We start from the raw sequence: 57,671 nt of genomic DNA, 5'->3' as shown, positions 1-57,671 counted from the left end.
GATTTCATCGGCATTGGAGAGCGCCGAATCCGGCACCGTCTCGCGCTGACGCACTCCGGTAATCTTCCAGACGACATCGACGAGGCTTTCAAGATGCTGAACATTCAGCGTCGTCCAGACATCGATGCCAACCGCAAGCACCTCCTGCACATCCTGCCAGCGTTTCGGATGCCGCGATCCGGGCACGTTGGAATGCGCGTATTCATCAATAAGCAAAAGCGCTGGCTTGCGTGCCAGCGCCGCGTCAATGTCGAACTCGAGGAAGGAGCGGTCACGATAATCGATCGGCCGGCGGGAAAGAATTTCAAGACCACGCAGCAAGGCTTCGGTCTCTCGCCGCCCATGGGTCTCCACGACACCGATCACGACGTCACCGCCTTCGGCCTTGCGGCGTCTCGCGGCCCGTAGCATTTCATAGGTCTTGCCCACGCCAGGGGACATGCCCAGAAACACTTTCAACCGGCCGCGCCGGACATTGCCAGTTTTGACCATCAAGGCATTGGGCTCGGAATGCGTGGGCTGCTCCTTCATGGCATTGGCGGCCTCTGGATGGGAAAGCGGGCATCAAGAGCGAGGTTGACCGCCAACACGTTGACGCGCGGCTGGCCGATAAATCCGAGAAAAGCCGGTTGTGTATTCTCGGCCACGATGCGCTCGACTTCAACCACGGGCATGGCTCTCGCCGAGGCAACGCGTTTCGCTTGCAGGCCCGCATAGGCCGGCGAAATCTCCGGATCGAGACCGGAACCCGATGCGGTCACCGCATCGGCGGGGATCACGGCCTCCTGATCCTGATTTTCGACCCGGATCGCCGCCGCCCGTTCCGTGACTTGTTTCACAAGGTCAGGATTGAGCGGCCCCAAATTGGATCCGGATGACGCACTGGCATCATAACCATCACCGGCGATCGAGGGACGCGGATGGAGATATTCAGGCCGATGGAAGGCTTGGCCGATGAGCCGCGAGCCGACAACCTGATCGCCTTGGAAAATCAGGCTTCCCGATGCCTGATCGGGAAACACGAATTGCGCAATGCCGGTCACGGTCAATGGATAGATGAGACCGAACAGGAGGGTGAACAAGATCAGCGAGATGAATGCGGGACGAATGTGCTGGAGCATGATGCGTCACTTTCAAACAAAGCCGATCGCCGAAAGGATCAGGTCGATCGTTTTGATACCGATGAAGGGAGCGACAAGGCCACCCGCGCCATAGAGAAGAAGATTGCGGGCCAGCAACCGGCCAGCGCCAATGGCGCGATAGCGGACACCCCTCAGGGCCAGCGGAATCAGCATGACGATGATGATCGCATTGAAAATCACGGCGGAGAGGATCGCGCTTTGAGGACTTGCGAGCCCCATGATGTTCAAGCTACCGAGCGCCGGCAGGGACACCACGAACATGGCCGGAATGATCGCGAAATATTTCGCGACATCATTGGCGATGGAAAAGGTCGTCAGTGCGCCGCGTGTGATGAGAAGCTGTTTGCCGACTTCCACGATCTCGATGATCTTGGTCGGATCACTGTCGAGATCGACCATATTGCCAGCTTCCCGGGCGGCTTGCGCGCCAGTCTGCATGGCGACACCGACATCGGCCTGGGCCAGAGCTGGGGCATCATTGGCACCGTCACCACACATGGCAACGAGGCGTCCCTTGCCCTGTTCGGCATTGATCATCCGCAATTTATCCTCGGGCGTGGCCTCGGCAAGAAAATCATCGACACCAGATTCCGAAGCGATGGCGGCGGCTGTGATCGGATTATCACCCGTGATCATGACCGTGCGCACACCCATGCGGCGCAGGTCGGCAAAGCGTTCCTTGACGCCCGGTTTGACGACATCCTTGAGGTGGATCACCCCCACCAGTTTGCCATTCTCGGCGACAGCGAGCGGCGTGCCGCCTGAACGGGCGATCCGCTCCACCGATGCCCTGAAGGCCGTTGGCAGCATCGTTTCATCGAGATGGAGATCCTTGAGGACGGCGTCCACCGCGCCCTTGCGCCAGACCTGCCCTTCGGCCTCGAGGCCGGACTGGCGGGTATGTGCGCTAAAAGCGATCGCCTTGGCGCCGACGGGCATTTCGGCTGTGACGCCTTGCTGGCCTGCCAAAGTGATGATCGAGCGGCCTTCCGGCGTCTCATCCGCCAAGGACGCCATCAGGGCCGCGCGCATCGCCACCTCCGCGCGAAGGCCGGGCGTTGGAATCACCTCCGTCGCCATGCGATTGCCAAAGGTAATGGTGCCGGTCTTGTCGAGCAGAAGCGTGTCGATGTCACCGGCCGCTTCCACGGCACGCCCGGAGGTTGCGAGAACATTGACCTTGAGCAGGCGGTCCATGCCGGCAATGCCCACCGCGCTGAGCAAGCCGCCAATGGTCGTGGGGATCAGCGTCACGAAAAGCGCGCCCAGCACGACGGGGTTGAGATCGACCCCGGAATAATGACCAAGACCGACCAAGCTTACCACGGCGATGAGGAAGATCAGCGTCAAACCAGCCAAAAGCACGGCCAGCGCGATCTCGTTCGGCGTCTTGCGCCGGTCCGCGCCTTCGACCATGGCGATCATGCGGTCGAGAAAAGTGGACCCAGGCTGCGAGGTGATCCTCACCTTGATCCAGTCCGATATGACCGTCGTGCCACCCGTCACGGCGGAGCGATCGCCACCGCTTTCGCGGATCACCGGCGCCGACTCGCCCGTAATGGCAGCTTCATTCACCGAAGCGACACCCTCAATGATTTCGCCATCCGCTGGAATGACATCGCCCGCCTCGACCAAAACGATGGCACCGGGCAATAGTTCATTCACCGGGAGCGGTACGATGAAACCCTTCGCCTCATCGACGATGACTTTCGCGATCGTCGTCACGCGCGTGGCGCGAAGCGCATCGGCCTGCGCCTTGCCACGCCCTTCGGCGACGGCTTCCGCAAAATTCGCGAAAAGCACGGTCGCCCAGAGCCAGAGGGCGATCTGGAGAATGAAGACGGCGGATGTTCCGGCACTGATCGCGGCAACAGCCGAGACGGTCGAGAGAAAGGCAACAATCTCGGTCGTCAGGATCACCGGATTGCCCGTTAGGGCACGCGGATCGAGCTTGCGGAAGGCATCGAGGGCGGCACGGCTAAAATTGAGAGGGTGCTTTGGCACAGCGTGGCTCAAAGCGTGACTCGAGGAAAGCATTGGATTCAATCCTTGTAACCATTAGCGGGCGAGCGCCTGAAGCACCTGGAAGTGCTCGACGATCGGGCCAAGCGCGAGGGCCGGAAAGAATTGCAGGCCTCCCAGGATCAAGATCACCCCAATCAAGAGGCCAATGAACAGCGGCCCGTCTGTCGGGAACGTGCCAGCGGTGACGGTGAGTTTCGGCTTGGCCGCAAGGGAGCCCGCAATGGCGAGGACCGGGATCACATAGCCGAAACGGCCGAGCAGCATGGCAATGCCGAGCGTCGTATTCCACCATGGCGTGTTGGCTGAAAAACCGGCGAAAGCGGAACCATTATTCCCCGTTGCCGAGGAATAGGCATAGAGGATTTCCGACAAGCCATGCGCGCCGGTATTGGCAAGCCCCTCGAGCGCTACGGGCAGCACAGCAGCCGCGGCCGAGAAGCCCAGGATCGCTAAGGGCAGGATCAGAACCGCCAGCATGGCATATTTGACTTCACGCGCTTCCACCTTCTTGCCAAGATATTCCGGTGTGCGCCCGACCATCAGCCCGGCCACGAAGACAGCGATCAGCGCCAGCACGATCATGCCATAAAGGCCGGAGCCGACACCGCCCGGCAGGATTTCGCCGAGCTGGATCATGAACATCGCCATACCGCCGCCAAGCGGCATGAAACTGTCAAACATGGCATTGACACCGCCATCGGAGGCGCCAGTTGTCGCCGCTGTCCAGATCGCTGTCGCGGGGGCACCAAAACGGACCTCCTTGCCCTCCATGTTCACGCTCGCTTCGGCTTGCGCGCCAACAAGGGCCGGGGCTGGACGCGTTTCGGTCCAGTAAATGACGGAAGCAGCGACGGCCACAAAGATTGCCATGACCGTGATCAAGGCGCGCGCATCCCGGCGGGCACTCACCAGGCGGCCAAACGCGACCACACAGGCAAAGCCCAGCACATTCATCTCCACGATCTCGATCAGATTGGTGAGTGGATTGGGATTTTCGAACGGGTGGGCGGAATTGGCATTGAAAATACCACCGCCATTGGTGCCCAGTTGCTTGATGGCTTCCTGGCTGGCTGTCGGAAACAGCGCAATCGTCTGCTGCACGCCTTCCAGCGTGGTGGCGGTGACATGGGCCGACAAAGTCTGGGGCTCGCCAAGCGCCACGAAGACCAAAGCGATCACGATCGATAAAGGCAACAGCAGGTAGAGACTGACCCGGGTGAGATCGACCCAGAAATTGCCGAGTCCCTCTTCCCGGTTGGCGGCAAAGGCGCGTGTCACGGCGGCGGCCACGGCAATACCGGCGGCGGCAGAAAGAAAATTATGCGACGTCAGCCCCGCCATCTGGGAGAAGGCCGAGACCGTGGCCTCGGGAACATAGGACTGCCAATTGGTGTTGGAGACAAAGCTGATGGCCGTATTGAAGGCCAAATGCGGTGGGAGGCCGGCAAAACCCTGCGGGTTCAACGGGAGCCACCCCTGCAATCGCAGAATCGCGTAGAGCAGAATGAAGCTTGCCGCACTGAAGGCCAGCAGCGCCAGAGCATAAGAGGACCAGGTCTGTGACTGCCGGGGATCGATGCCGCAAGCTCGATAGACCAGCCGCTCGACAGGTTTAAGAACAGGATCGAGCCAGGTCTGCTCCCCCTCCCATAATCGCGCCAGAAAGAGACCGAGCGGCCAGCCAAGAGCGACCGTAAGGCCCAGGATGAAGGCGATCTCCGCCCAGCCTTGCCAATTCATGATGATATCCTGTCAGAAGCGATCAGGCCGCAGCAGCGCGGCGACCATGTAGACGGCGATACAAAGCGCGCCGCCCGCCCAAAGCGCATCGATCCACATGGTCAGATATGCCTCAGCAAAACGGTGAACCCACTGAAGAGGACGAAGGCACCTGTGCCAAGCAGAAGAAAAATGAGATCGGCCATAGCTCTATCTCCAGCGTAAAAGCTGAGCGAAACTTATCGGACGGATCAATCAAGGCTCTACACGGATTGATATGAGGGAGCATAAGGATCACATAAAGATCGTGAGCTTGATCTCGTGATCGATGACATAAGGGTCACGTTATTCATCGGACATTCTGCCCCTAATACCGCAACGATCGGTTGGAGCTGAATCGCTGGGAGGCGATCATCATTATTGTCAAGGATATTTCTGGTGACAGTGGCAGCGAGACACATGACACCATCATGTTTTTGATGGTGTTCTCGAGATCAGTGATGTCAGCAATACGGTTCCGTTGAGGATAACATCAGACTGATGCGGCGCTCAGCAAGCTGGCCATTGTTGGCGTATCCGGATGGTAAGAAGAGGACATCAGTCCTGTTGTATGCCCGTAAACGGTTATCCGGCCTCTCACAGACCAGAAAGGCTCGGCTTCATCACCTCGGCCTGGCGCGATCCCTGCTCCCCATCGCCTGAAGGCATAGACACTTCATTAGCCGCCATTTTGGACGGCTGGGGCCTGTATGCGGCGACTATGGTTTTGCCCGCTGTGTAATCTTCCGTTGAAAGATGCCGCGCCACTTCATCGCGCTTGCGACCGGCTTCCTCGTCTCCCTGAGCCGCCGCAATGGCGAACCAGGCATAGGCCTGAACCAGATTGCGCGGCGCGCCGAGCCCCCGGGCGAGCAATATCGCACAATTATACTGGCTGTCGCGCAGGCCATATTCGGCGGCCTTGGTGAACCATTTGACAGAGGCCGCATAATCAGGCGGACCATTTTCGGATTCGGCCGAGAGGACAGCAAGATTATGCATGGCGCGTGTATTGCCCTGCTCCGCCGCCTGGCGATAAAGATCCGTCGCCTTGTGAAGATCGCGGTCTACGCCGAAGCCTTTTTCGTAGAGCAGGCCTAGCCGATATTGCGCCGGGGCGAGACCCTGGTCAGCGGCTTTCCCGTACCAAAAAGCGGCGGCGCGCAGATCCGTCGCCTGGTCATTTCCTTCCGCATGGGCCGTGCCTTCCTGCAAGAGCAAGGCAAGATGATATTGCGCGCCGGCATGGCCGGCTTCACCCAAGCGGAAGAGGCGCAGAATGTCTTCCCGTGTCGAAAAGGCCAGCGCCCCCACTTTATTTATGCTGGATTTGGCTGCGGCAGGGGTTTCGGATGTTTTCTGGGTCGTGGCCGGAATTGTGGCGGCTGGCGCTGAGGACTGCGGCGAGGTTTCCACAAAATTCGCGGTCTTGGCCGGACCGGATTGTTCCGCATGGCCCGCATTGTTCCGCTGATCCATGCTCCCGATGGCATGCACCAATCCATCCAGGACGGCCAGGGAGAAAAGTCCCGCGAGCGAAAACAAGACTAGCCGTCCCCGGACCAAATGGCGGGCGCTTTTGAGCAGACGGATCATCCGATCAAAAGAGGTGGATTGCTCTCGCGAAGGCGGAAGGACCAGTTTGTCCGCACCCTTCGGCACGGATTCCCCTTGCTTCATTCTGGCCTTGGGCCCCGCGATCGCCTCGGATTCACGATCCTTGAAAGTCCCTTTCTTCATTCCGCTGGAGCGCAACAAGAGGGGACGGCCGCTGCCCGGTTCGAGCAATTCATCCTCGACCAGCGTGGGGCCCTTGTTCTCTTGCCTGGCCCGGCGTTCACCTTGAAGGGGAACCGGCCCTGTCTCCGCACGAGGCAAAACTTTCTGGCCTGCCGAGACAGAACCGCGTACCGAGGAGACCCGCTCAGAACGCCAGGGGTCAAGGTCTTCCCGCACCGATCCCGGAGCCTTGTCGAGGGAAATATTAAAAACACTGGCTGTTTCCCCTTGCCCCTCGCTGGCGGGTGCAAAGATCGGCGCCAGCAATGATCCCAGGGACCCGGCCTGTGTCACAGGGCCTCGAGCCAGATGTGTAACGGTTTCAAGATCGGTCAGCCGGCTGGCAAGTCTCTCCAGGCCATCGCGGATCATGACCTCGGTGCGCTCGAACCGTTTTTCGATCTCGTTTTCCAAATCAGCCGGAATCAGAGGTTCCGTGGAGGATGTCTGCCGAAGCTCTTCAATGACCTGACGCGCGGCCGCTTCGGCAGATTGCCGCAACGAGCCCTTGATCACGCCCATCTCGGCGGAAAGCCGCGTAATGGTCATTTCCATGGCCGCCAGAGAGGCGATGATCTTGTCACTTTGGTCGAGGCGATTGTCGATCCGGACGAGTTCGGATTGAAGAACCTCGAACTTCTGTTCGCTCTTGCGCGGATCGGGCAAGGAATCCATTTTGTCGGCCAGCACACGCACCAATTGTTCGAGTTGTTGCGTATGCGGCGCGCTGAGCGTGGCATTGGCGTCGATGCGCGCCGTCAATTGGTGTTTGACGGCCTCGATCTGCCGCGCCAGGGCGGCATATTGCCCGGATGTTTCCGCCTGCGCGATGGCTGTATCGACCCTTTGCCCCAAAACCTCGATCTGGGTCTCGATCTTCTGCAGCGATTCCGCACGGACCGGATCGTTCAACGTCCCTCGCAAGACTTCCAGATCAGCGGCCGGCTTTTGCCGAACCGTATTTTCCGCAAGGCTCGCCATGGCCGTGATGAGTTCGCGAATTTCATGCAATTGCTGCCGCAAGCGCAGTATCGGGGTGGCGTCGCTCTCGGTTTCCCCTAATTTTTCAAACCGTTGGGCAATAGCCTTGATTTCCCGGTCAAGTTCACGCAAGGCCTCCAGCGGCGCGAAAGCACCGAGCCGGCTCGTCAGATCGCTGATTTCCTTGCGAAACCGCCCGATGTCGCCAATGCGTTCCGCCTGGCTCCGCAACAGGCTGTCGCGACGATCCGCTTCCTGCCGCATGGCATCGAGTTGACCAGCGAGTTGACCGACATCATCCCGTAAGTCCGACAAAGAAGCGCTCTGGGCTGCTGAGGCGGTGCTACTCGCGCCCGGTCCTTTTGCCGCGTTCTGCCGATGATCCACGCCGACCCGGCCGCTGGAAGCGAAAGCATGGCCACGACGGCGGGCGAAGGCCAGTAATTCCGATTCAAGTTCGCTCCACAGGCCTTCGAGAGAAGCCTGACCCTCTGGCAATCCGCGACCGGTCTTGAAATCCGCTCCCAAAGTCGTCTCCCGACGCAACTCGTCACTTTGCAACCCATGGCCATCCGAGCGTACCGCCTGCCATTCATCGAACGGAAGAAATCCATCCTCTCCGGAGCAGGAAAGACTGGCGACCATTTCCCATTCCCGGTCACGGCGATTCTCGAGCGCCCGGATCATTCCTCTATTATGCGCGAAAGCCCAAGCCCTCTGAGCCCGTTCTTCCAAGGTTTCGGTTCCTGCCAAAAATGCAGGCCTGCGCGAGACCGCCGCCCCCTTCCCAAGTGGAGCTGTCTGGGCCTTGGCACTACGCGGTAAATCCTGTCCCGAATCCTGTTCCAACGTATTTTCCAGATTTTCGTCAGATGTTCACGCGCGATTTTTTAAGTCGACACTATTCAAAGCTTGTGACCTTCAGGCTGAGTCGGTTTGACGATTTAAAAAAACATTCGCCCCGTCATGGACTTCCACGACCTCGCCCTTCGCTCCAGTTTCAAAGATCGGGGTAAAGACAGCGTTAAGCCCAAAAGATCGCCCTTTCACCATAAGCGGAAAATACAACCAATAACCAATAAATGCGATAAATACACTTTATGGTTGTATTGCGCAATGGATCGCGCTAGCTTGGCCCTGTCTCAATGGTGAAACGAAGGAATATCCATGGACAGGCCCCAATCTTTTGGCGCAGCCAGTTTTTTTGCCAAAGGTACAAAAGAACAACCCAGCGATGCGGAGCAGGATAACCAGCCCCTTCGCAGCATTCGAGAAATGGCGCGTGAATTTGACGTCAGCGTCCGAGCTTTGCGCTTTTACGAAGACCGGGGACTGCTCCACCCGGCCCGGAAAGGGACGGCACGTTTTTACAACGAAACGGACCGACACAATTTGCGCCTGATCCTGAAGGGCAAGCGTCTAGGCTTCACCCTGTCCGAAATCCATGACATGCTGCAAGGACATCCCTCGCAGGCGCGGGGGACCGAGCATCACAAGGCGGAATTGGAATTGAGGCTGCTGCCCGAGCAAATCATTGCGCAGATCTCGCATCTCGAACGCCAACACAATGCGCTCGAGGAAGCTCTCGCAGCTTTGCGCCTCGCCCATCAAAAACTGACGGATCATGCACTGCGAGCGCCGTTCTGAATGCGCCGCGCCTTTAGAGTTTCTTCAAACTCAAACTCTTGCCCTCGGAGGGGTCTTTCAGCCAGGTTCCATCCGGCTGCAGATCAAGATGGGTCACATGACCCTTGCGGGCAGTGAGAGTGATTCTGCCGCGCGCCAATTGCCACGACACTGGATCGAAAACGACCAAGCCATGATCCCGACAGGCCGGCGCGAGAATGGCGCGCTCACCGGCACCGACACTTCCACGATCCAATGTCACCATGCAGCCAGTATCCTTGCCATCCCTCAAAATGGCATAGCGGCCGGGAAGATCCGCCAGCCTGATCGAGCCAATGGAGGCCGGCGTTGCTTTCTGTGTCGCCGCTGCGGCGAATTTTTCAGGAGCATTCGGAGCGAGACTGGTTGAGGATACCGCCTGCGTATCGATCTGGGGTGCGTTCGGCTTGCCGAGCGTCACTTCCGTTAGCGCGTAATTTTCCGCGTCCGGCCCCACGGCTTCGAAACGCCCATCTGCCGTTGAAAAGAAAGTCATAAGTGTTGCCCCGTTTCGATCAGTAAAATCGATGCGGTGACGGGTCATCGGCTGCCAGGCATTGATGCTCGCGACGATCGGCATCGTTTTGCGACACGAAGAGGGTAAGAGAAGAAGAAGACCTTGGTCGGCCATAGGCCTGAGACTCAAAGTTAGACGGCATGTCTGGCGCTCATTGGGCCGGGTTGTAGCGCCTTCACGCACAAGATCCCATTGCCCGCCGAGAGCTGCGAGTTCGGGAGAGAGGTTCGAGCCATAGGACGGATCAAAGCCCCCTCTGGCCCTGCCCTGCCCGGCCGACTGCGCCATGGCATCGCAAGAAAAAATGGAAAAAAGAGCGAGAAGAAGGAAGGAGACCAATCGAACAGCGCCGTGAGGGAACCGGCGGCGGCTAACGTCGATAGCGACGATCATGCGAGGACCATCTCCAAGGCAGGGCGGGAATATCCTCTTATATATCTATTGGCGCCAAGAGCTACAGAAATGCCGCATGCAGGCTTCGGCAGCGAGCAAATCCGGTGGTTTTTTACTTATTGGTGAAAAATCAAGGACGCTGCCTTCGACGATAAGCGGGTCATCGAACACATTCCCATCCGCTCCATCACACAGGCCTAACCTGCCGGACAAAGGCATTAAAGCGGAGAGAGCTTGAGACATTCAAAGCTGATCGTCTCCAATGCTCACTCTGTTCGTTTCAGCGCATAATCCCCAAAAAGTGTTTCACTTCAGAGGTCTGCTCGAGCGCAGGGTATAAGCTGTCCGCGCCGATCAAGCGGAAAACGGCCAGGGCGTTTCCGCCACGGGCGTCAAGGGTCCCCGCCCTTCCGCGAATGAGATCAGATTATCAACCACCAATTGTCCCATGGCATCGCGTGTATAATGCGATGCCGAGCCGACATGTGGCAGCAGAACGACTTGCTCCATATCGATGAGCGCCTGCGGCACTTGCGGCTCAGCGGCAAAGACATCGAGGCCAGCCGAAAGAATGGTCTTGTTCTTCAAGGCTTCGATCAAAGCGTTTTCATCGACGAGAGACCCGCGCGCGACATTGATGAGAACGCCATTGGCCCCCAGCGCGCTCAATACTTCCGCATTGACGGCGTTTGTCGTCTCGTGTGTCGCCGGGGCGATAACCATCAAAATATCGCTTTCCCGTGCCAGTTCGAGCAGGCTCGGATAAAAGCGATAGGGTACGTCGTCCTGTTTTTTTCGGCCGCAATAGGCGATCTCGATATCGAAAGCAGCCGCGCGTTTCGCAATCGCCTTGCCGATCCGGCCAAGACCGAAAATGCCAAGACGGCGTTCCCGTAAGGTCGCCGTCAGGGGAAAAGATCCCTTGAGCCAGTGCCCCGCGCGCAAAAACGTATCAGCTTGCGGAATCTGCCGGATCGTCGCCAGCATCAGGCCGATGGCGAGATCGGCGACTTCATCGTTCAGAACGTCCGGCGTATTTGTCACAACGATATGATGCGCCCCGGCCCAAGCGGCATCAATGATGTCATAGCCGACGCCATAATGGGACACGATCTTGAGATTGGGAAATTGGCTCATGAAGTCGCCATCAATCTTCCCTTTGCCGTAGCACGTCGCCAATCCCTGTACCTTATCCTTGATTTGCCCGATCAAGGCCTGCGGATCAGCCGCTTCCCAAAGCGGATGGACCTTGCAGACATGGGCAAGCCCCTGCACGACTTTGGCCGGCAAGGGAGAGGGCAGAAGGATGTCGAAATCGGGCAAGGTCGGCTCCTGTCAGCGGAAAACATGGCAAGGGTGAAAGGGGTTCGCGAATTTTGGCAGCGCTTCCATAGCTTGTCACGCCATGCGCGAAAAGAGGCCGCCCGGGAAGGAAACAAAATCAACGAGGATTAAACAATTTCGTGATCAGCCACGTGAACGTTCAGCGTTCGGAGGCTTGCGCGCTTTCATGCCAATGCCGGAGCAGAAAACGGGAGAGAAAAGCAAGGCAGCCGAAAATCACAATGCCCGTCAGCGAGATCAAGGCGAGACCCGCAAACATCCGGGGAATATTCAGACGATAACCGGCCTCGGTGATGCGGAAGGCAAGGCCTGCCCCCTTCCCGGCCGCGCCCGCGGCCAATTCCGCCACGATCGCGCCGATCAACGCGAGACCGCCACCGATTTTCAAGCCACCGAGGAAATAGGGTAATCCTGCCGGCCAGCGCAGCCACCAGAGCGTCTGGGCTCGGGATGCCCCGTAAAAGGCAAAGAGATCGACGAGCATCCGGTCGGTTGCGGCGAGGCCCAGTGCCGTATTGGCGAGGATCGGAAAAAAAGCGACGAGAAAGGCGCAGACGAGCACGGCCGTTCCCGCATCCAGATAGATGACGAGCAGAGGCGCCACGGCGACGATCGGCGTGACCTGCAGGATAATGGCGAAAGGCAGGAAACTGCGTTCGGCCCAAGGCCAGCGCGCAAACAAAAGAGCGACGGAAACACCGCCCACGACCGCGGCCAGAAAAGCGCCGAAGGTAATTTGTACGGTGACCCACAGAGCCGGAAACAAAATGGCGCGATCTCTATACAGTGTCTCGATGACCAACGAAGGTGCCGGTAGAATATAAGAAGGGATCGAACGAAAGCGGACGATCGCCTCCCACAGGCCAAGCGACAGGACAAAAACCAGAAAGGGAGGCAGCAACAGCAAGAAGCGGGCGGATTTTCTCATGGGTTCGCCCCTAAGCTCGCCTCATGCAGGGCCTGCGAGACTGTCCGGCAGAACGTCAGGTAATCCTCGCTGAGACGAAAGCGCTCGTCGCGTTCGAGCGGGCTGTCGATCGTGATTTCCTCCGTGATACGGCCAGGAGCCGCCGCCATGACGAGAACGCGGGAGGATAAAAACACGCTTTCATAAATTGAATGCGTGATGAAGACGAGCGTCGTGCCCAAAGTCTCACGCAAATGCAGAAGATCATCATTCAGGCGAAAACGCGTGATCTCGTCGAGAGCTGCAAAAGGCTCGTCGAGCAGCAAGAGAACAGGATCGCGAACAAGAGCCCGAGCGATCGAGACACGCATACGCTGACCGCCTGACAATTGCCGTGGATAAGCATTCGCATGGGCGGCAAGCCCCACCTGCCCGATCACCTGGTCAACCTTCGCGCGGGCTTCGCGTCGGCTCCGCCCCGCCAAGCGTAAAGGGAGAAAAACATTGTCAAAGACATTGGCCCAAGGCATCAGCGCGGGTTCCTGGAAGACGAAACCCATGGAAAAATTCTGATTTTTCGCGCCCTTGCCTCTATCCGCCCGATGATGAGTCAAAGAGCCGGAGGACAGCGTGTCGAGACCGGCAATCAGGCGCAAGATCGTCGACTTGCCACAGCCCGAAGGTCCCAGCAGGGTCAGACATTCCCCTTGGCGGACATCAAAGGAAATATCATTCAAGGCTTGCGTGCCATTACGATAGGTTTTCGAGACCCCACGCAGCGAGACAAGGACCGACGGATTCATGGCGATTTCGGTCGCAAGCCAAGACCCACGCCATGATTCACGAATTGCAGCGTATAGGCCTGTTTGTAGTCGAGCGTCGGTTTGTACAGACCGGCTTGCACCATTTTGTCGAAAAAGCTTTTGACGCGGGCATCACTCATCGTGCCAATACCAAGATGCAAGGCATCACCGGAATCAACAATGCCCCGCTCTTTCAACTGCGCGAGAGAATAGGCTAATTGTTCGTCGCTGATTTCCGGATTGTCCTGTTTGATCAGTGCATTGGCTGCTTTATTGTCACCGTAGATGTAATGATACCAACCGATGATCGAGGCCTCGACGAAACGCCTGACGAGATCCGGTTTCTTGTCGATCAGATCCCGCCGGACTTCAATCGTCGTCGAATAGGAATCATAGCCATAATCGGCAAGCAGAAAGACATTCGGCTTGAAATGGCCTTGCCGTTCGATTTCGAAAGGCTCGGAGGTGACATAGCCTTGCTGGATCGAGCTTTTGTCGGCCAGGAAGGGACCGGAATTGAACAGATAAGGCCGGACATTTTCCTCACGGAAACCATGGGCCGTCCGCAACCATTGATAGAGTGAGGCGAGAGCCTCACGACCGATGAAGGCTTTGGCTTGCGGCAGATCCTCGAAGCGATCTCGCCCCTGCCCGGGATGCGACATCAAGATGACGGGATCTTTCTGAAACAAAGCGGCGACGGCGACGATCGGTACCTGTCCTTCCACCGCATCGAAGGCTTCGATCAGATTGGCGCCAAGATTGAACTCGGCCTTGCCGGCGGCGAGCAGCAATCGATTATTGGCCTGCGGCCCGCCTTGAAGAATTGTGACATCAAGCCCATAGAGCGCATAGGTGCCATCGGCGAGCGCCTCATAAAAGCCGCCATGCTCGGCTTCCGCCAGCCAATTCGTGGCGAAAGTCACCTTGTCACGATGATCCCCTGTCCAAGGCACGGAAGCAGCGGGCGCTGGCGAGGGTGTCTTATCCTCCGCCCGGGATATTCCACCAAGCGCCAGGATCATCGTCGCCGCGAAGACAATCAAACCTTTCACGAACACGGTCCTTTCGTCTTCATCATGGCACCAGACCCGATAGCGGACGCAGCCTCTGCTGCGCGAGAGAAACCCGCTGGCTTTATCCCAAAACCTCTTTTGATGAAATCCATAAACCTCCGCCAGCGATCAAGCTAGCAAGTATCATGCAAATTCAACAGGTAATGGCGCATTTTACTCTCTGTCCGGCCTTAACCTTTGCTGTCCCAAGAGGAGCATGCTGGTTGCTGTGCGGAATGAAATGTCGTTACATGGCGTCCACTGCCGCAATCGTTTCCATGCAAAGCCGACTGGCGCTTTTGCTTGGGATAAAGGCCCCACCTTGATCGAAACCGAAAAGCTCTCGTGAACAACGCCATGCAGCATTCCCCATGAGTTCGCTTCGGACAGCGTTGGAAGCATTACGAAACGCCCCGCGCGTGCGGATTGTAGCGCCGCCGATGGAGAGTCGTATCGCATCGCTTTTCCGGGGTGCCGACCTAGCCGATGCCTATGCCGTCTCGATCCCGAATGATGACATACGCGATATTAATGCCCTTGCTCAGAGCGTTCTAGGCCAGCCGGAGCGCTGGTTCCGGGCGTTACTGAGCTTACGGGACGCAATCATGACATGCTTCGGGGTGAAGACGTCCCGGCAGATCCGCGACCGACAAGAACGCGAAGGCGGCGGGCACATCGACTTCTTCCCCATCCTTTCAGCGTCGGATCATGAAATCGTGGTCGGAGAGGACGACCAACACCTCAATTTCCGGACCTCCCTGATGCTGCGCGGCGGACTCCGCGCGCCAGATCGGGAACTTGTCGTCACCACCATCGTCCATTGCCACAACGGGTTAGGACGCCTCTATCTTTCAGCGATTTCGCCGATCCATCGTCTTGTTGTGCGATCGAGCCTGCGCAAAGCGATGACGAGGGCTCTGTAATCATCACACCATGCTCCTGTCCGCGTCCAGCCTGATGCATCTACAGAAGTATCGCAGCGTATGATGACGCTCGGCTTCGACACGCTCAGAACTCCAAGGCCATGCTGATCGACCATCCCGATCTCGCCCTCGACGTTGTCCTGCCCTATACCGGCAAGGATATCGCAAGGAACCTCAGCGTATTTTCGTGAAAAGGGGGATGGTCATGCACACGGCGATCATCATTGGCGGCGGCATCGTCCTGCTCGGCCTGTTTCTTCTGTTCGGCAAGCTGTGGGGCGGGACAGACCCCAACTATTCGCTTGCCGCCAAGGCGTTTGTGCCGGTCTGGTTTGCCGTTTCGCTCTTGAACCTATGGGTTGGCGTGACGAAGGCCGGCTATCCGTTGGGCGATGAACTGCCGATCCTGGCGATCGTGTTCGTCGTTCCAGCCGCGCTCGCGATCGGCGTGATCTGGCGCCTGGCGCGCTGACAGAGGGGGTATGAGTGCTGCAAAAAGACACGTCGGAGAATCACCACCATCCGCTTTTGCGCCATCGCGACGGCCATCATGCCCGCGTCACCTTCGAGGAATTGTTCTTCGATCTCGTCTATGTCTTCGCCGTCACCCAGCTCAGCCATGAACTGCTGCACAACCTCAGTCTGACAGGCGTCATCCATACGCTGATCCTCTGGTTCGCCGTCTGGCTCGGCTGGCAATATACCTGCTGGGTCACGAACTGGTTCGATCCGGAAACACCACGCATCCGTGGTGTGTTGTTCGTCACGATGCTTCTCGCGCTCGTCATGGCATCGGCGATTGGCGGCGCATTCGACAAGCGCGGCCTCGTCTTCGCGCTCGCTTATGTCGCGATCCAGGTGGGGCGGACCGCCTATATCGTCTTCGAGTTGGGCCGCGATCACCCTCTTTCCGCCAATTACAGGCGCATGCTCGGCTGGCTTCTCATCGCCTCCTGCTTCTGGATCAGTGGCGCCTTCACCGAACACTGGGCGCGTGCGACGCTATGGGCCATCGCTGTTCTTTGCGAATATGTGTCACCGATGTTCGGCTTCGCGCTGCCGGGCCTGGGACGGTCCCGCACGAGCGACTGGACCATCGAAGGCGGACATCTTTCCGAACGCTGCCAGCTTTTCGTCATCGTCGCGCTTGGCGAAACGCTGCTGGCGACTGGCGCCATGCTCGCCGAGGCAGAAGTCTGGAGCGTCCCGATCCTGTCGGCGATGCTCGCGACCTTCGCCGGCACACTTGCCATGTGGTGGCTCTATTTCGGAACATCGAGCAAGGACGCCACCGCGACCATCACGCATTCCAGCGATCCGGGCCGCATCGGCGCCTATTTCCATTACATCCACGCCGTGCTGATCGCCGGCGTCATCGTGACGGCAGTCGGCAACGATCTGGTCATGGCCCATCCGCACGAGCACGGAAAATTGGCGTATGCGCTCATCCTTTCAGCCGGCCCGATGATCTACCTCGTCGGCAGCGCCATCTACAAACAGGTGGTTTACGGCTGTGTCCCGGCCTCGCACATCGTCGGCGTCGTCGCGCTTGCAGCACTTATTCCCATCGCCCTTCAAACCGACCTCCTCGCCGCTGGATGGCTGACCAGCGCATTTATGCTGGCCATCGGTTTCTGGGAAGCGAGCATAAGCCGCGCCCAGATGCAGACTCGGCCCGCCGCACATTGAGGTGCATCATGGTGAAGCTTGAGGAGCGGCCCGGTCGGTGACATCACCATTGCGGCCAATGGTGGCATCATCATCCAGTCGAAGCCGGAAGGCGGCGCGACGGCGAACAGTTTCGTCATCAAGAACGCCTCCGCCCATGCCTATACGCTCTCAAACGGCCAACTCATCGATGCCACGACGGGACGGCCCAGCCCGTCTAAAATTATTGCAAGCAGGTCCAAATAATCGCTTGCAGGCCAAGCTATAGATTGTGATATACAGAATATTCAACTGGTAGTTGATTTCTTAAGCAGGCATCGAAGACTGAAATAGCTGATTAGAGGTTGGAAAATTCCCATGGTGCAGATGCTCAAGAGTGTAGAACATGCATTTCTCGCTAAGCTTCTGATCTATACTCTCATAGCATTTCTTCCCTCCGAAATTGCAATAGCTGCCGAGACAGAATTTTATTCACAGTGCCATAAGCTCCTCCCCATTGCAGACGAGTTCGCACGTGAATGCCAAGAACAGGCAAGGCCTTTCTCGCGAACATTTCACCCGAGCGGCGGCCCCCGAGGCGAAGTTGAATCCTACAGCATTCATTTTAAGCCTTTGAATACGCCATCACATTTTGTTCTAGGCTGCGTTCTCAATTTTAAGCACAAGCTAGATTTCGTAGGGCTTTATTATACGGCCAGGCCACTGGATATGAGCCAATTTAACAGTTACGGAATCGTCTTCGTCGATCCGGACGACAATGGTGGCTTGATTATCGATGGCATACAAAACACTTTCATCGCGGTCAGGCAATTCGTGACCAATATTATTCCGGCCCGCCTCGAGGGGCGGCCACAGAATTGCGATGACGCAGGATTGGAAGCCATCGGGGATGCAGTCGCGACAACAAGGCAGAGTGAGCGCTTTCGAAAAGTAGATGATAATAATGAAGAATATTGCATGGTCGATTATTGTGTCACGAATACATACAACGCTTTTATATCAAAACACACGGCGCCGATAATTTACGGCGAACATCATTTATTTATGATAGATGGTAATGGGTCTATCTTGATTGATGCCTCACATTATAAAAAGGTATGCGCTGGCTGGAAAGGCAACGCAGCAATGTCTTATAATATAATTTATGAGATGTGCTCGATCTCGAAAATAAATTGATCGCGCCTATAATCAATCACTACAGGAACTGATTTCATGGGAAATGCAACGTTTATCCCAGTTGTCTTCCCAAATTATAATGCTGCCATAGATGGCGCCTTGATGGGCTTTGGGCACGCTGGCTTCCTACTTGTACAAGCTGACTACGTCAAGATCAAAGGCCAGTGGCGCTATCTTTATCGGGCCATCGACAAGCACGGAAACCCAGTCGATTTTCCGCTGACGGCCAGACGCGATCTGGCCATTTCAATCAGTGCGACCGCCTCGTTCCATCGACTCCCCAAACCGATATCTTTTGTTTTAAGATCGGGATCGATCAGGCCCCACGCCAATCGAGGATAAGATGCTGCCCACCCATTTCTGGGCCGAAATGACCTGGACGGATTTTCAAACCAACCCCATGCAGGACGTCATCGCGGTTCTGCCGGTCGCGGCCACAGAACAACACGGACCGCATCTGCCGCTCGGGGTCGATACATTTTTGATGGAAGAAACCATCGCCCGCATCACCAATCGGTTGCCAGACGATTTGCCCGTTCTTTTCTTGCCCGTGCAGAATTGCGGCCTATCGGTCGAACATCTGGATTTTCCCGGCACACTCAGCATTTCACCCGATATTTTGCTGCGCGCCTGGGGCGAGCTTGGCGCCTGCATCCATCGTGCTGGGTGCCGCAAGTTGGTGCTCGCCAATTCACACGGCGGCAATGTCGGCTTGCTCGACATGCTCGCGCATGAATTGCGCGCAAAACTCGGCCTCTTCGTCGTCATGGCGACCCTGCATCGTTTCGGCACCCCGGACGGGCTTTTCTCCGAGGAAGAAAAACGGCACGGCATTCATGCCGGTGATATCGAAACATCGCAGATGCTGGCCCTGCGGCCCGATCTCGTCAGGCGCGAGGCCTTGGCGGATTTTTCATCCGCCAGCGAATCCTTAGAGCGTGATTTCACCTGGTTGCGGACAGGAAGACCGACAGGTTTCGGCTGGATGAGCCAGGATCTGTCAGCCTCCGGCGCCATGGGCAATGCTGCGGCAGCCTCCGCTGAAAAAGGCGAGCCCTGCCTCGATTATGCCGCGACAGCCTTCATTGAACTTTTGCAGGATATAGCCGCTTTCGATCTCTCGCGGCTGGGCGATCCGCCCGATGTGGATTCACTTCCTTAGAGTGATCCTACTCACAAATCCTTTTCGAAACGCAGGGCGCTCGTTCCGTCTTCATAATAATCATCGATCTTGTCGAAGGGCCGATAACCCGCCTTGTTGTACAGGGCGATCGCCGGCTGATTATCGACACGGACTTCGAGCCGCAGACGCGCCGCTCCTCTCCGGCGCGCGGCTTTTTCGCTCGCCGCCAAAAGGGCACCGCCGAGACCGCGACCCGACTTTTCCGGCGCAATGGCAAGGGAATAGAGCCGGGCGACAGACGAGTTTTTGCGGAAGGCCACGAGACTATAACCCGCGAGCACGCGCTCGTGAATAGCGACCAGCATGATGACACGCGGAGACAGGATATAGGCGCGCAAACTGCGGCGCGACAGCCGATCATGTGCGAAAGCGGCGCATTCAAGCGCCTCGAGCTTCGCGAGATCGGCGAGCCGTGCCTTCCTGACTCCCACGCCTTATTCCCCTGACAAGGGTGAACTCATTGGGGCAGCCATGAATAGACCCAGGTCTCGGTCAAGACACGCTGGCCCGAACGCAGGAAGAGCCGCAGATCCGCTGTCTGGCCCGGCGGGAGCGCAACATCGATAGCGGCGCGGAAGCCCTTGATATAGGGGTCCGGCATCAGGAATGTCCGCAGGATCTGGCCATTGTTCGTCGCCGAAACAATCTCGATGAGAGAGGGATCATCGAGATAATAAGCGAGATCACCCCCAGCGAAATCGATCAGGAAACGCCGGGAATTGGGCACGACGGGTTCGGATGAGCCCAACGCCTTGGCCACCGTCTGGAACGTATTGATTACACGTCCATTCGGAGAAAATTTGGCCGCGTCGAGAAAAGACGTGATGCGATAACCGAAGGACAGGGCCTTGCCGGGCTCGAAGCTTTCACTCGGTACGAAAGAGGCGACAATATTATCGTTGGTCTCGTCCGCGGTTGGCAATTCGAGCAGATCGACATGCCCATCGCCCCAATTTTCGTGGGGCTCAACCCAATAGCTCGGCCGCGACTGATAGGCGAGTTCCAGATCCTGGTAATGGTCGAACGCACGGTCGCGCTGCAACAGGCCAAATCCACGGAAATCACGTGCGGGGAAGGTTGTTATTTGCGGCGTGGGGGGATTGCGCAACGGCCGCCAGATCCACTCGTCAGTATTGCTGTGGATCAGCAGGCCATCGGAATCATGCAATTCAAAACGGAAATCGTCCTTGAAGCGATGTTCGTTCTCACCCGCCAGGAACATTGAGGTGAGCGGCGCGAGACCCAGTTTGACACCTGTCTTGCGCGAAAAGAGCGTTGCCGAAACATCGAGCTCGGTCTGTTTGCCGGGGCTGAGCTCGAACCGATAGGCGCCGGTCGCGGCGGAACTATCGAGCAAGGCATAAATGATCGCGCGGTCGCCCTGCTGCTGCGAGGCCTCGATCCAGAACTCGCGGAAAAAGGGAAATTCCTCGTTAGTGCTGCCATTATCGACAGCGAGACCGCGAGCCGATAGCCCCCAGCTTTCTCCACGCCCGACGAATCGGAAATAGCTCGCGCCGATGAAGGAAATGATTTCATCGGAACTTTTCGGAGAATTCAGAGGATAATGCAGCCGGAAGCCCGCGAAGCCAAGATTGACAGGCAGAGGTTTGTCGAATTTCGCACGGCCATAGTCAAAGAGATTAGCCGCATAGGGGATGGGCGTTGGAATCCCGTCGCGGATCGTATTGACGATAACCGGCCGCTTATAAAGATGCCCGAGATGAAACAATTGCATCCGGAACGGGCTTTGCGGGCTGAGCACAAAAGCCTTGTCCGAGCGCGTTTTAATGTCGCGCCAGGTATCGAAATCGAGTTGCGCCAAAGCGTCCGGCAAAACCGGCGGGCGCGCATCGAAGGGCGCCGCGGCAAGATCACGCGCCCGCCGTACGACATCGTCAAAATCAAATTTTGGGGCCGGCGCGGGAGTCGCGGCATTATTGGCAGCGCTATTCCCACTAGGATTGGCGGGCGCGGCGTGGCCTGATGTTGCACAGCTCAGCAATGCCGTGGACGCAAACAAGCCTTGAACGAAATGACGGCGGGGAAAATCGGCCATGGGTTAAACTTGCGATCTGGACTGAAGGAGAGCGCCGGGAAAGAGCGCCGTGGGGAAAGGCAAGCGAGGAGGTAAGCAGAACATCTGCTAGCAGGAGAGCATCGCCCGATCGAGTGAAGGAATGAGCGATGCTCAAGATCTTCGCAGCCGCACCACACCGGCCCAAAAGCTATCCTCGCTTTCGAACTCAGCATTCTCAGTGAGCGGCTGCTCGATCTACGGGAATAGGCGGATCGGATCACGACACCGATCCGCCTATTCCCGCCAAAAATTGGAGTTGGGGGTGTTTTCCCTCAGCACCTGAACCTCGACACCTGGAACGGTGCGAGAAAAACCACCCGAGTTACGATAATAATCCTTTATAGCGAAACAATGTCCGCCACGATGCTCTCATCAAAGAACCGGGGTGCATCGCTGGGGCCAGGCAATGGTCCTTCGCGGATGCGTCGCGGAGCAGAGTTACTGAGCTTTGCCATTAATCGCAAGCATCCATCTGGCCGATATTTTCATAGCTGGCGGCTTGCCCCTGCCCCGGCGGCGGTCCCGGCCGACCTTCAAGATCGACGACCAGCCCGAGTGCAGGCTCTCACGCATACGTGCAGGAACCTCTTGCGTCGATGAGGCTTATTTCCCCGGTCTCGGCACATCACAGGTTTTGCCACGACCGGCATCACCGGGTTGAATACAAATGCTAAAGGCCATGCACACTCATTAGCCGATGACCTATCGCGCGACAGTCCCTTCCGCCTCGCTCAATATTGGCAGAGGCCACGACGACTCCCGCGTCTGTCGTCCCACGGTCCCCTCGGACAAGATCAAGATCTTTTTTTCAAAAGATCTTGTGTTTCGGCGCGAATCACTTATTTTAGCGCTTGCCCAAATCGCACGTGCCTGTGGTCGTGGTCGATTGGTGGGGATCCGGACAAGAGGCCGGTTAACCACCTTAAAAGGATCGACAGCCGGAGGCGAACCGGCGAACCCCGCCAAACGGGGAACGCGACTTAAAGCAACGACGGACCGGGCTTTTTCGTCTCTGTCAGCCTCCAAAGCTGACGTACCGAAGAGGCTTGTCTATCTTGCCGGGCGTGCGGAAGGGAATTCATTCCATTCCAATCGAAGGCTACATTTTCCAACAAGGCATTGTCGTGCCTCGTTGCAAGAACATGTAGGCCCAACGGCGCAGCATCTGACTGCTTGGCAGTCGGCGTGAATGATTCACGTCGGATCGCGAAGTTGTCACGTATGGCGGGTCAACTTGCACCTCCGCGTCTCCAAAGCGCGGGAGTAGGAGCATCGCCATGCACCCCGAAGCTTATTTCTCTTGGCGTGCTCACGCACGCCCTTCGAAGGGATGCCGCGATGACCGATCGCATTCAACAATTCCTCCGCTCCCGCACGGAAGACGGCCCCTGCCTCGTCCTCGATCTCGAGGTGGTGCGCGACAATTATCAAGCCTTCAGCAAGGCCCTGCCGGATACGCGCGTTTTTTATGCCGTAAAGGCCAATCCGGATCCGCAAGTCCTTGAACTCCTTGCCCGTCTCGGCTCGTGCTTCGATACCGCCTCGGTCGTCGAGATCCAGCAGGTCCTGGCCGCCGGCGCCTCCGCCGACCGGATCAGCTTTGGCAATACGATCAAGAAAGAGCGTGACATCGCCCGCGCCTATGCGCTCGGCGTCAGGCTCTTTGCCGTCGATTGTGAGGCCGAGGTCGAAAAGATCGCCCGCGCTGCGCCTGGCTCGCGTGTCTTCTGCCGCATTCTCTGCGATGGAGAAGGCGCGGAATGGCCGCTGTCCCGCAAGTTCGGCTGCGCGCCGTCGCTGGCGCCGCGCGTGCTGGAACATGCCCATCGGCTCGGCCTGCAGGCCTTCGGCCTGTCGTTCCATGTTGGCTCGCAGCAGCGCAATCCGCTGATGTGGGACTCCGCTCTGCGTTCCTCCTCGGAAATCTTCAAGGATCTCGCCGAGCGCGGCATTACCTTGCAGATGGTCAATCTCGGCGGTGGTTTTCCGACCAAATATTTGCGCGACGTGCCAGCGGTGAAAGCCTATGGCGAGGCGATCTTCCATTCGCTGCGCAAACATTTTGGCAACAAGATCCCCGAGACGATCATCGAGCCGGGCCGTGGCATGGTCGGCAATGCGGGCGTCATTGAAGCGGAAGTTGTCCTCATCTCGAAAAAGTCCGAGGACGATTCTGTCAAATGGGTCTATCTCGACATCGGCAAGTTCAACGGCCTCGCCGAGACGATGGACGAAATGATCCGTTATCCGATCCGCACAGCCTTTGACGGCGACGCGTGCGAGCCTTGCGTATTGGCAGGTCCGACCTGCGATTCCGTTGATGTGCTCTATGAAAAAGACCCTTATCTGCTGCCGATCAGCCTCGAAATCGGGTCGAAAGTACTGATCGAGGGAACCGGCGCCTATACGACCATGTATTCATCGGTCGGCTTCAACGGTTTTCCGCCGCTCAAATCCTATGTGATCTGAGTCTGCTCGATCGTGATCATCTCCGCATCATGCGGGAGATGATCACCCTGTGGGAGAGGCTTTAGCCTTCCCTGAAGCTTTTTCCTTCCATCGGTCCCGGACGGCTGGTTTGGCGCTCAATGTCAAGCCGGTACGAGGGTCGTCACGCGCAATCTGAGCCTTTTCACGAAGGCCATGGAGGCTTGAGATGACCTCATTCCAGTCGATTTCTCGCCAATCGATTTCCAGCCAATCGCTCGCTCCCCTTTTTGACATGGAGATCGCGACGCGCCCGACTATTCCGGGCGCATCGCCTGTGTCTTTGCCGATGCCCGCCACGATCCGCATCGAGGAAGAAGGTCTGAGCGATGTGCCCGCGCGCGAAGCCTTGCTTGATCGCGCTTTCGGTCCGGCCCGTTTCGAAAAGACCAGCGAAAGGCTGCGGGAAGGACGCTATCCGGCTATCGGTCTGTCCCTTGTCGCCAAGGAAATTGACGAGAGGGGCGAGACACTCGTCGGGACGGTCCGTCTTTGGCATGTTCTCGCCGGTCTCGTGCCTTGCCTGCTGCTTGGCCCGCTCGCCGTCAGCCCGGAGCATCGCTCGCTGGGCCTTGGTGGTCGCCTCATGCGCGAGGCCATCGCGCGGGCGCGCAGCCGCGATCACGCGGCCATTCTGCTCGTCGGCGATGCGCCCTATTATGAGAAATTTGGCTTCTCATCCGAATTGACCAAACGATTCGAGCTCCCCGGGCCTGTCGATCGCGCCCGTTTTCTGGCCTTGGAACTGTCATCTGGCGCTCTCGCAAACGCCGAAGGTCTTGTGCTGCCGACCGGCGCCCTGCTATTTCCATCGGCGCAAGAGCCCATCCTCGCCTTGGACTGGCGACAGGCGGCCTGAACCCGGCACCTTCGGCATTTTTGCAGACCGAAGGTGTATTCTTGACCTTTGTCATCGCACTTGCTTGAACGTGGCGCATCGTCTGCGTCTGCGTTGTGTCCGCATGACGTGTCGGACCCCTCACAAGAGCAAACTTGCTTTTGCGACCTATCCGAGAGCGTCGCGTCATTCCTCTTTTCCTTCGGAGTTTTCATAATGTCGCAATGGCCCGTGCATGCCAAAATTACTGGTCCCATCGTCATGATCGGCTTCGGCTCGATCGGACAAGGCATGCTGCCGCTGATCGAACGTCATTTCGACTATGATCACGCGCGTTTCACCGTCATTGACCCCCGTAAGAAACACAAGGAATTGCTGGACGAGCGCGGCGTGCGCTTTATTCAGAAAGCCGTCACACGCGAGAATTTCGTTGATCTTTTGAAGCCCCTCCTGACAGAGGGCGGAGGTCAGGCTTTTGTCGTCAATCTTTCCGTCGATGTGTCTTCATCGGCCATCATGCGCCTCTGTCACGAAGTCGGTGCGCTCTATGTCGATACTGTCGACGAGCCTTGGCTCGGCTTCTATAACGACCCGCGCCTGACCTTGTCACAGCGCTCCAATTATGCCTTGCGTGAAGACGTGCTCGAACAGAAGCGGGCGCTCGGCAAAGGACCAACCGCTGTTTCCTGCTGCGGCGCCAATCCCGGCATGGTCTCCTGGTTCGTCAAACAGGCTTTATTGAATGTCGCCGCTGACGTCGGCCTCGACGCCACGCCGCCGACAAGCCGCGAAGGCTGGGCGAAACTTGCGCAGACGGTCGGCGTCAAGGGTATCCATATCGCGGAACGTGACACACAACGTGCCAAGACGCCAAAGCCGATGAATGTCTTCGTGAATACATGGTCGGTCGAAGGCTTCATCTCGGAAGGGCTGCAACCCGCCGAACTCGGCTGGGGCACGCATGAACGCCATCTGCCGCCCGAAGGCAAACGTCATGATTTCGGCCCCGATTGCGCGATCTATCTGATGCGGCCCGGCGCTGGCACACGCGTGCGATCTTGGACCCCAACCGCCAAGGCGCAGCACGGCTTTCTCGTGACTCATAATGAATCGATTTCGATCGCCGATTATTTCACGGTGCGCGAAGGCGACAAAGTGGTCTACCGGCCGACCTGTCATTATGCCTATCGGCCGGCCGATGACGCGGTCCTGTCACTCGATGAAATGGCCGGCGCGCAATGGCAGCCACAGCCGGAATTTCACATTCTCGATGAAAACGAGATCGTCGATGGAATCGACGAACTCGGCGTGCTGCTCTACGGCCATGCGAAAAACGCATATTGGTATGGCTCCCAGCTCTCGATCGAGGAAACACGGCGTATCGCTCCCTACCAGAACGCGACCGGCTTGCAGGTCACGTCCGCCGTGCTCGCAGGCATGGTCTGGGCGCTCGAAAATCCGCAAGCGGGCATTGTCGAGGCCGACGAAGTGGATTTCCAGCGCTGCCTTGAGATCCAGCGTCCCTATCTCGGCCCGGTGATCGGCGAATATACGGATTGGACACCACTGGTCGATCGCGCGCAATTGTTTGCCGAGGACCTCGATGAGGAAGATCCCTGGCAGTTCAAGAATGTCATCGTGCGCTGAGAATAAGCTCCGTTCAGGTGAACGCACCTGAACGGATACATTCGTCAATGATCCATCTGATGCTCTAAAACAAACAAAAGGCGGGCCGCTGATCCTTCAGCGGCCCGCCTTTTTTCATAATCAACCGTTTGCTTACCAGGGGTAATAGCGCAGGCTGGTCATCAGCATGCTGGTATTCGCCTTGGGTGTTCCACCGATACCGCCAAAGCCACTGCGCTCCGTATAGGAATAGGTCATGCCACCCTGCAGACGCCCGAAGGAACCGGTATAGAAATTATTCCAGAAACCGGCCGCAACAGAACGAATCAGACTTGTCTGATTGGAGCAAGAACCGCCGACGACAAAGCAGCCGGTATTATTATAAAGCGGATTGCCGAGACCAAAGGCATTGGCTGTAGTGGCGGCGCCACTAAAGCTGTAATGCGGCGACATCTGCTGTTCCTGGCCCGCATAAATGTAGAAGTCCCAAGTGGGAGTCGCGTGGAAAATAAGGCCCGCGAGTAGCATCGTCTCGGGATTGGCGGTCAGAGCACCATTCGCTTGAATCGCGACATCGGGGAGTGCCGCCGCGCCATAACGGCCGATACCACGACCCGCAAATGCGGAGAATTGGAAATCAAGGGTTTTGGGGATGAGCGGCACGATAACGCCGCCGCCACCGCCATAACCGGCAACATTGTTGTGCTGACCGGTCAGGTTATTGCGGCTATAGAAATTGCGATAAATGCCAAAGCCTTCGAGATGGATCTGACGATCGAAGACGGTTGGTTCCCAGGCTACCTTGCCGATGAAATCGGGAATATTGTTCAACGAATTGTTGACCAAGCTGTTGAACTGGCTGCCACCGGGAGCGTTCCAGGTCACGAGAGGCGTACCATTGGGCCCACCGCCCGGAACCGGCCCCGGCGCCGCTGTCGTCTGCGGGTTTTCGATCGAAGCACCGATGAAGAATTTATTGTCGAAATCCTTGACGATACGCAGTCCGGGCTGACGGGCGAAATAGAAACCCGGCACATATTGCGCGTCGATCACCAACGGCGGCTGTTCCTTGCGTGGCGACATCCCGCTGGCGTTCAAGGTCAGCAAAGACCAGCTCTGGCCGAACAGACCGTGGAGGCCGAGATCCTTGAAATCAGCCGTTGCATACATGTTGCGGATACGCGGCTGGAAAGAGTTCGTCGAGTTCGGATTGGCGCTTGCCGCGGCGCCGAGCCAGTCGAATTCGACATAGCCAGCAAGATGGATGTCTTTATTGACATCGCCTTCAGCCAGCATGGAGAAGCGGCTGTGGCGGGCGCTGAACCGATATTCGTTCAAGTGTCCAGCGAGGTTATTCTGATAGGGGATCGCGCCCCAGGAGCTTCCGACGTCAGCGAGCTGGTTCTTGTCGCGGAAGATACCGTCAAGTTCGAAGAAGCCGCCGGGCGTGATCGTCAGGCCCTTATAATAGATCTTATCCGTGCTGATGAGCGTGCCGTCCGGCGCGCGCAATGTATGATCGGTCGTATTATATTCGGCCGGAATGAGGCCACCCGCACCGCCGACTCGCGCCGCATGCTCATGCGAAGACACAGGATGCACGGATACTTTATGCACTTCCTGAGCGGTCTCTCTGGTCCGGCGATCTTGCACGGACAATTGATGTTCGAGCTGCCGTAATTTGGCCTCAAGTTTCTCGATCTTGGCGGCCATGGCGGCATCTTGGGCGCGCGCGGGCTGGGAAACAATCGCAGCCAAAGCGCTGGAGCTTAGCAACGCTAAGACAAGGCTGGTGGTTCGGAAATGCATAGAAAGTCGCGCCCCTGATACGACGGAAGATGGGGGCGCATGTAACGAACAAGCTTAACAGTTCAATATATTTTTTATGACAGTTAGATGACACACGTCATAATCGAGAATAGCTTGAGCCTGTCCGCAAAAATTATGACTGATGAAATTGAAACCAAAAGCCAGCCTCCCTAGTTAATATGCTTTTATATTTTCAATGCTTTATTGGATGATATTCAATCCTTTCTGAAAAGGATCAAGCGTCTCTATCTTCTTGTTTTGACGCGACTGTCATTCGCAATGACCCTTTAACTTTCCCAATCGAGCGTTGCGTTTTTAACACAGCTCATTTCAGGCTGGACCTTGGCTAGATAGGACTCGGCTAGGTAGGACTCGGCAGACCCACGTTGGCGAGCGCCTCTGCTTGCCGTATGCGCAAAACCTCTGCGTCGAAATCAGCAAGCGCTTCATTGAACAAGCGATAGAAATTGAGCTTGGCACCGAGATGCAGATAGGCGCCCCCAAGCCCGACCGCCGCGCGATCCATGAAGACGAATTCCTGCGGTACCCGCACCCCACCCGCCTTGCGGAGAGCCTGATGCACCGTGAAGGCCTCCTTGCGGCCATATTGGCTCGGCGAGACGCCATCAGCCACCGTCCGCACGCGATCATCGAGCAAGGGGCCATACATGAAACGCGCCCAGATATTCAGGATTTCGACATGTTCGCGCGTTAGGCCCTTGAAGCCCCAAATGTCATAGGCATGAACAGTGCGGTCGAAATCATGGGTCAGAAAGCCCGTATAAAGCTCGCGCACACCTTCGACGAAATGAGCCTGAAAGAGTCGAATACAACCGTAATCAAGCAAATTGATACCCGCCGGTTCGCCTGCTTCCGTGAAGACTGCGTAATTGCCGAAATGCGGATCGCCATGAATCACGGCATAATGGATGAAGGGAATCCACCAGGCATTGAACATGGCGGCCCCGATCCGGTTGCGGATCTCTTGCGGATGTTTGGTGAAAGCGAGAAGCTTTTCGCCTTCGAGCCAATCCATTGATAAGAGCCGTTTCGTCGAGAGTTCTGGATAAACGCGCGGGACGCGCACCTCCTCGCGGCCTTGCAAGATATGCTTGTAAAGCGCGGCATGGCGCGCCTCGCGCTTATAATCGAGCTCTTCGCGGACCCGCTCTGAGATTTCCTTCACCATATCGCGCGTGTCGATCGCGGGATTGACGCGCCGGTGCAAGGAAAAGAGCAGATCGAGTTGCTTGAGATCGGCCTCGACGGCTGAGGCCATATCCGGATATTGCAGCTTGCAGGCAAGTACCGTCCCATCCTGCATGCGCGCACGGTGGACCTGCCCCAGCGAGGCGGCCGCCGCTGGATGTAGATCAAAAGCGCCGAACCGTTTCTGCCAGCCCTCCCCCAATTCGCCCTGCATGCGACGCTTGACGAAAGCCGCGCCCATTGGCGGCGCTTCGTTCTGCAGTTTCAGCAATTCCTCGGCATATTCGGGTGGCAGAATATCCGGTATGGTCGCCATCATCTGGGCGACTTTCATCATGGGTCCCTTGAGACCACCCAGCGCTTTGGCAAGCGCCCGCGCATTGCCGCTCTCGCTGCCCCGCAGTCCAGTCAGTCGCGCGCCGGCAATCCGCGCCGCGACGCCGCCGACATTGACACCGACACGGGCATAGCGCGCGGCGCGGGCGGAAAAGCGGTTCGCTTCATTATCTTGCATGGATGATCGAACTCGGGATGAAAGGGAGCAAGGACAAAGGTTCGAGGCTCATATAGTCTCGGGACGCGATGATTGATACCTGTGGGGCGGTTTATTCCAAGCTGAAACAGCAGGATACGGGTCACGCTTCTGTAATGGCCAAGGCTGGATCGTCTCAGGCGCGCGCGATGATCAGGAGACCCGGCACCGGCGTGCCTGCCTCCTGGCGGGTCGAAACATCCTCACAAAGCGTCAGATGCAAGCGCGCCTCCGCAAGCGCCGCGCGCAGATAAGCCTCCGCATGGGCAAAACGCAGATCATGACCGACTTTATAAGGTTTTGTTTGCGTCACTTGTACGGTGAAACCGAGGAGACCATCGGGTTTCAAGACCCGGCGCGACCCAGCAAGGACAGAGGAAAGATCTCCCATATAGACGAAGACATCGGCGGCGATGATCAAATCGACACTGGATTCGGGCTCCGACATGAGAAAATCTTCCACGGCGGCTACGGCGAGACGGTCATAAAGCCCCCGTGCCTTGGCTGCCTCGATCATCCGAGGCGAGAGATCGACACCGGTCAGATGACGCGCCATCGGCCGGAACGCTTCACCGGCCAAGCCGGTGCCACAACCGAGATCGATCATGGTCTCGGCGACACCGGCTTGCAGGCGCATATAGGCCTCGGCAAGGAGAGATGGCCCGCGATAATGCAGCTTTTGCGTCAGATGGGCTTCGAAATCATCGGCATAATGGTCGAAAAGGCTTTCGACAAAGCGTGGCGAGGCTGTTTGCGGGACAATCGCGCCGAGCCTGCCAAGGTGCAAAACAGCGCCCAGTTCGTCCGTCTCATCGCAGGCGCGTGCCCGCTCAAAAGCTTCGATGGCCTGATCGCGCAGGCCTTGCTTTTCACGCAATTCGCCCAGAGTAAACCAAGCCGGCGCGAAATCCGGAACGAGTTCCAAGGTTTGAAGAACGAGATCCTCGGCCGCCTGATCATCGCCCTCGGCGGCAGCGGCCTGCGCATAAGCGAAACGACGATCCGCCAGATAATCACCGGATGAGCGCAAGGCTTTCAACAAGGCCATCAGCCCGAATCTCACATTTTTGGGAATGATACCGTAGTATCGAGAATACAGATTCTCGATACGTCACTCTTTAAACCGTATCCACTTGTCCTCATTGAACCGCTTCAATGAGGACAAGTGGATACTAGAGCGAAAGCGGCGCCGGAACCGCGGCGCCGCAGAAGCATTCCCATTTTGACCCAATTCATTCACTCCAAATTCAGGCACATGTGCTTAAAAGCAAGGCCAGAATTCATAATGCGGCGATGGAAATCGAGACGAGAATCGATTTTGCCGTGGTGCAAATTTGCCGTGGTGCAAACCGGCGCTTCTCGCCGCCTCAAGCGACCGCGTCAGGTTCACGAGGAATACCATCATGATCCACTTTTCTTTTCCTTCCCTTAAAAAACTTCTGTCTCGCGGGCTGATCGCCTCCGCGGTCGCCGCAAGTCTTCTGGGCCCGACGCTGATCGCTGCGACGCCAGCCGCGGCTCAGCATTGGGGCGGGCACGGCTGGGGTGGCGGCTATCATGGCGGCTGGGGCGGTTATCGCGGCGGTTGGGGATATGGCGGTTGGGGCTGGGGCGGCCCGGCGGCGGCTGGATTGATCGGTGGCCTGGCCCTTGGCAGCGCCATCGGCGCGTCCTCGGCCTATGGATATAGCCCTTATTATTCCTATGGCGGCTGCTATCCAGTCCGCCAGCCTGTCTATGACGCCTGGGGCCGTTTCGTGGGTTATCGCGCCGTGCGGGCTTGCTACTGAGCCCCTTCCAATCCAGATCCATTCACGACCGAAGCCCGTTCCTCAGCCAGAAAAGGAGCGGGCTTTGCTTATTCACGGTCGAGGGGAGCAATTCAAAAAGATAGCGAAAATTTGAGAAGCCCTGACGGTCATTTTTTGTGACCGCGGAGACTAGATAAGGCAATCGGCCGTTTCGGGAAAATTCTTTCGAAAAGGTTAATCCACAGGGAGTTTTTCTGTGAATCTCTGCAACTTTTTCCCATGAGATTCATTTTAAGGTTTGTCTGTTGCGCTGAAGCAACAGACCTACCCTCGCCGCATGAGCCGGGATTTGACCATCCATCTCGATCCAGTCTCCGAGATGGACAATCGGTTTCAGAACGCGATTCGAGAGGGAATGTTATGCCCAAACCTCGTGAAGCTTTCGGCAAGAAGATCCTCACCTTGACCATGGCGGGTGTGTCCTTAGCCTGTCTTGGTGCCGCCGTCATCGCCGCGCCTGTGCCGGTCGTCCAACTGCCCGTAATCCATATGGCGGATCTGCCGCATATTCTGCAGAAAGTGGCCTTTTATCGGGCCCCGGTTTCATCCGGCCCCACCATGGTGACGGGCCGCAGCGTGGCGGTAGCCCCCAAATCGTCCTTGGCCTCTCTTGGCGATGGCCCTGCCCTGCGCCTTTCCAAGGCTGGAAATGACAATGAAGAAGATTGTGTCGTCGTGCCGCAAGTCACCGGGCCTGACGGCCGTATCTATGTGACCCGTGGTCTCGCCTGCTCCGAATAATTCTTTCATTGTACTCCTTGCATTCCTCTCTCCTTGCATTGCTCTCCTGGAACCTTTGCAAAAGAGTCGTCTGACTCTTTTGCAAAGGGACTGTCGCAAAGAAATGCGACTGAGAGCTTTTAATCAGAAGCAATAGAGAGCCCGCCTTGCTTGAAAGGCGGCCTTCCCGCACCACTTTTATTCAGAGGAATGAATTTGCGGAGTTGAAGCTGGCAATGCGGGCGTCCGATCTTCTCGCCACGACCCCAGCCGGTCTTTATTGCGCTTTCGGTGATTTCTATATCGATCCCACGCGCGCGGTCCCGCGAGCCCTGATCACCCATGCCCATTCCGATCATGCCCGCGCCGGCCATGGAAAAGTGCTCGCCACGGCGGAAACCTTGGGAATCATGGCTTTGCGCTATGGCGCCAACCATGCCGGCGCAACGCAGGCCATCCCTTATGGCGAACCCATCGATCTCGGTGGCATACGTGTGAGCTTTCATCCGGCCGGCCATGTGCTGGGCTCGGCGCAAATCCGCCTGGAATGCGAGGGCTTCGTTCTTGTCGTCTCGGGCGATTACAAACGCGAGCGCGATCCGACTTGCCTCCCTTTCGAGCCACTCGCCTGCCATGTCTTTATCACAGAGGCCACATTCGGCCTGCCCGTCTTCCACCATTCCCAAACCGCTGGGCAGATCGATAAGCTTCTGGCCTCGCTGCATCTGTTTCCTGAGCGTCCGCATCTGATCGGTGCCTATACGCTTGGCAAGGCACAACGGCTCATGGCCCTTTTGCGGGAAGCTGGTTACACGGCCCCGATCCTGCTGCATGGGTCCATGGAAAAACTGACCCGATTCTACGAGGAGCAAGGCATCGATCTCGGCGAGACCCGCAAGCTCGACACCGGCAAGCGCGGTGAGAGCAAGGGCAAGGTCATCCTCTGTCCGCCCTCGGCGCTCGGCGATGCTTGGGCGCGCAAATTCGATGATCCAGTTCTCGCCTTCGCCTCGGGCTGGATGCGCATCCGGGCTTTTGCGCGTCAGCGCGGCGTCGAACTGCCGCTCGTCATTTCCGATCACGCCGATTGGGAAGGGCTTTGCGCCACGATCCTCGAGACGAGATGCGAGGAAGTGCTGGTGACGCATGGCGAGGCGGAGGCCCTCGTGCACTGGGCGAGCAACCGGGGACTGAAGGCGGAGCCCCTCCACCTTCTCGGTTATGGTGACGAAGAAGCCGAGCCGGAAGAGACCAGCGAGGCGCCGGCGTGAAGCCCTTCACCACGCTTCTCGACCGGCTGAGTTTCGAACATTCCCGCACCAATAAATTGCGGCTGTTGCGGGATTTCTTCGCCAATACGCCCGATCCTGAACGCGGCTATGCCTTGGCGGCATTGACCGGCTCCCTCAGTTTTCAACAGGCCAAACCCGGCCTGTTGCGCACCTTGATCGCGACCAGGGTCGATTCCGTTCTCTTCGATCTCTCCTATGATTTCGTCGGTGACCTGTCGGAAACCATTGCTTTGCTCTGGCCAACGCCGACACAAACAATCATCGAAGGCTCGAACCAGCCGCCGCTGCTTCTCTCGGAAGTGGTGGAAGGGCTGCGCGGCGGCAAGCTTGATCTGCCGACTAGGATCGCCTCCTGGCTCGACGCGCTGGACGAGACAGGCCGCTGGGCGCTGCTCAAGCTCATCACGGGTGCCTTGCGCATCGGCGTTTCAGCGCGGCTTGCGAAAACAGCGCTCGCCGAATGGGGTGGCCAGGACGTCAACGAAATCGAGGCGGTCTGGCACGGACTTGAACCGCCCTATCTCGATCTCTTCGCCTGGCTCGAAGGGCGCGAGGCGCGGCCAAACAGCAAGGACCCCGCGCCCTTTCATCCGGCCATGCTCGCCCATGCGATCACGGAACAGGATTTTGCGACATTACATCCGCACAATTTCCGTGCCGAATGGAAATGGGATGGCATCCGCGTGCAGGCCGTCATCGGCCATCGCGAGAACGGGGTGCGGATCACACGGCTCTATACACGCACCGGCGAGGAAATTTCCAAGACGTTTCCCGATCTGGTCGAGGCACTCGATGCGCTCCCCTTCGACCGTTTCGCCATCGACGGCGAATTGCTGATCCTGCGCGATCACCACGTGCAGCCCTTTTCGGTCCTGCAACAAAGGCTCAACCGCAAAACGGTCTCGGCCAAATTGCTCGCCGATTTTCCTGCCCATATCCGCGCCTATGATCTCCTGGGACTCAATGGCGAGGACCTCCGGCCCCTGCCCTTTCTCGAACGCCGCGCGCGATTAACATCCTTCGTGGAAACAGCCGCGTCGCACCGTCTCGATCTCTCACCTATGATCCCCTTCGACACCTTTGAGGATCTCGCAGCGGCTCGTTCCGAGCCGGAAGCCCATGGAGCGGGAGATGATGCAGAGGCGGTTGAAGGCGTGATGCTGAAGGAAGCACATTCAATCTATATCCCCGGCCGCCCGAAGGGTCTGTGGTACAAATGGAAGCGCGATCCATTTACAGTCGATGCCGTTCTCATGTATGCGCAGCGCGGACACGGCAAACGCTCTTCGCTCTATTCCGATTACACATTCGGCGTCTGGCGTGGTGATCCAGATTCTCGACATGACACGGCGCAACTCGTGCCAGTCGGCAAAGCCTATTCCGGCTTTACCGATGAAGAGCTCCATCAGCTCGATCATTATGTCCGCGCGCATACAATCAATCGGTTTGGCCCGGTCCGCGTCGTGGAGCACGGCAAGGACGATGACGGCACAATCTCAGGCCTTGTCCTCGAAATTGCCTTCGAGGGCCTGAACCGTTCGAGCCGCCATAAATCGGGCCTTGCCATGCGCTTTCCCCGTATCAATCGCATCCGCTGGGACAAGCCGGCGCACGAAGCCGATCGGATCGAAAGTCTGGAAATTCTGTTGCCGCAAAAACAGAATGCGGAAAAGCGTGTCTTCTCTCCGTTGATCCCTTAAAATGGAACATCGTTTCCCCGAGGCCGCATGAGCAATCCTTCCTCCACAGATCCTTCCCCGCCGCGCTGGCGTTTCGAGCAGCCCAAAAGCACGCCGCTGACGCGTTTTCTCGGCGGCTCGCCGGTGACTGTCTTCATCCGGCTGCTGGTCCTCTCGCTGATCGTCGGCGCCTTTTTGATGTGGGCGGATATCCGGCCGCAGGACGTCTGGCGCACCGCCATTGCCTTGTTCAATCATTTCTGGGCCATGGGTTTCGACGCGATCCGGGCGATCAGCGATTATATTCTTGCCGGTGCCATTATCGTCATTCCGGTCTGGCTCGTCATCCGCCTATTGTCTCAGCGCAATGGTAACTGAAACCGTGCACAAGGTGACGATCAGCCATTGGGCGGTGGTGCGTCTCGCTCTGCCGATGACGCTCGGCCATCTTTCGACGCCTCTGCTCGGCATTGCCGATACGATGGTGATCGGCAGGCTCGGCCAGGCGGCGCTTCTCGGCGCCATCGCCACGGCCGCCATGCTGTTCGATTTTGCTTTCTGGATCTTCAGCTTTCTGCGCATGGGCACCGCCGCCCTCACCGCACAGGCGCTGGGACGCGGCGACGAGGATGAACAGAATGCAACGCTTTTCCGGGCGCTGATCCTGGCCGTGGGATTGGGCTTCACCCTGATCCTGCTGCAAGTCCCGATTGCCAGGATCGGCTTTTATTTGCTCAATGCCAGCCCGGAAGTCACACGGGCGGCGCGCGCCTATTTCGATATCAGGATCTTTTCCGCTCCCTTTGTCTTCATCAATTATGCGGCAGTCGGCGCCTTCACCGGGCGCGGGCGGACCGATATCGCCCTTGTGGTGCAGGTCTTCCTCAATCTTCTCAATATCGTTTTGAATGTCGCCTTTGTGTATGGGCTCGGCATGGGGATCAAAGGCTCGGCCACGGGCACTTTGATTGCCGAAATCGCGGGCGCCAGCTTGAGTCTTTTCCTGCTTCTGCGCGACCGCACATCCCTGCGTGCCCTGTCTCTCGCCTCTGTCTTCGCGCGGGAGAAATTCATCAGTGTCCTCAAACTCAATTCCGACATCATGATCCGCACGGCGGCATTGATGTTCGCCTTCGCCTTTTTCACCGCGCAAAGCGCCAAGATTGGTGATGTCCAACTCGCCGCCAATGCGATCCTGATGAATCTCTTTTTGACCAGCGCTTATTTTCTTGATGGTTTCGCCACCGCCGCCGAGCAGATGAGCGGCCAATCACTCGGCGCTGGCGATGCCTCGGGCTTTCGCGCCAGCGTTCGACTGACGAGTTTCTGGTGCTTTCTCTTCGCCGCCTTGGCCTTTATGGTCGTGCAGACATTTGGCGCCTTTTTCATCGACATTGTGAGCACCAACGAGGCTGTGCGCGTCACTGCCCGGCAGGACCTCCTTTTGGCCGCTCTGACGCCGCTCGTCGGCTGTCTCGCCTTTGAATTGGATGGCGTATTCATTGGCGCGACCTGGAGCCGCGACATGCGCAATATGATGCTCGTCTCGCTCGGCCTTTATCTCGCAAGCTTTTATGCCTTGCAGAGCTTGAGACCGGATTTGGGCAATCGCGGCCTGTGGTTCGCTCTGCTGGTCTTCCTCTCAAGCCGTGGCCTCACGCTCGCCTGGCGTTATCGCACACTTTATGCTCAGATTTTTTCACTCACCCGATCGACCGCGGCAGCCCCCACGGCATCCACGAGCCGTGGATAATTTCGCGCTGTCAACAAGCGCGGCAATTCGCCAAGAATCCTCCTGACCAGCCCCGGGCCTTGAAAAACGAGGCCCGAATAAAGCTGCACGAGAGTAGCCCCTGCCTCGATCTTGGCGAGTGCTGTTTCCGCGCTGTCGATCCCGCCCACGCCGATCAGTGGAAACTGGTTCTCGACGCGCACAAAGGTTTCAGCGAGCATGCGTGTCGAGAGATCAAAGAGCGGCTTGCCCGAAAGACCTCCCGCCTCACGCGCTTGCGGATCCTGAAGATCTGAAGGCCGGCTGAGCGTCGTATTGGAGACGATCAGCCCATCGACTTTTCGTGCGCAGGTGATTTTCACGATCGCGTCAAGTTCGGACAATGTCAGATCGGGTGCGATCTTCACCAGCACCGGCTTGCGGCCATGGCGCTCCGCCTCGGCATCACGCGCAGCCAGCGCGCGCACCACAAGATCATCAAGCGCAAGGGGCTGCTGCAAATCGCGCAAAGCCGGCGTATTGGGCGAGGAAATATTGATTGTGAAATAATCCGCACAATCGGCAAAGGCATGAATGCCTTTCACATAATCCTCGGCGCGATCGAGACTGTCTTTGTTCGCGCCAATATTGATGCCGATCACGCCTTTCCGCCGCGCGCCTGCCAAGAAAGCCGTAAGCCGCTCATGTACGCGCGCATGGCCTTCACTGTTGAAGCCAAAACGATTGATGATCGCCTCATCCTTGGTCAGGCGAAACAGGCGCGGCAACGGATTGCCCGGCTGCGGCAGCGGTGTCACCGTGCCGATTTCGGCAAAACCAAAACCGAGCCGCAAAAGCGCGCCCGGCGCCTCGCCATTCTTGTCCATGCCCGCGGCAAGGCCGAGCGGATTGGCAAAGGCAAGGCCAAAAGCCTCGACCGACAGCCTGGGATCAACGGCCGGAGGCGGCGGGAGGGGAACATGCGCGAGCGCCCAGATCGCCAGGCGATGCGCCCGCTCGGGATCGAGGCCGAAGAGCAGCCGATGCGGCGCCAAGAACGTCATCCCGGTCAATGGGTTTCGTCCAAAAGGCCGGTGAAATCATGCAATCCGTCTGGCTTGAGCGGCAGGGACTTGGCAAAGACCACAGCCGTGAGCGGCAAGGCGCCATAAAGATGCGGAAACAAAGCCCCCTCGCGCGCGGCTTCCCAACGGAGTGTTTCGCCGAGCTTATCCGTATCAATCGCCACAAGGACGAGGTCATCCTGACCCTTGAACCATTTGGCGTCAGTGCCCAGAAGTTGCTCCTTAGTCGAAAAATGCAGGAAGCCATCGGCCATATCCGCGGGAGAGCCGTCGAAACGTCCCTTCTCCTCGGCGCTCTGCCACAAATCACTCGGAGCGATTTTGTAGATCAGCGTCATGCGAAAGCTCCCTGTCGATAGAATTATACCAACGGTCATAATAAATGACCTTTGGTATTACAAAGGCTCTGCGGCCTTCTTGACGTCTTCAAGAAGTTTGCGGGCTTCCAGAATCTCGTCGGCACTAATCTCATGCGCGCGATCGGTAAACACATGCGAGCGGATCAGTGCCCCGCCTGCCTGAAGAGTCTTGATGGCGCCACGCACACGATCCACCGGGATGATCGCATCCATTTCACTGCCGGTAACATAAATCGGCACAGCGAGAAGGCCCGAGCCCGGCCGCCGGCCAATGGCCGCGACATCGATCAAGCCACCCGTCAGGATCAAGGCGCCACCATAGGTACGCGGATTGCGCACCAGAAATTCAGCGGTGAGGCAAGCGCCTTGCGAATAGCCACCCGGCACGATGCGATCCTGTTCGACACCGCGCGCCTTCAGGCCATCGATGATCGCCCCATAATAAGCGAGCGACGCTTTCAACGCCGGCTCGTTTTCCTCGTAAGGTTCAAGCAGGTTTTTCGGATACCACAGACCGCCCTCAACATCGGGCAGAAGATAGCGCACCTGGGGACAATCGATCTGCACGGCCAGATTGCGCATATCCTCGGGCGTCTGGCCATGGCCATGCATCAGAATGGCAACAGCCTTGGCATCGGCCCAATCGGCACCGGTTTCGAGCGGCTCTGAAAAAGCCATGGATCATTCTCCAAGGGAATAGAGAGGAACGAACGGCAGCCCGTTCCTCATTGGCCCTGCAAGAAAAGGGCATGCTCGCGCGTGAGGTCGCCCTTCAGCGCCTTCTCGATCAGAGCGCGCGTCTCGGCGATTCCATAAAGTGCCACGAAGGAACCGAAACGGGGACCCCGGGCCTCTCCGAGCAACACAGCATAGAGCATACTGAACCAATCATTCGAGACGCCGGGCCGCTCTTCTGTCGCTCCCTTGGCCTTGAAATCCTGATAACGCGGAATGGCGCGCGCGACATCATAGAGCGCGGTCTGGATCTCCTCGGCACTGGCGCCTTCCGGCAAAGCCGCCAGCATATCGAGAAGATTATGGAGCGCTCCCACTTCGACCTCATCGGGCTCACGATAGGTCTTGGCCGGCCGCACGAAATCGCGGAAATAGCGCACCGCATAACCAACAAGCTGATCGAGACGCGGATGATTCTGCGGCGAGACATTGGGCGCGTAACGGCGCAGAAAACCCCAGAGAACCTGCGAGTCCTCGCTATTGGCGACCGCGGCGAGATTCAGGAGCATGCCGAAGGAAATGGCCGTCGCCTGCCCGCCATGGGTCAGGGTTTCGGGCTCCGGCGGATGACCCGTATGGATGTGCCAGACCGGATTGCCGAGCTGTTCCTTGATCGCCTGACGGGGATAGGCGTCGAGAAAACTCAAATAATCATCGACCGTGCGCGGAATCACATCGAAATAGAGACGCTTGGCGGCCGTCGGCTTCTGATACATGAAAAGCGAGAGGCTTTCCGGGCTCGCATAGGTCAGCCATTCCTCGATCGTCAGGCCATTGCCTTTCGACTTTGAGATCTTCTGACCTTTTTCATCGAGGAAGAGTTCGTAGTTGAAACCCTCCGGCGGCTTGCCCCCAAGCGCCTGGACGATGCGGCCCGAAAGCTTGACGGAATCGATGAGATCCTTGCCAGCCATTTCATAATCGACACCAAGCGCGTACCAGCGCATTGCCCAATCGGGCTTCCATTGCAGCTTGCAATGGCCCCCCGTCACTGGCGTCTCGAACACCTCACCCGTGTCGGGATCACGCCAGACGATTGTTCCTGCTTGCGGATCGGTCTTTTCGAGCGGCACCTGCATGACGATGCCCGTGCGCGGATGGATCGGCAGGAAAGGGGAATAAGTGGCGGCCCGTTCCTCGCGGAAAGTCGGCAGCATGATCGCCATGACCTCATCGAGATGGCGGAGCATGTGCAAAAGCGCGCTATCGAAGCGACCAGACGTATAATATTCGGTCGAGGACGCAAATTCATACTCGAAGCCGAACGAATCGAGAAAGGCGCGCAGCCGCGCATTATTATGCGCGCCAAAGCTCGAATGCGTGCCGAAAGGATCCGGCACCTGGGTCAAAGGCTTACCGAGATAAGCAGCGACGAGCTCCTTGTTCGGAATATTGTCCGGCACTTTGCGCAGGCCGTCCATATCGTCGGAAAACGCCAGAAGCCGCGTCTTGATCTTATCCTCGGTCAAGATGCGAAACGCATGGCGCACCATGGTCGTGCGGGCGACCTCGCCAAACGTGCCGATATGCGGCAGACCGGAGGGACCATAGCCGGTCTCGAACAGAACTTCCTTCTGGCCGGTTGCCTCGACCCGTTTGACGATCTTGCGCGCTTCCTCGAACGGCCAGGCATTGGCCTTGGCAACGGCTTCAGACAAGGAAAGCGGCGCTGTGGCCGGCTCGGCGGCAGACATGAGACAAATCCTCGACAGGGAGAAAGTTTGCGCGGCTGGCCAGCCCGGCGCAAGACCAAGAAAATATCCTCTAGAATAATTTTTAACGCGAGGGAATTCCCAAAGACCTGACGAGTGCTCAATCAAGCTGACCCTGGACGATGGATTCAAATCCCGACGGCCAGCGGCAACAGGCTCTCCGGTCTTGGATGGGCACTGCGCCATGATTCATCAGTGTCGGCGCCCGCGCTGGTTTCCGTTTCCCGAGGCTTTTTCTCCACGGGTGCCCGCCGCGACGCCCTCGTCCTGGCGAGACCATGTTCCGTCTTCCGCCAATGAAACGGCCGGACAAGAAGATCATAAAGCGCGGCCCAGGCAGCGCAGGAAATCAACAGATAATAAGGCAGGATCAGCGGCAAAAACAGCCAGAGATTCAAGAGGTTTCGCCGTCGCATGCCGAGCCAGGAGAGCCACAGCGTCGAACCCACGCCGAGGAGGCTCACAGCCAGAAACAATGTGGCAGCAAAAATGCCGAGCCAGTTTGTCGGCTCCGGCAGACCGCCACTCATCCATTGATAGAGCGTGACACCCGTCAAAATCGGCCAGAGCAAGGGCGCGAGCACGAGTCCGACAAGCAGCAGAAGCAGTGCTCCCCCCTGCTTCATGCCGGTTTCAGCAAGAAGCCGCCGCGGATCACGCAGCAGAACACCACCCGTCTGCATCCACCCCTTCAGCCAACGGCGGCGTTGCGAGAACCAGGCGTCAAGCCGCGCAGGCGCCTCCTCCAATGTCTGAGAGGCAAGCGTCGCCGTTCTATATCCATTACGGGCGAGCCGCATGCCAAGATCGGCATCCTCGGTCACGTTCCAGGCATCCCATCCATGCACCGCGCGCAAAACATCGGCTCGGAAATGATTGGAGGAACCGCCGAGCGGCAGCGGCAGGCGGAGTTCCGACATGCCTTCCAAAAGCACATCGAACAGCACTGCATATTCAATCGAGAAAAGGCGAGTGAGCCAGGAATCCTCGACATTGTCGATGACAAGCCGTGCCTGGAGACAAGCCAGCGTCTTGGGGCTCGCCAGAAAATATTCCGCCGCATGCCGCAATTGCAACGGATCAGGCTCGTCCTCGGCGTCGAAGACGGTGACGAAAGTCCCGCGTAGCAGAGGCAAGGCGACATTCAAGGCGCGCGGCTTCGTGCGCGGCCAGCCGGACGGCGCGACGATGATCTCATAGAGCGGGGAGAGCCGCGCTTTCCGCAAGGCCTCCAATGTTTCCCGATCATCCGCCTCGATGACGAGTTTGACCTCAAGCTTGGCGCGTGGATAGTCGATGCGCTCCAAAGCATCGACGAGTTGAGGCACAATTCGCGCCTCACGATGCAGGGCAACAACGATGGAATAGAGCGGCAAGGTCGCATCCCGCACATGCGGCCGCCAGAGCGATCGCGGACCAAGACTGGCAGCCCCGGCGGCGAGGCGTAACACAAGCATGCCGAAAAAGAGAATGGCCAGAACGAGCGCACCAAAGAAGACGAACTCGGCAAGCTGCAAGCCCAACACACCAGCAACGGCAGGAGAGGCCAGCAATTGCAGGGCGCTTTGCGGCCCAATGAGTGCTGTTCGCGCCGAGAGTGAAGCGTCGAATTCAAAGAGGCCGCAACTCGCATCGAGCTTGATCCGCAAGGTCGCAGCCTTACGGACAAGATAGGAGAAATGCGCCGGTGTCGTCAGGATCAGCCGGTTCGATCCGGCAATTTGCCGCGGCCCGGCTTCCAACAATGTCCGCAAAATCTCGCCTCGGGGCGCGGCGAGATAGCAAGCCGTTAAAGAAGTCGGGACACCCAGCGACTCTTCTCCTCCCCCATCGAGGGCCGCAAACCCATCATAGAGCACATTCGGATAGGTCATTTGCGGAGCAAGACGCGCGGCTCCACGCAGGAAACTCAGATTCAAATGGCGTGCGAGCGCCTGATAATAAAAAACCTCGTCGATTTGACCTTCAGCAAAGAGCACTGATTCTGGCGCGGCATTCTGGCGGCACGCCTTATGCGTGACCATTGACAAATGATCCCGAGGCACCCCCTGAGCTTCCAGAAAGGCGAGCTCAAGCGGCAAACCCGTGCCTCGATGAGGTTCATTAGGTGGTTGTCGAAGATGCGCGGAAAAAAGGGTCTGGGTTCCTGAGTCCAAGACAGTTTCAGAGGACGTGCCGAGCACGGCAACAGGAGCGAACAAAGGCGAGGAAGACAAGAGCCGACCCGGTCACGGTCCAGGCCCCTCGAAATCGCTGCGGACAGAACCAATCACGAGGGCGCGATGGTGAGAAGAGGAGATAATCCTAATCCCGTTTTCCGACTCAGTATATAATTAATTTACATAACTAGCTTCATCTGGATCACGATCGGAGACGACCCATCCACGCCCTTGGACGCGGATGCAATCAAGGCTTCCTGCGTCATTTCCGGATAAACGTATAATAGGCCGGATGATGACCCAGCCGCAGCGCCTTCGCCTCGTAGCGCGTTCCGGTCCAGCCTTCCCAAGGCTTGTGCCAATCCACGGCTTCCTGCGCAGGCCAGTCGAAATCGGGGGAGCGGAGGACGCGGGCCAGAGTCCAGCCCGCATAATCATCAATATCCGTGGCAAAACGCAAAGGCGCGCCGGGCCGCAAGACACGGGCGAGACGTTCCAGCATGGCATCTGAAAGAAAACGACGTTTACGCTGGCGTCGTTTTGGCCAGGGATCGGGATAAAGCAGAAAAATGCCGGCGAGACTGGCCTGCGGCAAAGCATCCAAGACCTTACGCGCATCGCCTTCGAAGACGCGGATATTGCGCAAGCCTTCCGCCTCGATCAGCACCAGGATTTTTGCAACGCCATTATGAAAAGCTTCACAGCCGATGAACCCCTTTTTGGCCTGCGAAGCTGCCGTGCCGGCCAGATGTTCACCACCCCCGAAGCCGATTTCCAGCCAGACGTCTTCGGGCGCGTGCGGAAAAAGATCAGTGACGGAAGCGACGGGCTGGGAGAGATCGAGGGCTACTTCCGGGAGCTTTTCCCGCATCAAGGCGGAATGATAGGACCGCAGCTTCTTGCCACGGCGGCGACCATAAAGCGTGGTTTCGCAAGGTGCACCCTCCGCCTCGGGGGCGGGAGGGAGCACGTCTTTTTCGTCCAAGGCAGGCTGCTGCATGGATTGCAAACGGCTTTCCGTTCGCGTTTAGGCGAACGCGGCCTTCAGCTTGTCCACGAGATCGGTCTTTTCCCAGGAAAAACCGCCATCGGCATCGGGCGTCCGGCCGAAATGACCATAAGCCGAGGTGCGCGCATAGATCGGCTTGTTGAGCTGGAGATGTTCGCGAATACCACGCGGCGAAAGCCGCATGACCTGCGACAGGACCGTCTCGAGCTTGTCCTCGGGAACCTTGCCCGTCCCATGAGTATCGACATAGATCGACAGCGGTTCCGCCACACCGATGGCATAGGCGAGCTGGATGGTCACGCGATCGGCGAGACCCGCCGCGACAACATTTTTGGCAAGATAACGCGCGGCGTAAGCCGCCGAGCGATCAACCTTGGTCGGGTCTTTGCCGGAGAAGGCACCACCGCCATGCGGTGCGGCACCGCCGTAAGTGTCGACGATAATCTTGCGCCCAGTCAGGCCCGTATCACCATCCGGACCGCCAATGACGAATTTGCCGGTCGGATTGACGTGCCAGACGGTTTCCTCAGTAATCCAGCCTTGCGGCAAGGTTTTGCGGATGTAGGGCTCGACAATCGCGCGCACATCCTCGGAGGTCAGAGTCTCATCGATATGCTGCGTCGAAAGCACGATCTGCGTCACACCAACCGGCTTGCCGTCGACATAGCGGACCGTCACCTGGCTCTTGGCATCCGGGCCAAGCTTGGCGGCATCGCCGATACCGGCCTTGCGCGCGGCAGCCAGGACTTCGAGGATCTTGTGCGAATAATAGAGCGGCGCCGGCATCAGCTCCGGTGTCTCTGTGCAGGCATAGCCAAACATGACACCTTGATCGCCTGCGCCCTCATCCTTGTTGCCGGAGGAATCGACGCCCTGCGCGATATCGGCGGATTGCGCATGCAGCAAGACCTCGACGGCGACATCGCGCCAATGGAAGCCCTTTTGCTCGTAGCCAATATCCTTGATGGCCTTGCGCGCGGTTTCGATGATCGTTTCTTGGGATAGGGCGGGCCCGCGAACCTCGCCAGCGATCACCAGCCGATTCGTGGTCGCAAGATTCTCGCAGGCGACACGGATCTGATAGGGATCAATGCCCGCCTTTTCACCTTCGCGGAAGAACAGATCGACGATCTCGTCCGAAATGCGATCGCAGACCTTGTCCGGATGACCTTCCGAAACCGATTCACTGGTGAAAAGATAATTCGCGCGTGCCACCCAATCGTCTCCTGGGCTCTGTTTCGTCAAGGATGGAGCATCCAAAAAGGAACCAACCTTTTGGCATGATGCTTTCGTCGTCCGCGACACGGCCTAAAATACATCTGCTCGAGCCCATACGGCGCGCCAATCGCCCCTCAAAGCCCTATCGCGCAGATGGATCGCGGCCGGCCATTTGAGGACCACGATTCAAGATCAACTTGCCGGCACTGTCTGGCAAATCGTTCTTTTGGTCAAGCCGATTTAGACGAAACGTTCGTTATAGAGAACGAAAGCTCTCCTATTCGCTCTTCTCCTTTCCCGGCAGCGCTCTCACCCTTCGGAAAAACCAGGACCGACGGATGGGACCGGGCTCAATAACTGCTCTTCATCTCCAGCGATCGCCATGACGAGTTCGACGATGCGTTTGCGGACCTTTGGATCCTTGATCCGCCGGAAAGCCAAATTCAAATGCAGGCCTTCAGGCGTGGCAAGAAATTCGGTCACATAAGACAATGACGCTTCGTCACCGGTCGGTATCACAGGGGCATTGGGGCGCGGCATGCCCTCAAAGGCAGGCGCTCCATCGAAGAAAAAAGCGGGCGGAACATCGAGAATTCGTGAAATCTGCTGCAAGCGGCTGGCACCAATACGGTTGGTGCCCTTCTCGTATTTTTGGACCTGCTGGAATGTCAGGCCAAGCGCTTCCCCCAATTTTTCTTGACTCATGCCCAACATGACCCGCCGCATGCGGACCTTGCCACCCACATGGCAATCGATTGGGTTGGGTACCTTCTTCACGCTGTAAAACCTTCTCACAGATCACATGGCCAAAGCGAGCTTGGACAAGTCGGCTTCTCTTCACGAACCAAGGCAGCATTGATTTTGCGCTGAAAAGGCAAAATCAATTATGTTTTTTAAAGCTTTTCGGCCCCTTGCCCGTTTCCCCATAAAAACGAAAACTATTTCCACGAATTATGGGAAAGGCATGGCCGAAGCCGGTCTTGGGCACAGCCTGGAGCACGATTTCTTTAAAAACCGACTTCCGGCAATATGCCGTAACTTTTTGAAAACACTCAAAACTTATCCAAAAAGTGGGAACACTTTCTGGTTTGATACTCTAAAAAACGAGTATCCGATCTATTTCTGCTTGCCCTCCCGATGATCTCGATGCATGTACGCTTAAGTTGAATCAGTAATGAGTTCTCTCGTTTTTGTTTATATCTTCCTTCGAATCTCATCACTATGGCCCCCACAGCCGTGCATGATTCGCGTTACATACTGTAATAAATGCGATTCTCCTATCCGGATTGTTCGCAATAAAGAAATTAGTTTATCCTGTGACGAGTAAAATATACATACCATTGTATTTAAATATAGGCTTTTTCGAGTTCCGCCACGCTCTCTGTCAAGTGGAATGCACGGCACCCGTTCATTGTCGGTGGTGCGAGACGAGGAACAGCCACAAGCCAGTCCCAAAAACCAAAAGCCTTACGAGCCAGGGCATGACGCGTGGATAAAGCGCAAAGAGCGGTGGCGAGATCGGTTCCGGCAACGGCCCCCGCAACAGCCCCTCGGCACCAAGCGGCAAACTGGCGATGACACGCCCCACAGGATCGACGATCGCGGAAATGCCGGTATTGGCGCCACGGATCAGCGGCAGACCTTCCTCGATCGCACGCAAGCGTGCCTGAGCAAAATGCTGGTAGGGTCCCGCGGTCTGGCCGAACCACACGTCATCGGTCACATTGAGCAGCACACCCGGGCGTTCAGCTCCTTCGTCGGGCATGACCGCACCGGAAAAGATCGCCTCGTAGCAAATCAGCGGCGCCACGGCCGGCAGGTCCGGCACAAAGAGAGGCCTGCGCGCCGTGCCCGCGGTGAAACCGCCAGGCACATGGACGAAATGATGCAAGCCAAACCGCCGCAACATGGCTTCGAGGGGTAGATATTCCCCGAAGGGAACAAGGTGAATCTTGTCGTAATTATCGAGAAGGAGACCACCCTCCCCGATCACTTGCAGGGAGTTGAAATAATGCGGCTCCCCGTCCGTATCAAGCCGAGCGGCACCCGTCGCCAGCCAAAGATTCGGCGAAAGCCGCGATCCTATAAGCGACAAAGCTTCCTGATCGCGCGATAAAATGAAAGGAAAAGCCGATTCCGGCCAGATCAACACGCGCGCCACGTCGTCTTTCCGGGCGGCCTCCATCACCGGCGCGGACAGGCTGAGATAATGCGCCAGAATGGCTGATTTATTGTCGATCGTGAAACTGGGCCCTTGTGGCTGATTGGGCTGCAGGATCGCCAGTTCGACCTTGTCGACGAAACGCGTTGGATTAAGAGACAAACGGACGAAGCCGAAGAGAAGAATAAGCCCCATCCCAGTCCCGGCTACAAGGATCGGCGCCAGCGCCCCAAGACGGCCGTTTCCGCTCTGCAGGCCCCAAGGTTTCGAAGCCAGGCAAAGCGCAGGAGCGGCGCAGAGCAGAATGGTGAGAATAGTCAGCCCCTCAATGCCGACGAGCGAGACCATTTGCGCGGGCAGAAGATGATCGCCGAGCGCCATGCCATAAAGATTCCAGGGAAAGCCGGTAAAGATCCAACCACGCAGCCATTCCGAGAGACCAAGCCCCGCGGCCAGAGCGAAAAGCCGGCCAAGTCCCGGTATCCACACGAGACGGGCAAGGACGAAGCCGAGGGCTGGAAAAATGGCGAGTGCCATCGGTAGGCCGACCACGCCGAGCGGCAAGGCCCAGGCGAATTCATCCGCCTCGACCAGGAAAGCAGCGCCGAGCCACCAAAGACCAGCCAGAAAATAGCCAGTTCCCCACCACCAACCAGCGACAAAGGCGCTTTTCAGCTCCGTTTTCCGGGAGGCCGCAGGGCCAGTCTGGACAAATGGAGGCCGCGAGCGTGGCGGTCCCGCACCGTCGATCAATAAAAGCGCCGCAGACATCGCCACAATCATCGCCGGCGCAATATCGAGGGGCGCCATGGCCAGCGCACCGCTCGCGCCAGCGCCAAAGGCAAGCCCATGACGCCGCCAGCCTGTCAGGCCCGGGATGCGGGATAAAAACCGCATCATGAGGGCCGCCGGCTCACGCTTTGCCTTTCTCTGCGACGTAGCCTGTTTCCTCGCCAACGCGCCCGCCCGGCGCGCCATAAATCTTGATGCGTTCGATCTTTTGCCGGTCGGCGTCGAGAATTTCGAAACTGAGCGTCCCTTCTTCGATCATTTCGCCCCGGACGGGCACATGCCCCATCATGGCGGTGATCAGCCCCCCGAGCGTATCGAAAGACTCTGTGACATCCATCGCCTCAAAGTCGATCCCCGTCACGGCACCGACTTCCTCGAGATCGGCGCGCGCATCGACGATGAAAGCGCCGTCTTCCGTCGCTTCGATTTTAGGACTTTCCTCCAAATCATGCTCGTCTTCGATATCACCGACAATCATTTCGACAATATCCTCGATCGAGGCCAAACCGTCTGTCCCGCCATATTCGTCGATGACCAACGCCATATGCGTGCGGGTCGCCTGCATTTTCACGAGCAGATCAAGGACCGGCATGGAGGGGGGCACGAACAAAACGGGCCGCAGGATCTTGGCTTCGGCCAATGTCGTCGCGCCAATATCGAGCTTATACGGGCCGGCCAGCGTCTTCACCACCGCCGGCGGCGTTTTGTCGGCATGAGACGGGACCGTCTCGGTTTCAGGCAAGGCGAGACCGGCAAGATAATCGACGAAATCGCGGATGTGGACCATACCGCGTGGATCGTCGAGCGTGTCGCCATGCACGGGCAGACGAGAATGGCCAGCGGAACGGAACAGATCCAGGACCTCGGCAAGGGTCGAGTCGAGCGAGACGGCGATAATATCAGTGCGCGGCACCATGACATCTTCGACCCGCACCTCATGCAGACCGAGGACATTCTTCAGCATGGTCCGCTGTTGCGGTGAAATTTCTGCGTCGGTGGCCGTATCGCTCAAGGCCTCCTGCAATTCATCGCGGATCGTCGGGCCACCGAGACCGAACAAAAGGCGCAAGCGATCAATCAGATTGGGCCGTTGGCCCTGCCCGCCCCGATCAGGCACGGCATTTTCACCTGCCGCATAGGTGTCGCGTTCACTCATGATCCTGCCAGCCGCCTCGACATTCCCCCTGGGAGAATCTCACCAAGCGAATGGTCTTGGCGCTTCCCGCTCGTTTCCAATGCCTCGTTCGGCACCTGTGCTTCACCCCCCGGCGCCACGGGCGCGGTGCCATGATAGGGATCGGCAATGCCGAGATCCGCCAGGATCACTTGCTCCATCCTTTCCATTTCTTCGGCTTCTTCTGCCTCCTCGTGGTCATAGCCGATGAGATGCAGAAAGCCATGCACGACAAGATGCGACACATGGGCGGCCAAGCTCTTGGCTTCCGCTTTGGCCTCGCCAGCCGAGGTTTCAAAGGCAATGATAATGTCACCAAGAAGCCGCGCGTCCTCAAGGTCCTCATCGCTCGGAAAGGACAGGACATTGGTCGGCTTATCGAGGCCACGCCATTGGTGGTTCAAGCCCCGAATGAAGGCATCGTCGCAAAAGAGCAGGCTGACTTCCGCCTCCGCATGCAAAGCGATCCCGGCGCGCGCCACGGCGGCACCGATCGCCGCCTCGACGAGCGCGTCGAGAGAAAGCGGGTCCTCTCCCTCATTTCCCGCTTCGGTCCAGCGGGGACTTTCGACCGCGATATCGATCAGCGGTACCATGATAAACTCTCCCGGGTCATGCTCTCCCGATGGGTCTTGCCGACTCGTTGTCGCCGCGCGACGCGGCTTCATAAGCGCCGACGATACGGCGCACCAGATCATGCCGCACGACATCGCCTTCGCGAAAAACGACGTGCCCCACGCCTTCAAGCTCCGACAAAAGGTTGATCGCCTCGCTCAGGCCGGATTTCTGCGTGGACGGCAGATCGGTCTGGGTCGGATCGCCGGTGACGATCATGCGCGAATTTTCACCCAGTCTCGTCAGAAACATCTTCATCTGGATCGAGGTCGCGTTCTGCGCCTCGTCGAGCAAGACGCAGGCATTGCTCAAAGTGCGCCCGCGCATGAAGGCAAGCGGCGCCACCTCGATCATACCAGTCTGCATGCCCCGCTCCAGGAGGCGAGGGTCCATGAAATCATTCAAGGCATCGAAGATCGGCCGCAGATAAGGATCGACCTTGTCGCGCATATCGCCCGGCAGAAAGCCCAGACGCTCACCCGCTTCGACGGCAGGCCGCGACAGGATCAGCCGATCGACACGGCCTTGTTCGAGGAGAGACACAGCAAAACCCACGGCGAGCCACGTCTTGCCCGTGCCGGCCGGTCCCTCGGCGAAAACCAGCTCCGATTGTTTCAAAGTTCGCAAGTAATAATCCTGGGCGGCCGTGCGGGCGCGCACCGGGCCACGTCGCCGCGTCGCGATCTGTTCAAAAACCGGGCGACCGACCTCGCTCTCGCCTGGAAACAAGCTGCCTTGCACCACGCCTTCCTCGATCGCGCCATCGACATCACCAAGGCTGATCGGATGGCCGAGCTTGACCCGCGCATAAAGCGATTCGAACACGCGGCGGGCCTGCTCACAAGCGCCTTGCGGCCCCTTGATGGTAATATGATTGCCATTGGCATGAGCGCTGACACCCAGGCGGCGTTCAACCTTGGCAATGTTCTGGTCATATTGGCCAAAGACCAATAAGGCATAACGATTATCGTCAAAGGCGAGGGTCATCTCGGCCGTCGGCTCTCCTGAAGGAAGGGCCGGCATTTGCCGCTTGGCCTCGCCGCGTGGGAGAGAAGCGGATCGGTCGGAGAATCTCAAACCGGCACCTCCCAAGCCCGAGCATTTTGCTCCATTCGCTCCATCCCTTGTGCCGATTCCTGCCCTTGTGCCGATTCCTGGCCTGTCTCCCGCGCAAGAAGGCGGCCATGGAAGGAATTGGGGCCAGCTTCCAGAATTTCAACTGGTTGCACCGTTCCGATCAAAGCTTTGTCACCTTCCGCATACAGAGCTTGAAGATAAGGCGTCTTGCCCGCGATCTGCCCCGGATGCCGGCCGGGCTTTTCAAACAGCACTGGCAGGACACGTCCGATCATAGCCTTGTTGAATGCCTGTCTTTGCTCTTCGAGCAAGGCCTGAAGCCTGGCGAGCCTTTGAGCTTTTACATCCTCGTCGATTTGATCTGGCCGATCGGCGCCGGGCGTTCCTGGGCGTTGTGAATATTTGAACGAAAAAGCGCTGGCGAAACCGACCTGTTCAATCAGCGCGAGCGTCGCCTCGAAATCAGCCTCCGTCTCGCCGGGAAAGCCGACGATAAAATCCGAAGAAAGTGCAATGTCGGGACGCGCTGCGCGGATCGAGGCGATGAGTTCGAGATAATCACCGGCTTTATGGCGGCGATTCATCGCCGCGAGGATCTTGTCCGACCCGGATTGCACCGGCAGATGCAGGAAAGGCATGAGCGCCGGAATATCGCGATGCGCGGCGATCAGATCCTCGCCCATGTCATTGGGATGGCTGGTCGTATACCGAATGCGCAAGAGTCCTGGCATGGCGGCGACGCGGGCCATGAGGCTCGCGAGCGAAGCCGGCGCGCCGGTCATAGCATCAAATCCGTGATAGGCATTGACGTTTTGCCCGATCAGCGTCACCTCGCGAACGCCAGAAGCGATCAGGGTCTCAACCTCGGCCAAAATCGCTTCCACCGGACGCGATGTCTCGGCGCCCCTCGTATAGGGCACGACGCAGAAGCTGCAGAATTTATCGCACCCTTCCTGCACGGTTACGAAAGCGCCGACTCCGCGCTCGGCGATCTTTTCAGGCTGGGGGGCCACAAGATGATCGAATTTGTCCTCGGCGGGAAATTCGGTGTCGACCAGGCCCGGTGTATGCGCCACGCGGCGCAGAAGATCGGGCAAGCGGTGATAGCTCTGTGGCCCGACGACGAGATCCACCGCCTTTTGCCGGCGCAGGATTTCCTCACCCTCTGCCTGAGCAACACAACCCGCGACAACGATCTTGACCGGCCGCCCGGCGGCTTGTTGCTCGGCCTTGAGAAGGCGCAATTTGCCGAGTTCAGAAAAGACTTTTTCCGCTGCATGCTCGCGAATATGGCAAGTATTGAGGATGACGAGATCAGCATCCTCCGGCGCGCTGGTTTCGGCATAGCCTTCAGGTGCCAGAAGATCGGCCATGCGCTCCGCGTCATAGACGTTCATCTGACAGCCATAGGATTTGACGAAAAGTTTTCGCGTGTTCACCAATGGATCTTGCGTACCGCGCTCTTGCGATAGAAGCCCGTCTGCCTTTTCGGCGGATTCAGGCACCGGCGAATCATTAAAGCCAGACATCATCCCCGCAATCGCCGAGGGCTCGGCCTTACCTTTATATTCCACGCGCTTTTGCCCTAGGCCTTTCTCTCAGGCCTCACTGCTTTGCCTCATCCAGAGGCCGAGCACTTTCTCACAAAATTTATCTTAGGCCATTTTCCCAAAACAGTCCAATCCAGTCATTCATTCAGGGAACAGGGCTTTTCGCCTTCCATGCCTTGAGCGCCGCCAGCATCTTGCCGACATGTTCACTCGGATCGGAATTACTATAGACAGCGAGAATCGTTCCATCCGGCGCGATGACGTATGAGGTTCTCTCGGCCAGCAACGGATTACGGATGAGAACGGAATCGTAATTTTTCATAACGGCCTGATCCACATCCGCCGCCACTGGGAATTTGCCGCGGCATTCGCTGACGGAAAATTTGGAGAGCGTATCGATCGCATCATGCGAGACGCCGATGACAGTCGCGCCCAGGGCCTCGAAATCGTTCATCGCCTCGGCGAAATCATGCGCCTCCACGGTGCAGCCCGACGTGAAAGCGGCTGGATAAAAATAAACAACCACTGGTCCGCGCTGCAAAGCCTCAGCCAGGGAAAAGGTGAAGACTTGCCCAGCCCGTGCCGCCGGAACCGTAAAATCTGGTGCCCGCGTTCCGATCTTGAGGCTGGCAAACGCCGGCGAGGCGGCGATAAGCGCCACGACCAAGGATAAGGATAAGGACAGGCAAAATCTCGGCATCGACCTTTTCATGACTGTATAAGCTCTCGCGCAATGCCGTCCTCATACCAACGGTCAAGAATGGCCTCATGCCCTGAGACGTTTTCTATTCCCTTTGAACGAAAAGAGCTTGCCTGAAGCATACGCTCGCGGTCGAAACGCTCTCAAATTTTCGCGATGCTGAGAAAATTTGAGGACGGAACGCAATCTTCTGTTCAGGCCACGGGCTCGCTGAAATCCTTGCGCAAAATCAATGCAGTCGAGAAACTTCCATCGGCCTTGCGATAATAGGCCTTGCGCTCGCCGACTTGCCGAAATCCCTGCCGCGCATAAAGCGCACGCGCCGGCTTATTCTCCACATCGACTTCGAGGAACAGCATGGCCGCTCCAGCAGCCGCCAAATCCGCGAGATGGGCTGAGAGAACAGCGTGACCAAGACCCCGGCCACGCAAGGCCGGCGCAACGGCGATCGTCAAGATCTCGGCCTCGTCGAAGGCGAGCCGCGACAGTGCGAAACCCGCGAGAGCTATCGGCTCCTGTGCTTCCCCGGCGAGGAATATCCCTTCCGCATACACTTGCGGCGATTGCAAGAGAGACGAAAATTCCGTTTCCGGCCAGGGATGCAGGAAACCCGTCTCATGAATCGCCGCACAGGCCAGAGCCGCCGTCGCGTCGAGCCGCCTGATCTCACCCGGGTTGATCAACATTTTAATCGATCGCGGCCGCCGGCGGCGCGGAACCGGCTTCCCCGCCCTCATCGGCAGTCACGGCAGGCCCCGTGCCGGTTTGCAACTCGCCGGCCGATTCCGCGAGAGGAATGGTTTTGGACTGCTGCGGCTTGGCATCCGCCGGTTTCAAATAGACCGGGCGGGCCGGCGCATGCGCCGGATCAGCGATCAGGCCCAGACGTGCCACATAAGCGATGTCGGGCGTCACGCTATTGCCGACGATCTCGACATTCAAACCCTTGGCACGCGCTTCTTGCGCGACAAAAGCGGCACCGGAGCCGGCGAGCCGCGCCGGACCATTGCCGAGTGCGCGGGCGACATCCCTGACACTCATGATTCGCGGCGGCAGAAACGCGCGGCCATCCGCGCCGAAACCGGCAAAATAAACCTGGTCGTGACGCGCATCGATCGCGACGCCCACCATTCCCGGCTGATCGGCTAGAATAAGCGGAGCCGCAAGAGCTGCCAGGGTCGAGACGCCAATTACTGGAACACGGCAGGCAAGCCCAATGGCGCGCGCCGCTGCAATGCCAACCCGCAGGCCCGTGAAGGAGCCGGGTCCAACAGTAACGGCAACACGATCGATAGACGCGAAACCGCCCTCGACCCGCGCCATGACCCGATCGATCAAGGGCAGGAGAGCCTCGGCATGGCCGCGTTCCATGGGGATCGATTCAAACGATTCAGGGTTCAGATCGTCAGTATCGAGGACACAGGCGGAGACAGCGGGAAGCGCGGTATCGATGGCCAGAATTTTCATGCTGCGCTGTTCATGCCCGATTCTCGTGATAACGCGCCAAGTCTAACGCATATCGCGCGAAAAGAGCCAGCGTTTTGAAAGAACGGGCGGAGAGCGCGCGCATTGCCCCTCTTCCGCCCGAGACTGTTAAGCCGCCTGGCGACGGATCAGATCTGCTCGACGCTCACCACTTCCGGCACATAATGTTTCAGGAGATTCTGCACGCCATGCCGCAAGGTCGCGGACGATGACGGGCAACCCGAGCAGGACCCTTTCATGGCCAGATAGACGGTTCCCTCGCGAAAGCCGCGGAACTTGATATCACCGCCATCCTTGGCGACGGCCGGACGCACATGCGATTCGATCAATTGTTTGATGGTCGCGACCGTATGCGCATCGGCTTCGGCGTAAAATTCTTCGCCATCATTTTGCGGCTGCAGATCAGCTTCATCCGTCAGAAGCGGCGCACCGGAGAGATAATGCTCCATGATCGCGCCGAGCACCGCCGGCTTGATGTCCTGCCAGTCCCCCTGCTGCCGCGTCACCGAAATGAAATCGGAGCCAAAGAAGACACCGGAGACGCCCTCGAGCGCGAAAAGCGCTTCTGCAAGAGGCGATTTCTTGGCGCCATCGGCTTCACGAATATCGAGCGTGCCAAGCCGCATGACGGGCCGGCCTGGAAGGAACTTCAAAGTTGCGGGATTGGGTGTGGCTTCAGTCTGGATGAACATGAATTTCTCCCAAACGTCCGGTTCAAGGCCGGAGTTGGACAGGGTTACAGCATCAACACCTCATGCATCGCGCCGGAAAAAGAATCATTTTCAGAATCGATTCGAGGTGTTCACAAAAGTGGGAGCACAATGCTCCCACGGACCGCTCATCTCCCATGATTTTTCCAGGAGATCTTCAAAATATGATCCTGGAACTGCGCGCGAACAAGACATAGACGGGGGCTCACGACAAGTTTCCCCAAGGTCGGCATGGCCGGAGCGCGCACAGCTTTTATAGACGCATCAAATGGACCCCAAAAGCGCTCGTCGCCTTGAAATGCGGAAGCTGAGCAAGATCCATGCAAATCAAGCAGGAAATTTTCTTGCAATGACCCGTTTCAACCCTTATAAGGGTTACTGTACTTCCTATTATGATTTGATTAGATAATTTTAGCCTCTTTTTAGAGTGGGTTCTTTGCTGGACCCGCTCTTTTTTATGTCCCGCCGATTGGTTCGTTTGGTTGGTTCAAGAAACGCGGGTCACAAAGGGGTGGTCATAAAAGGGGACGCGACCTCCAACCAAACCACACGTTTCGCGTCGTACAGAAGCGAAAACTGCTGTATAGTTGGCGGGCGCACCGTCTTTTTCACCGAAACGAATGTTTCGGGAAACCGGCACCAAAGCAGCGGCCCCGAAGAGGGGTTTCCCTCACGGGATCAAGCGGTGCCCTTCACTATGATCATGGAGCTCGGTGACTCTTCCTCTTGAAGGCGTCGCACTCCTCACACTTATAGGACTTGATCGCGTTTGGATCTCGACGGCAAAGTACAGCCCCCTTCGGCACAGGTTGGACAGCAGCCCCTTTCGCCCGATGCCGCCTTGCATGAGCCCCGGCTCCTGCAGGAGAGCGGGATCGCCGCCCGTGTCGCCGTGCTCGCCGCGCCCGTCCTCGCCGATCTCGGCCTGCGTCTCGTGCGGGTGAAAATTTCCGGGCAGAACGGCACTACGGTGCAGATCATGGCAGAACGGCCCGATGGCACGATGGATGTCGAGGCTTGCGAAAGCGTCAGCGAAGCCCTGTCGCCCGTGCTCGATGTCGAAGATCCGGTCAAACAGGCCTATCATCTCGAAATTTCGTCCCCCGGTATTGACCGGCCGCTGGTCAGGCTCTCGGATTTCGAAAGGGCGCTCGGCCAGGAAGTCCGCGTCGAGTTGAAAACGGGTCTTGCGGGACGCAAGAGATTTCGCGGCACCATCGGGCCGATCGAAGCCTCCTCCCCGATCGGGGGAAGCAAGGGAGCCCTGCGCCTCACCCGTACCGATGCCAAACCGGAGGAGGAGACCGAAGTCCTGCTCCCGCTGGACGATCTCCACGAAGCGCGTTTGGTCCTGACCGAGGATCTCATTCGCCAAGCCTTGCGGGCCGCCAAGGCCGCGCGGGAGGGAGATGACGGTAATAACGAAGAGCAAGACGAGGAGCAGGAGGAGCCCGCGCCGCCACGGCGGGGACCGGGCCGTTTCGCTCCCCGCCACAAAACGCAAAATCCTGAGCATAATCCGGCTCAAAATCCGATAAGCGCTCGTGCCAAACCCCTTGTGCCGGCCGGCGTCAGGACCGAATTCAAGAAGAGCAAGACCGGCGAGCGCGGTCCTGCCCAGAAACCGCATTTGGCATCGCAAGCGGCACGAAAAAGCGACACGGGTTCTTCGAGATCCGGACACGACATGCCCCGCAAGCCCGCGCCCAAATAGGAGAGATAAACATGGCTGTGAGCGCCAATAGGCTCGAGCTTCTGCAAATCGCCGATGCCGTCGCGCGAGAGAAATCGATCGACCGGCAGATCGTCCTGGCCTCCATGGAGGACGCGATCCAGAAAGCTGCGCGCTCGCGCTACGGTCAGGAGACCGAAGTGCGCGCTGAGATCAATCCGAAGACCGGAGAAATCCGCTTCTCGCGATTGCTGCATGTCGTCGATGAGATCGATAATGACGCGGTGCAGATCACCCTCGCGGAGGCCCGCAAGAAGAATCCCGCCGCCGAACTTGGCGACTGGA

Annotated in this window: 50 protein-coding genes and 1 pseudogene (2 of these 51 running past the window's edge); 19 read left to right on the top strand and 32 right to left on the bottom strand. The window is 57.9% G+C overall.

Translation table 11 applies throughout. From position 1 onward, the window contains the following. The 5 genes from BIND_RS05580 to BIND_RS05560 all read right to left on the bottom strand — a co-directional run. A protein-coding gene (locus tag BIND_RS05580) for a sensor histidine kinase (RefSeq protein ID WP_012384098.1) crosses the window boundary here: on the bottom strand, window positions 1–531 show its 5' end (the start). 2,160 nt of this gene lie to the left of the window's left edge; the window shows 531 of its 2,691 coding nt (coding positions 1–531); its start codon is at window positions 529–531; its stop codon lies beyond the left edge, outside the window. Beyond that, the gene (gene kdpC / locus BIND_RS05575) at window positions 528–1,121 is read right to left on the bottom strand and encodes a potassium-transporting ATPase subunit KdpC (protein WP_012384097.1); all 594 of its coding nucleotides are present in this window, start codon (window positions 1,119–1,121) and stop codon (window positions 528–530) included. The genes BIND_RS05580 and kdpC overlap by 4 nt, the downstream gene beginning before the upstream one ends. A 12-nt stretch (window positions 1,122–1,133) precedes the next feature. After that, window positions 1,134–3,179, bottom strand: coding sequence for a potassium-transporting ATPase subunit KdpB (gene kdpB, locus BIND_RS05570; RefSeq protein ID WP_012384096.1), 2,046 nt, complete (start codon window positions 3,177–3,179; stop codon window positions 1,134–1,136). Between the two features lie 21 nt (window positions 3,180–3,200). Beyond that, window positions 3,201–4,907, bottom strand: a complete 1,707-nt coding sequence (kdpA, locus tag BIND_RS05565; protein ID WP_012384095.1) for a potassium-transporting ATPase subunit KdpA — start codon at window positions 4,905–4,907, stop codon at window positions 3,201–3,203. 615 nt (window positions 4,908–5,522) lie between these two features. Further along, complete coding sequence (locus BIND_RS05560) at window positions 5,523–8,420, bottom strand: SEL1-like repeat protein (protein ID WP_148210566.1); 2,898 nt, start codon at window positions 8,418–8,420, stop codon at window positions 5,523–5,525. A gap of 540 nt (window positions 8,421–8,960) precedes the next feature. On the opposite strand from BIND_RS05560, the gene BIND_RS05555 reads away from it, so the two are divergent. Next, complete coding sequence (locus tag BIND_RS05555) at window positions 8,961–9,332, top strand: MerR family transcriptional regulator (protein ID WP_244395970.1); 372 nt, start codon at window positions 8,961–8,963, stop codon at window positions 9,330–9,332. A gap of 13 nt (window positions 9,333–9,345) precedes the next feature. On the opposite strand, the gene BIND_RS21880 is transcribed toward BIND_RS05555, so the two are convergent. The 5 genes from BIND_RS21880 to BIND_RS05530 all read right to left on the bottom strand — a co-directional run bounded on the left by BIND_RS21880 (window position 9,346) and on the right by BIND_RS05530 (window position 14,369). Continuing rightward, on the bottom strand, window positions 9,346–10,155 hold the full coding sequence (locus tag BIND_RS21880) for a protease inhibitor Inh/omp19 family protein (RefSeq protein WP_244395969.1): 810 nt from the start codon (window positions 10,153–10,155) through the stop codon (window positions 9,346–9,348). A gap of 459 nt (window positions 10,156–10,614) precedes the next feature. Beyond that, window positions 10,615–11,583, bottom strand: a complete 969-nt coding sequence (locus BIND_RS05545; protein WP_012384091.1) for a 2-hydroxyacid dehydrogenase — start codon at window positions 11,581–11,583, stop codon at window positions 10,615–10,617. Between the two features lie 160 nt (window positions 11,584–11,743). Next, window positions 11,744–12,532 carry an ABC transporter permease gene (locus BIND_RS05540; RefSeq protein ID WP_012384090.1) on the bottom strand — a complete coding sequence of 263 codons (789 nt, stop codon included), beginning with the start codon at window positions 12,530–12,532 and terminating at the stop codon, window positions 11,744–11,746. Further along, on the bottom strand, window positions 12,529–13,314 hold the full coding sequence (locus BIND_RS05535) for an ABC transporter ATP-binding protein (RefSeq protein ID WP_012384089.1): 786 nt from the start codon (window positions 13,312–13,314) through the stop codon (window positions 12,529–12,531). The genes BIND_RS05540 and BIND_RS05535 overlap by 4 nt, the downstream gene beginning before the upstream one ends. Further along, the gene (locus tag BIND_RS05530) at window positions 13,311–14,369 is read right to left on the bottom strand and encodes an ABC transporter substrate-binding protein (protein ID WP_012384088.1); all 1,059 of its coding nucleotides are present in this window, start codon (window positions 14,367–14,369) and stop codon (window positions 13,311–13,313) included. The genes BIND_RS05535 and BIND_RS05530 overlap by 4 nt, the downstream gene beginning before the upstream one ends. A 371-nt stretch (window positions 14,370–14,740) precedes the next feature. Here BIND_RS05530 and BIND_RS05525 point away from each other — a divergent pair, with 371 nt between their 5' ends. From BIND_RS05525 to BIND_RS05495, 7 genes and pseudogenes are all read left to right on the top strand, one after another. Beyond that, a complete protein-coding gene (locus BIND_RS05525; protein ID WP_148210565.1) occupies window positions 14,741–15,292 on the top strand; it encodes a DUF2867 domain-containing protein in 552 nt (183 codons plus the stop codon). A gap of 205 nt (window positions 15,293–15,497) precedes the next feature. Continuing rightward, the gene (locus BIND_RS05520; protein WP_012384086.1) at window positions 15,498–15,764 is read left to right on the top strand and encodes a hypothetical protein; all 267 of its coding nucleotides are present in this window, start codon (window positions 15,498–15,500) and stop codon (window positions 15,762–15,764) included. 14 nt (window positions 15,765–15,778) lie between these two features. Next, on the top strand, window positions 15,779–16,981 hold the full coding sequence (locus BIND_RS05515; protein ID WP_012384085.1) for a low temperature requirement protein A: 1,203 nt from the start codon (window positions 15,779–15,781) through the stop codon (window positions 16,979–16,981). Window positions 16,982–16,999: 18 nt separating this feature from the next. Further along, entirely contained in the window at window positions 17,000–17,206 is a 207-nt protein-coding gene (locus BIND_RS05510) for a hypothetical protein (protein WP_041777943.1), read from the top strand. 111 nt (window positions 17,207–17,317) lie between these two features. Next, window positions 17,318–18,136 (top strand): hypothetical protein, encoded by an 819-nt coding sequence (locus BIND_RS05505; RefSeq protein WP_012384084.1) that lies wholly within the window; start codon window positions 17,318–17,320, stop codon window positions 18,134–18,136. A gap of 141 nt (window positions 18,137–18,277) precedes the next feature. Then, a pseudogene (locus BIND_RS20510) lies at window positions 18,278–18,376 on the top strand (DDE-type integrase/transposase/recombinase); the annotation flags it as partial. Window positions 18,377–18,479: 103 nt separating this feature from the next. Next, entirely contained in the window at window positions 18,480–19,298 is an 819-nt protein-coding gene (locus tag BIND_RS05495) for a creatininase family protein (protein WP_012384083.1), read from the top strand. Between the two features lie 11 nt (window positions 19,299–19,309). Here the strand turns inward: BIND_RS05495 and BIND_RS05490 are convergent, their stop codons facing one another. Both BIND_RS05490 and BIND_RS05485 read right to left on the bottom strand, forming a co-directional pair. Further along, entirely contained in the window at window positions 19,310–19,750 is a 441-nt protein-coding gene (locus BIND_RS05490; RefSeq protein ID WP_012384082.1) for a GNAT family N-acetyltransferase, read from the bottom strand. A gap of 26 nt (window positions 19,751–19,776) precedes the next feature. Next, the gene (locus BIND_RS05485; protein ID WP_012384081.1) at window positions 19,777–21,378 is read right to left on the bottom strand and encodes an OpgD/OpgG family glucan biosynthesis protein; all 1,602 of its coding nucleotides are present in this window, start codon (window positions 21,376–21,378) and stop codon (window positions 19,777–19,779) included. A 1,359-nt stretch (window positions 21,379–22,737) separates the two neighbouring features. Between BIND_RS05485 and BIND_RS05480 the strand changes: the two genes are divergently transcribed. The 3 genes from BIND_RS05480 (at window position 22,738) to BIND_RS05470 (ending at window position 26,371) form a co-directional block, all read left to right on the top strand. Then, a complete protein-coding gene (locus BIND_RS05480; protein ID WP_012384080.1) occupies window positions 22,738–23,868 on the top strand; it encodes a type III PLP-dependent enzyme in 1,131 nt (376 codons plus the stop codon). Between the two features lie 187 nt (window positions 23,869–24,055). Continuing rightward, window positions 24,056–24,745, top strand: coding sequence for a GNAT family N-acetyltransferase (locus BIND_RS05475; RefSeq protein ID WP_012384079.1), 690 nt, complete (start codon window positions 24,056–24,058; stop codon window positions 24,743–24,745). Between the two features lie 195 nt (window positions 24,746–24,940). After that, on the top strand, window positions 24,941–26,371 hold the full coding sequence (locus BIND_RS05470; protein WP_012384078.1) for a homospermidine synthase: 1,431 nt from the start codon (window positions 24,941–24,943) through the stop codon (window positions 26,369–26,371). A gap of 132 nt (window positions 26,372–26,503) precedes the next feature. On the opposite strand, the gene BIND_RS05465 is transcribed toward BIND_RS05470, so the two are convergent. From BIND_RS05465 to BIND_RS05455, 3 genes are all read right to left on the bottom strand, one after another. Further along, on the bottom strand, window positions 26,504–28,063 hold the full coding sequence (locus BIND_RS05465) for a hypothetical protein (protein ID WP_148210564.1): 1,560 nt from the start codon (window positions 28,061–28,063) through the stop codon (window positions 26,504–26,506). Window positions 28,064–28,520: 457 nt separating this feature from the next. Further along, window positions 28,521–29,882, bottom strand: a complete 1,362-nt coding sequence (locus BIND_RS05460; protein ID WP_012384076.1) for an ABC1 kinase family protein — start codon at window positions 29,880–29,882, stop codon at window positions 28,521–28,523. 154 nt (window positions 29,883–30,036) lie between these two features. Then, entirely contained in the window at window positions 30,037–30,948 is a 912-nt protein-coding gene (locus tag BIND_RS05455; RefSeq protein ID WP_012384075.1) for a class I SAM-dependent DNA methyltransferase, read from the bottom strand. Window positions 30,949–31,303: 355 nt separating this feature from the next. Here BIND_RS05455 and BIND_RS05450 point away from each other — a divergent pair, with 355 nt between their 5' ends. The 6 genes from BIND_RS05450 (at window position 31,304) to BIND_RS05425 (ending at window position 37,155) form a co-directional block, all read left to right on the top strand. Next, entirely contained in the window at window positions 31,304–31,690 is a 387-nt protein-coding gene (locus BIND_RS05450; RefSeq protein WP_012384074.1) for a hypothetical protein, read from the top strand. Window positions 31,691–32,071: 381 nt separating this feature from the next. Continuing rightward, window positions 32,072–32,452, top strand: a complete 381-nt coding sequence (locus BIND_RS05445) for a hypothetical protein (protein WP_012384073.1) — start codon at window positions 32,072–32,074, stop codon at window positions 32,450–32,452. Between the two features lie 215 nt (window positions 32,453–32,667). Further along, entirely contained in the window at window positions 32,668–33,702 is a 1,035-nt protein-coding gene (locus tag BIND_RS05440; protein ID WP_012384072.1) for a ligase-associated DNA damage response exonuclease, read from the top strand. After that, window positions 33,699–35,423 carry a cisplatin damage response ATP-dependent DNA ligase gene (locus tag BIND_RS05435; protein WP_012384071.1) on the top strand — a complete coding sequence of 575 codons (1,725 nt, stop codon included), beginning with the start codon at window positions 33,699–33,701 and terminating at the stop codon, window positions 35,421–35,423. The genes BIND_RS05440 and BIND_RS05435 overlap by 4 nt, the downstream gene beginning before the upstream one ends. 27 nt (window positions 35,424–35,450) lie before the next feature. Continuing rightward, complete coding sequence (locus BIND_RS05430) at window positions 35,451–35,780, top strand: DUF6460 domain-containing protein (protein ID WP_012384070.1); 330 nt, start codon at window positions 35,451–35,453, stop codon at window positions 35,778–35,780. Window positions 35,781–35,784: 4 nt separating this feature from the next. Beyond that, window positions 35,785–37,155 carry an MATE family efflux transporter gene (locus BIND_RS05425; protein ID WP_244395968.1) on the top strand — a complete coding sequence of 457 codons (1,371 nt, stop codon included), beginning with the start codon at window positions 35,785–35,787 and terminating at the stop codon, window positions 37,153–37,155. Here the strand turns inward: BIND_RS05425 and BIND_RS05420 are convergent. From BIND_RS05420 to BIND_RS05340, 17 genes are all read right to left on the bottom strand, one after another. Then, window positions 37,092–38,177, bottom strand: a complete 1,086-nt coding sequence (locus BIND_RS05420) for a quinone-dependent dihydroorotate dehydrogenase (RefSeq protein WP_012384068.1) — start codon at window positions 38,175–38,177, stop codon at window positions 37,092–37,094. The genes BIND_RS05425 and BIND_RS05420 overlap by 64 nt on opposite strands. Window positions 38,178–38,182: 5 nt before the next feature. Beyond that, window positions 38,183–38,536, bottom strand: coding sequence for a DUF952 domain-containing protein (locus BIND_RS05415; RefSeq protein WP_012384067.1), 354 nt, complete (start codon window positions 38,534–38,536; stop codon window positions 38,183–38,185). 57 nt (window positions 38,537–38,593) lie between these two features. Then, on the bottom strand, window positions 38,594–39,235 hold the full coding sequence (locus BIND_RS05410; RefSeq protein WP_012384066.1) for an alpha/beta hydrolase: 642 nt from the start codon (window positions 39,233–39,235) through the stop codon (window positions 38,594–38,596). 47 nt (window positions 39,236–39,282) lie between these two features. Beyond that, on the bottom strand, window positions 39,283–40,986 hold the full coding sequence (locus BIND_RS05405; protein ID WP_012384065.1) for a lysine--tRNA ligase: 1,704 nt from the start codon (window positions 40,984–40,986) through the stop codon (window positions 39,283–39,285). Between the two features lie 146 nt (window positions 40,987–41,132). After that, window positions 41,133–43,028: a glycosyltransferase gene (locus tag BIND_RS05400; protein ID WP_148210563.1), complete on the bottom strand. Its 1,896-nt coding sequence runs from the start codon at window positions 43,026–43,028 to the stop codon at window positions 41,133–41,135. A gap of 397 nt (window positions 43,029–43,425) precedes the next feature. Continuing rightward, entirely contained in the window at window positions 43,426–44,163 is a 738-nt protein-coding gene (gene trmB, locus BIND_RS05395) for a tRNA (guanine(46)-N(7))-methyltransferase TrmB (RefSeq protein ID WP_012384063.1), read from the bottom strand. A gap of 27 nt (window positions 44,164–44,190) precedes the next feature. Then, window positions 44,191–45,387, bottom strand: a complete 1,197-nt coding sequence (gene metK / locus BIND_RS05390; protein WP_012384062.1) for a methionine adenosyltransferase — start codon at window positions 45,385–45,387, stop codon at window positions 44,191–44,193. Window positions 45,388–45,699: 312 nt separating this feature from the next. After that, on the bottom strand, window positions 45,700–46,167 hold the full coding sequence (locus BIND_RS05385; RefSeq protein WP_012384061.1) for a helix-turn-helix domain-containing protein: 468 nt from the start codon (window positions 46,165–46,167) through the stop codon (window positions 45,700–45,702). Between the two features lie 631 nt (window positions 46,168–46,798). Beyond that, window positions 46,799–48,451 (bottom strand): apolipoprotein N-acyltransferase, encoded by a 1,653-nt coding sequence (gene lnt / locus BIND_RS05380; RefSeq protein ID WP_012384059.1) that lies wholly within the window; start codon window positions 48,449–48,451, stop codon window positions 46,799–46,801. A gap of 13 nt (window positions 48,452–48,464) precedes the next feature. Then, window positions 48,465–49,499 carry a hemolysin family protein gene (locus BIND_RS05375; protein ID WP_012384058.1) on the bottom strand — a complete coding sequence of 345 codons (1,035 nt, stop codon included), beginning with the start codon at window positions 49,497–49,499 and terminating at the stop codon, window positions 48,465–48,467. After that, complete coding sequence (gene ybeY / locus BIND_RS05370; protein ID WP_012384057.1) at window positions 49,496–50,113, bottom strand: rRNA maturation RNase YbeY; 618 nt, start codon at window positions 50,111–50,113, stop codon at window positions 49,496–49,498. Before ybeY ends, BIND_RS05375 begins: the two co-directional genes overlap by 4 nt. Window positions 50,114–50,129: 16 nt before the next feature. After that, window positions 50,130–51,155 (bottom strand): PhoH family protein, encoded by a 1,026-nt coding sequence (locus tag BIND_RS05365; protein ID WP_012384056.1) that lies wholly within the window; start codon window positions 51,153–51,155, stop codon window positions 50,130–50,132. A 50-nt stretch (window positions 51,156–51,205) separates the two neighbouring features. Next, window positions 51,206–52,738 (bottom strand): tRNA (N6-isopentenyl adenosine(37)-C2)-methylthiotransferase MiaB, encoded by a 1,533-nt coding sequence (miaB, locus tag BIND_RS05360; RefSeq protein ID WP_012384055.1) that lies wholly within the window; start codon window positions 52,736–52,738, stop codon window positions 51,206–51,208. A 166-nt stretch (window positions 52,739–52,904) separates the two neighbouring features. Next, window positions 52,905–53,459, bottom strand: coding sequence for a peroxiredoxin (locus tag BIND_RS05355; RefSeq protein WP_148210562.1), 555 nt, complete (start codon window positions 53,457–53,459; stop codon window positions 52,905–52,907). A 194-nt stretch (window positions 53,460–53,653) separates the two neighbouring features. After that, on the bottom strand, window positions 53,654–54,145 hold the full coding sequence (locus tag BIND_RS05350; protein WP_012384053.1) for a GNAT family N-acetyltransferase: 492 nt from the start codon (window positions 54,143–54,145) through the stop codon (window positions 53,654–53,656). Between the two features lies 1 nt (window position 54,146). Continuing rightward, entirely contained in the window at window positions 54,147–54,926 is a 780-nt protein-coding gene (gene tsaB, locus BIND_RS05345; protein WP_012384052.1) for a tRNA (adenosine(37)-N6)-threonylcarbamoyltransferase complex dimerization subunit type 1 TsaB, read from the bottom strand. Window positions 54,927–55,072: 146 nt separating this feature from the next. Continuing rightward, window positions 55,073–55,636, bottom strand: a complete 564-nt coding sequence (locus tag BIND_RS05340; RefSeq protein WP_012384051.1) for a NifU family protein — start codon at window positions 55,634–55,636, stop codon at window positions 55,073–55,075. 787 nt (window positions 55,637–56,423) lie between these two features. On the opposite strand from BIND_RS05340, the gene rimP reads away from it, so the two are divergent. Both rimP and nusA read left to right on the top strand, forming a co-directional pair. After that, complete coding sequence (rimP, locus tag BIND_RS05335; protein ID WP_012384050.1) at window positions 56,424–57,368, top strand: ribosome maturation factor RimP; 945 nt, start codon at window positions 56,424–56,426, stop codon at window positions 57,366–57,368. A gap of 11 nt (window positions 57,369–57,379) precedes the next feature. Beyond that, window positions 57,380–57,671 carry the beginning of a transcription termination factor NusA gene (gene nusA / locus BIND_RS05330; RefSeq protein WP_012384049.1) on the top strand. The gene runs 1,325 nt beyond the window's last position, so 292 of the gene's 1,617 nt are visible here — the first part of the coding sequence; it begins with the start codon at window positions 57,380–57,382; the stop codon falls past the right edge of the window.

The sequence above is a fragment of the Beijerinckia indica subsp. indica ATCC 9039 genome (assembly GCF_000019845.1).
Lineage (GTDB): Bacteria > Pseudomonadota > Alphaproteobacteria > Rhizobiales > Beijerinckiaceae > Beijerinckia > Beijerinckia indica.
The sequence above is the reverse complement of the archived record's forward strand: the minus strand, read 5'-3'. Positions and strand labels throughout refer to the sequence as shown.

What these genes read in the sequence shown, in the direction of transcription:
- BIND_RS05505 (WP_012384084.1), top strand. Translation starts at nt 17,318, where the DNA reads ATGGTGCAGATGCTCAAGAGTGTAGAACATGCATTTCTCGCTAAGCTT.
- kdpC (WP_012384097.1), bottom strand. Translation starts at nt 1,121, where the DNA reads ATGCTCCAGCACATTCGTCCCGCATTCATCTCGCTGATCTTGTTCACC.
- BIND_RS05525 (WP_148210565.1), top strand. Translation starts at nt 14,741, where the DNA reads ATGAGTTCGCTTCGGACAGCGTTGGAAGCATTACGAAACGCCCCGCGC.
- lnt (WP_012384059.1), bottom strand. Translation starts at nt 48,451, where the DNA reads ATGATGCGGTTTTTATCCCGCATCCCGGGCCTGACAGGCTGGCGGCGT.
- BIND_RS05410 (WP_012384066.1), bottom strand. Translation starts at nt 39,235, where the DNA reads ATGGCTTTTTCAGAGCCGCTCGAAACCGGTGCCGATTGGGCCGATGCC.
- BIND_RS05470 (WP_012384078.1), top strand. Translation starts at nt 24,941, where the DNA reads ATGTCGCAATGGCCCGTGCATGCCAAAATTACTGGTCCCATCGTCATG.
- BIND_RS05455 (WP_012384075.1), bottom strand. Translation starts at nt 30,948, where the DNA reads ATGGCCTTGTTGAAAGCCTTGCGCTCATCCGGTGATTATCTGGCGGAT.
- BIND_RS05535 (WP_012384089.1), bottom strand. Translation starts at nt 13,314, where the DNA reads ATGAATCCGTCGGTCCTTGTCTCGCTGCGTGGGGTCTCGAAAACCTAT.
- BIND_RS21880 (WP_244395969.1), bottom strand. Translation starts at nt 10,155, where the DNA reads ATGGCGCAGTCGGCCGGGCAGGGCAGGGCCAGAGGGGGCTTTGATCCG.
- miaB (WP_012384055.1), bottom strand. Translation starts at nt 52,738, where the DNA reads ATGTCTGGCTTTAATGATTCGCCGGTGCCTGAATCCGCCGAAAAGGCA.
- BIND_RS05440 (WP_012384072.1), top strand. Translation starts at nt 32,668, where the DNA reads ATGCGGGCGTCCGATCTTCTCGCCACGACCCCAGCCGGTCTTTATTGC.
- BIND_RS05540 (WP_012384090.1), bottom strand. Translation starts at nt 12,532, where the DNA reads ATGAGAAAATCCGCCCGCTTCTTGCTGTTGCTGCCTCCCTTTCTGGTT.
- BIND_RS05400 (WP_148210563.1), bottom strand. Translation starts at nt 43,028, where the DNA reads ATGGTCACGCATAAGGCGTGCCGCCAGAATGCCGCGCCAGAATCAGTG.
- BIND_RS05365 (WP_012384056.1), bottom strand. Translation starts at nt 51,155, where the DNA reads ATGCCGGCCCTTCCTTCAGGAGAGCCGACGGCCGAGATGACCCTCGCC.
- BIND_RS05450 (WP_012384074.1), top strand. Translation starts at nt 31,304, where the DNA reads ATGATCCACTTTTCTTTTCCTTCCCTTAAAAAACTTCTGTCTCGCGGG.
- BIND_RS05555 (WP_244395970.1), top strand. Translation starts at nt 8,961, where the DNA reads ATGGCGCGTGAATTTGACGTCAGCGTCCGAGCTTTGCGCTTTTACGAA.
- BIND_RS05350 (WP_012384053.1), bottom strand. Translation starts at nt 54,145, where the DNA reads ATGTTGATCAACCCGGGTGAGATCAGGCGGCTCGACGCGACGGCGGCT.
- BIND_RS05465 (WP_148210564.1), bottom strand. Translation starts at nt 28,063, where the DNA reads ATGGCCGCCAAGATCGAGAAACTTGAGGCCAAATTACGGCAGCTCGAA.
- BIND_RS05520 (WP_012384086.1), top strand. Translation starts at nt 15,498, where the DNA reads ATGCACACGGCGATCATCATTGGCGGCGGCATCGTCCTGCTCGGCCTG.
- BIND_RS05430 (WP_012384070.1), top strand. Translation starts at nt 35,451, where the DNA reads ATGAGCAATCCTTCCTCCACAGATCCTTCCCCGCCGCGCTGGCGTTTC.
- BIND_RS05355 (WP_148210562.1), bottom strand. Translation starts at nt 53,459, where the DNA reads ATGCCGAGATTTTGCCTGTCCTTATCCTTATCCTTGGTCGTGGCGCTT.
- ybeY (WP_012384057.1), bottom strand. Translation starts at nt 50,113, where the DNA reads ATGGTACCGCTGATCGATATCGCGGTCGAAAGTCCCCGCTGGACCGAA.
- BIND_RS05480 (WP_012384080.1), top strand. Translation starts at nt 22,738, where the DNA reads ATGACCGATCGCATTCAACAATTCCTCCGCTCCCGCACGGAAGACGGC.
- BIND_RS05405 (WP_012384065.1), bottom strand. Translation starts at nt 40,986, where the DNA reads ATGTCTGCCGCCGAGCCGGCCACAGCGCCGCTTTCCTTGTCTGAAGCC.
- kdpA (WP_012384095.1), bottom strand. Translation starts at nt 4,907, where the DNA reads ATGAATTGGCAAGGCTGGGCGGAGATCGCCTTCATCCTGGGCCTTACG.
- BIND_RS05460 (WP_012384076.1), bottom strand. Translation starts at nt 29,882, where the DNA reads ATGCAAGATAATGAAGCGAACCGCTTTTCCGCCCGCGCCGCGCGCTAT.
- BIND_RS05340 (WP_012384051.1), bottom strand. Translation starts at nt 55,636, where the DNA reads ATGTTCATCCAGACTGAAGCCACACCCAATCCCGCAACTTTGAAGTTC.
- kdpB (WP_012384096.1), bottom strand. Translation starts at nt 3,179, where the DNA reads ATGCTTTCCTCGAGTCACGCTTTGAGCCACGCTGTGCCAAAGCACCCT.
- tsaB (WP_012384052.1), bottom strand. Translation starts at nt 54,926, where the DNA reads ATGAAAATTCTGGCCATCGATACCGCGCTTCCCGCTGTCTCCGCCTGT.
- BIND_RS05415 (WP_012384067.1), bottom strand. Translation starts at nt 38,536, where the DNA reads ATGACGCTGATCTACAAAATCGCTCCGAGTGATTTGTGGCAGAGCGCC.
- BIND_RS05445 (WP_012384073.1), top strand. Translation starts at nt 32,072, where the DNA reads ATGCCCAAACCTCGTGAAGCTTTCGGCAAGAAGATCCTCACCTTGACC.
- trmB (WP_012384063.1), bottom strand. Translation starts at nt 44,163, where the DNA reads ATGCAGCAGCCTGCCTTGGACGAAAAAGACGTGCTCCCTCCCGCCCCC.
- BIND_RS05495 (WP_012384083.1), top strand. Translation starts at nt 18,480, where the DNA reads ATGCTGCCCACCCATTTCTGGGCCGAAATGACCTGGACGGATTTTCAA.
- BIND_RS05485 (WP_012384081.1), bottom strand. Translation starts at nt 21,378, where the DNA reads ATGGCCGATTTTCCCCGCCGTCATTTCGTTCAAGGCTTGTTTGCGTCC.
- BIND_RS05475 (WP_012384079.1), top strand. Translation starts at nt 24,056, where the DNA reads ATGACCTCATTCCAGTCGATTTCTCGCCAATCGATTTCCAGCCAATCG.
- BIND_RS05375 (WP_012384058.1), bottom strand. Translation starts at nt 49,499, where the DNA reads ATGAGTGAACGCGACACCTATGCGGCAGGTGAAAATGCCGTGCCTGAT.
- BIND_RS05420 (WP_012384068.1), bottom strand. Translation starts at nt 38,177, where the DNA reads ATGACGTTCTTGGCGCCGCATCGGCTGCTCTTCGGCCTCGATCCCGAG.